The organism is Arthrobacter sp. P1_B3 (assembly GCF_056406615.1).
Genome location: NZ_JBFTZV010000019.1, coordinates 1 through 57,458, shown reverse-complemented (window position 1 = coordinate 57,458; position 57,458 = coordinate 1). Strand labels below are relative to the sequence as shown.

General features: G+C 65.4%; 54 protein-coding genes and 1 pseudogene (1 of these 55 running past the window's edge). 33 read left to right on the top strand and 22 right to left on the bottom strand.

Features of this window, described 5'->3' with window-relative positions; genetic code table 11:
- On the bottom strand, positions 1–952 hold the 5' portion of the coding sequence (locus AC1D2F_RS17875; RefSeq protein WP_364746547.1) for an ABC transporter permease. The gene continues 35 nt to the left of window position 1, outside the view; 952 of the gene's 987 nt are visible here — the first part of the coding sequence; the start codon lies at positions 950–952; the stop codon falls past the left edge of the window.
- Positions 953–1,313: 361 nt separating this feature from the next.
- Complete coding sequence (locus AC1D2F_RS17870) at positions 1,314–1,946, bottom strand: TetR/AcrR family transcriptional regulator (protein WP_229991950.1); 633 nt, start codon at positions 1,944–1,946, stop codon at positions 1,314–1,316.
- A gap of 126 nt (positions 1,947–2,072) precedes the next feature.
- Here AC1D2F_RS17870 and AC1D2F_RS17865 point away from each other — a divergent pair, with 126 nt between their 5' ends.
- From AC1D2F_RS17865 to AC1D2F_RS17855, 3 genes are all read left to right on the top strand, one after another.
- Positions 2,073–2,636 carry an NAD(P)H-dependent oxidoreductase gene (locus tag AC1D2F_RS17865; protein WP_229991949.1) on the top strand — a complete coding sequence of 188 codons (564 nt, stop codon included), beginning with the start codon at positions 2,073–2,075 and terminating at the stop codon, positions 2,634–2,636.
- Positions 2,637–2,806: 170 nt separating this feature from the next.
- Positions 2,807–4,099: an aminotransferase-like domain-containing protein gene (locus AC1D2F_RS17860; RefSeq protein ID WP_364746549.1), complete on the top strand. Its 1,293-nt coding sequence runs from the start codon at positions 2,807–2,809 to the stop codon at positions 4,097–4,099.
- A 112-nt stretch (positions 4,100–4,211) separates the two neighbouring features.
- Complete coding sequence (locus AC1D2F_RS17855; protein ID WP_229991947.1) at positions 4,212–4,640, top strand: universal stress protein; 429 nt, start codon at positions 4,212–4,214, stop codon at positions 4,638–4,640.
- A gap of 4 nt (positions 4,641–4,644) precedes the next feature.
- Here AC1D2F_RS17855 and AC1D2F_RS17850 read toward each other — a convergent pair whose 3' ends face one another.
- Positions 4,645–6,279, bottom strand: a complete 1,635-nt coding sequence (locus AC1D2F_RS17850; RefSeq protein WP_476967307.1) for an AMP-binding protein — start codon at positions 6,277–6,279, stop codon at positions 4,645–4,647.
- 268 nt (positions 6,280–6,547) lie between these two features.
- Here AC1D2F_RS17850 and AC1D2F_RS17845 point away from each other — a divergent pair, with 268 nt between their 5' ends.
- Complete coding sequence (locus AC1D2F_RS17845) at positions 6,548–6,886, top strand: hypothetical protein (RefSeq protein WP_364746553.1); 339 nt, start codon at positions 6,548–6,550, stop codon at positions 6,884–6,886.
- 113 nt (positions 6,887–6,999) lie between these two features.
- Here the strand turns inward: AC1D2F_RS17845 and AC1D2F_RS17840 are convergent, their stop codons facing one another.
- The 4 genes from AC1D2F_RS17840 to AC1D2F_RS17825 all read right to left on the bottom strand — a co-directional run bounded on the left by AC1D2F_RS17840 (position 7,000) and on the right by AC1D2F_RS17825 (position 12,104).
- Positions 7,000–8,571 carry a dihydrolipoamide acetyltransferase family protein gene (locus AC1D2F_RS17840; RefSeq protein WP_364746555.1) on the bottom strand — a complete coding sequence of 524 codons (1,572 nt, stop codon included), beginning with the start codon at positions 8,569–8,571 and terminating at the stop codon, positions 7,000–7,002.
- A 9-nt stretch (positions 8,572–8,580) separates the two neighbouring features.
- Positions 8,581–9,561 (bottom strand): alpha-ketoacid dehydrogenase subunit beta, encoded by a 981-nt coding sequence (locus AC1D2F_RS17835; RefSeq protein WP_229991943.1) that lies wholly within the window; start codon positions 9,559–9,561, stop codon positions 8,581–8,583.
- On the bottom strand, positions 9,561–10,838 hold the full coding sequence (locus AC1D2F_RS17830) for a thiamine pyrophosphate-dependent dehydrogenase E1 component subunit alpha (protein WP_364746557.1): 1,278 nt from the start codon (positions 10,836–10,838) through the stop codon (positions 9,561–9,563). The genes AC1D2F_RS17835 and AC1D2F_RS17830 overlap by 1 nt, the downstream gene beginning before the upstream one ends.
- A 147-nt stretch (positions 10,839–10,985) precedes the next feature.
- On the bottom strand, positions 10,986–12,104 hold the full coding sequence (locus AC1D2F_RS17825; protein WP_229991941.1) for a histidinol-phosphate transaminase: 1,119 nt from the start codon (positions 12,102–12,104) through the stop codon (positions 10,986–10,988).
- A 106-nt stretch (positions 12,105–12,210) separates the two neighbouring features.
- On the opposite strand from AC1D2F_RS17825, the gene AC1D2F_RS17820 reads away from it, so the two are divergent.
- Positions 12,211–12,597 (top strand): phage holin family protein, encoded by a 387-nt coding sequence (locus AC1D2F_RS17820; protein ID WP_229991940.1) that lies wholly within the window; start codon positions 12,211–12,213, stop codon positions 12,595–12,597.
- On the opposite strand, the gene AC1D2F_RS17815 is transcribed toward AC1D2F_RS17820, so the two are convergent.
- Complete coding sequence (locus AC1D2F_RS17815; RefSeq protein WP_364746559.1) at positions 12,548–13,921, bottom strand: alpha/beta hydrolase family protein; 1,374 nt, start codon at positions 13,919–13,921, stop codon at positions 12,548–12,550. The two genes, AC1D2F_RS17820 and AC1D2F_RS17815, sit on opposite strands and share 50 nt — an antisense overlap.
- 95 nt (positions 13,922–14,016) lie before the next feature.
- Complete coding sequence (locus AC1D2F_RS17810; protein WP_229991938.1) at positions 14,017–14,358, bottom strand: hypothetical protein; 342 nt, start codon at positions 14,356–14,358, stop codon at positions 14,017–14,019.
- A 225-nt stretch (positions 14,359–14,583) separates the two neighbouring features.
- Here AC1D2F_RS17810 and purB point away from each other — a divergent pair, with 225 nt between their 5' ends.
- From purB to AC1D2F_RS17785, 5 genes are all read left to right on the top strand, one after another.
- Entirely contained in the window at positions 14,584–16,026 is a 1,443-nt protein-coding gene (gene purB / locus AC1D2F_RS17805; RefSeq protein ID WP_229991937.1) for an adenylosuccinate lyase, read from the top strand.
- Positions 16,023–16,694, top strand: a complete 672-nt coding sequence (locus AC1D2F_RS17800; RefSeq protein ID WP_476967306.1) for a histidine phosphatase family protein — start codon at positions 16,023–16,025, stop codon at positions 16,692–16,694. Before purB ends, AC1D2F_RS17800 begins: the two co-directional genes overlap by 4 nt.
- Before the next feature lie 143 nt (positions 16,695–16,837).
- The gene (locus tag AC1D2F_RS17795; protein WP_476967305.1) at positions 16,838–21,700 is read left to right on the top strand and encodes an NAD-glutamate dehydrogenase; all 4,863 of its coding nucleotides are present in this window, start codon (positions 16,838–16,840) and stop codon (positions 21,698–21,700) included.
- A gap of 158 nt (positions 21,701–21,858) precedes the next feature.
- The gene (locus tag AC1D2F_RS17790) at positions 21,859–22,362 is read left to right on the top strand and encodes a GNAT family N-acetyltransferase (RefSeq protein WP_229991934.1); all 504 of its coding nucleotides are present in this window, start codon (positions 21,859–21,861) and stop codon (positions 22,360–22,362) included.
- 47 nt (positions 22,363–22,409) lie between these two features.
- A complete protein-coding gene (locus tag AC1D2F_RS17785; RefSeq protein ID WP_079555099.1) occupies positions 22,410–22,844 on the top strand; it encodes an acyl-CoA thioesterase in 435 nt (144 codons plus the stop codon).
- Here AC1D2F_RS17785 and AC1D2F_RS17780 read toward each other — a convergent pair.
- The 4 genes from AC1D2F_RS17780 to AC1D2F_RS17765 form a co-directional block, all read right to left on the bottom strand.
- On the bottom strand, positions 22,783–23,883 hold the full coding sequence (locus AC1D2F_RS17780) for an FAD-dependent monooxygenase (RefSeq protein ID WP_476967304.1): 1,101 nt from the start codon (positions 23,881–23,883) through the stop codon (positions 22,783–22,785). The two genes, AC1D2F_RS17785 and AC1D2F_RS17780, sit on opposite strands and share 62 nt — an antisense overlap.
- On the bottom strand, positions 23,880–24,272 hold the full coding sequence (locus AC1D2F_RS17775; RefSeq protein ID WP_229991933.1) for a nuclear transport factor 2 family protein: 393 nt from the start codon (positions 24,270–24,272) through the stop codon (positions 23,880–23,882). The genes AC1D2F_RS17780 and AC1D2F_RS17775 overlap by 4 nt, the downstream gene beginning before the upstream one ends.
- Before the next feature lie 116 nt (positions 24,273–24,388).
- Positions 24,389–25,579 carry a 4-hydroxybenzoate 3-monooxygenase gene (locus AC1D2F_RS17770; protein WP_229991932.1) on the bottom strand — a complete coding sequence of 397 codons (1,191 nt, stop codon included), beginning with the start codon at positions 25,577–25,579 and terminating at the stop codon, positions 24,389–24,391.
- 95 nt (positions 25,580–25,674) lie between these two features.
- Entirely contained in the window at positions 25,675–26,454 is a 780-nt protein-coding gene (locus AC1D2F_RS17765; RefSeq protein WP_229991931.1) for an IclR family transcriptional regulator, read from the bottom strand.
- A 132-nt stretch (positions 26,455–26,586) separates the two neighbouring features.
- On the opposite strand from AC1D2F_RS17765, the gene AC1D2F_RS17760 reads away from it, so the two are divergent.
- Positions 26,587–27,891 carry an MFS transporter gene (locus tag AC1D2F_RS17760; RefSeq protein WP_476967303.1) on the top strand — a complete coding sequence of 435 codons (1,305 nt, stop codon included), beginning with the start codon at positions 26,587–26,589 and terminating at the stop codon, positions 27,889–27,891.
- On the opposite strand, the gene AC1D2F_RS17755 is transcribed toward AC1D2F_RS17760, so the two are convergent.
- Complete coding sequence (locus AC1D2F_RS17755; RefSeq protein WP_476967302.1) at positions 27,888–28,970, bottom strand: FUSC family protein; 1,083 nt, start codon at positions 28,968–28,970, stop codon at positions 27,888–27,890. The two genes, AC1D2F_RS17760 and AC1D2F_RS17755, sit on opposite strands and share 4 nt — an antisense overlap.
- Before the next feature lie 257 nt (positions 28,971–29,227).
- On the opposite strand from AC1D2F_RS17755, the gene mscL reads away from it, so the two are divergent.
- The 3 genes from mscL (at position 29,228) to AC1D2F_RS17740 (ending at position 31,339) form a co-directional block, all read left to right on the top strand.
- A complete protein-coding gene (gene mscL / locus AC1D2F_RS17750; RefSeq protein WP_229991928.1) occupies positions 29,228–29,725 on the top strand; it encodes a large conductance mechanosensitive channel protein MscL in 498 nt (165 codons plus the stop codon).
- Between the two features lie 86 nt (positions 29,726–29,811).
- On the top strand, positions 29,812–30,375 hold the full coding sequence (locus AC1D2F_RS17745; RefSeq protein WP_364746574.1) for a DinB family protein: 564 nt from the start codon (positions 29,812–29,814) through the stop codon (positions 30,373–30,375).
- A 106-nt stretch (positions 30,376–30,481) separates the two neighbouring features.
- Positions 30,482–31,339, top strand: coding sequence for an ACT domain-containing protein (locus AC1D2F_RS17740; protein WP_229991926.1), 858 nt, complete (start codon positions 30,482–30,484; stop codon positions 31,337–31,339).
- 58 nt (positions 31,340–31,397) lie between these two features.
- On the opposite strand, the gene AC1D2F_RS17735 is transcribed toward AC1D2F_RS17740, so the two are convergent.
- On the bottom strand, positions 31,398–32,348 hold the full coding sequence (locus tag AC1D2F_RS17735; protein WP_364746576.1) for a diacylglycerol/lipid kinase family protein: 951 nt from the start codon (positions 32,346–32,348) through the stop codon (positions 31,398–31,400).
- 217 nt (positions 32,349–32,565) lie between these two features.
- Here AC1D2F_RS17735 and AC1D2F_RS17730 point away from each other — a divergent pair, with 217 nt between their 5' ends.
- Entirely contained in the window at positions 32,566–32,757 is a 192-nt protein-coding gene (locus tag AC1D2F_RS17730; protein ID WP_364746578.1) for a hypothetical protein, read from the top strand.
- A 36-nt stretch (positions 32,758–32,793) separates the two neighbouring features.
- Here the strand turns inward: AC1D2F_RS17730 and AC1D2F_RS17725 are convergent, their stop codons facing one another.
- From AC1D2F_RS17725 to AC1D2F_RS17705, 5 genes are read right to left on the bottom strand one after another with little or no spacing between them, the layout of a single operon-like run.
- Positions 32,794–33,600 (bottom strand): IclR family transcriptional regulator domain-containing protein, encoded by an 807-nt coding sequence (locus tag AC1D2F_RS17725; protein WP_364746583.1) that lies wholly within the window; start codon positions 33,598–33,600, stop codon positions 32,794–32,796.
- 60 nt (positions 33,601–33,660) lie between these two features.
- Complete coding sequence (locus AC1D2F_RS17720; RefSeq protein ID WP_364746585.1) at positions 33,661–34,359, bottom strand: 3-oxoacid CoA-transferase subunit B; 699 nt, start codon at positions 34,357–34,359, stop codon at positions 33,661–33,663.
- Position 34,360: 1 nt separating this feature from the next.
- A complete protein-coding gene (locus AC1D2F_RS17715; protein ID WP_476967301.1) occupies positions 34,361–35,050 on the bottom strand; it encodes a 3-oxoacid CoA-transferase subunit A in 690 nt (229 codons plus the stop codon).
- Positions 35,051–35,055: 5 nt separating this feature from the next.
- On the bottom strand, positions 35,056–36,255 hold the full coding sequence (locus AC1D2F_RS17710) for a thiolase family protein (protein WP_476967300.1): 1,200 nt from the start codon (positions 36,253–36,255) through the stop codon (positions 35,056–35,058).
- Positions 36,256–36,293: 38 nt separating this feature from the next.
- Positions 36,294–36,689 carry a nuclear transport factor 2 family protein gene (locus AC1D2F_RS17705; RefSeq protein WP_229993601.1) on the bottom strand — a complete coding sequence of 132 codons (396 nt, stop codon included), beginning with the start codon at positions 36,687–36,689 and terminating at the stop codon, positions 36,294–36,296.
- Positions 36,690–37,156: 467 nt separating this feature from the next.
- Here AC1D2F_RS17705 and AC1D2F_RS17700 point away from each other — a divergent pair, with 467 nt between their 5' ends.
- The 7 genes from AC1D2F_RS17700 to AC1D2F_RS17670 are packed head-to-tail and all read left to right on the top strand — an operon-like array spanning position 37,157 to position 43,773.
- Positions 37,157–38,617, top strand: coding sequence for a sugar ABC transporter ATP-binding protein (locus AC1D2F_RS17700; RefSeq protein ID WP_476967299.1), 1,461 nt, complete (start codon positions 37,157–37,159; stop codon positions 38,615–38,617).
- Positions 38,614–39,627, top strand: coding sequence for an ABC transporter permease (locus tag AC1D2F_RS17695; protein ID WP_476967298.1), 1,014 nt, complete (start codon positions 38,614–38,616; stop codon positions 39,625–39,627). Before AC1D2F_RS17700 ends, AC1D2F_RS17695 begins: the two co-directional genes overlap by 4 nt.
- A 4-nt stretch (positions 39,628–39,631) precedes the next feature.
- Positions 39,632–40,624, top strand: coding sequence for an ABC transporter permease (locus AC1D2F_RS17690; protein ID WP_476967297.1), 993 nt, complete (start codon positions 39,632–39,634; stop codon positions 40,622–40,624).
- Between the two features lie 8 nt (positions 40,625–40,632).
- A complete protein-coding gene (locus tag AC1D2F_RS17685) occupies positions 40,633–41,649 on the top strand; it encodes a sugar ABC transporter substrate-binding protein (RefSeq protein ID WP_476967296.1) in 1,017 nt (338 codons plus the stop codon).
- Between the two features lie 11 nt (positions 41,650–41,660).
- The gene (locus AC1D2F_RS17680; protein ID WP_476967295.1) at positions 41,661–42,461 is read left to right on the top strand and encodes an SDR family NAD(P)-dependent oxidoreductase; all 801 of its coding nucleotides are present in this window, start codon (positions 41,661–41,663) and stop codon (positions 42,459–42,461) included.
- 39 nt (positions 42,462–42,500) lie between these two features.
- Positions 42,501–43,301, top strand: coding sequence for an SDR family NAD(P)-dependent oxidoreductase (locus AC1D2F_RS17675; RefSeq protein ID WP_476967294.1), 801 nt, complete (start codon positions 42,501–42,503; stop codon positions 43,299–43,301).
- Positions 43,302–43,335: 34 nt separating this feature from the next.
- Positions 43,336–43,773, top strand: a complete 438-nt coding sequence (locus AC1D2F_RS17670) for a nuclear transport factor 2 family protein (RefSeq protein ID WP_476967293.1) — start codon at positions 43,336–43,338, stop codon at positions 43,771–43,773.
- A gap of 205 nt (positions 43,774–43,978) precedes the next feature.
- Here the strand turns inward: AC1D2F_RS17670 and AC1D2F_RS17665 are convergent, their stop codons facing one another.
- Positions 43,979–44,725 (bottom strand): helix-turn-helix domain-containing protein, encoded by a 747-nt coding sequence (locus AC1D2F_RS17665; protein ID WP_476967292.1) that lies wholly within the window; start codon positions 44,723–44,725, stop codon positions 43,979–43,981.
- Positions 44,726–45,142: 417 nt separating this feature from the next.
- On the opposite strand from AC1D2F_RS17665, the gene AC1D2F_RS17660 reads away from it, so the two are divergent.
- The 11 genes and pseudogenes from AC1D2F_RS17660 to AC1D2F_RS17610 form a co-directional block, all read left to right on the top strand.
- The gene (locus AC1D2F_RS17660) at positions 45,143–46,198 is read left to right on the top strand and encodes a sugar ABC transporter substrate-binding protein (RefSeq protein WP_229993610.1); all 1,056 of its coding nucleotides are present in this window, start codon (positions 45,143–45,145) and stop codon (positions 46,196–46,198) included.
- Between the two features lie 57 nt (positions 46,199–46,255).
- Positions 46,256–47,785, top strand: coding sequence for a sugar ABC transporter ATP-binding protein (locus AC1D2F_RS17655; RefSeq protein ID WP_229993611.1), 1,530 nt, complete (start codon positions 46,256–46,258; stop codon positions 47,783–47,785).
- Positions 47,786–47,847: 62 nt separating this feature from the next.
- Entirely contained in the window at positions 47,848–48,891 is a 1,044-nt protein-coding gene (locus AC1D2F_RS17650; protein WP_229993612.1) for an ABC transporter permease, read from the top strand.
- 37 nt (positions 48,892–48,928) lie between these two features.
- The gene (locus AC1D2F_RS17645; protein WP_476967291.1) at positions 48,929–49,663 is read left to right on the top strand and encodes an SDR family NAD(P)-dependent oxidoreductase; all 735 of its coding nucleotides are present in this window, start codon (positions 48,929–48,931) and stop codon (positions 49,661–49,663) included.
- 44 nt (positions 49,664–49,707) lie between these two features.
- Entirely contained in the window at positions 49,708–50,655 is a 948-nt protein-coding gene (locus AC1D2F_RS17640; protein ID WP_476967290.1) for a dioxygenase family protein, read from the top strand.
- Positions 50,652–51,737 (top strand): maleylacetate reductase, encoded by a 1,086-nt coding sequence (locus AC1D2F_RS17635; protein ID WP_476967289.1) that lies wholly within the window; start codon positions 50,652–50,654, stop codon positions 51,735–51,737. Before AC1D2F_RS17640 ends, AC1D2F_RS17635 begins: the two co-directional genes overlap by 4 nt.
- Before the next feature lie 20 nt (positions 51,738–51,757).
- Positions 51,758–52,861: a zinc-dependent alcohol dehydrogenase gene (locus tag AC1D2F_RS17630; protein ID WP_476967288.1), complete on the top strand. Its 1,104-nt coding sequence runs from the start codon at positions 51,758–51,760 to the stop codon at positions 52,859–52,861.
- 12 nt (positions 52,862–52,873) lie between these two features.
- Entirely contained in the window at positions 52,874–53,797 is a 924-nt protein-coding gene (locus AC1D2F_RS17625; protein ID WP_476967287.1) for a sugar phosphate isomerase/epimerase family protein, read from the top strand.
- 97 nt (positions 53,798–53,894) lie between these two features.
- The gene (locus tag AC1D2F_RS17620; RefSeq protein WP_229993618.1) at positions 53,895–54,626 is read left to right on the top strand and encodes a helix-turn-helix domain-containing protein; all 732 of its coding nucleotides are present in this window, start codon (positions 53,895–53,897) and stop codon (positions 54,624–54,626) included.
- A 770-nt stretch (positions 54,627–55,396) separates the two neighbouring features.
- A complete protein-coding gene (locus AC1D2F_RS17615; RefSeq protein WP_229993619.1) occupies positions 55,397–56,506 on the top strand; it encodes a Gfo/Idh/MocA family protein in 1,110 nt (369 codons plus the stop codon).
- Between the two features lie 327 nt (positions 56,507–56,833).
- Positions 56,834–57,109: pseudogene (locus tag AC1D2F_RS17610) on the top strand (carbohydrate ABC transporter permease); the annotation flags it as partial.
- A 143-nt stretch (positions 57,110–57,252) separates the two neighbouring features.
- On the opposite strand, the gene AC1D2F_RS17605 reads toward AC1D2F_RS17610, so the two are convergent.
- Positions 57,253–57,458 (bottom strand): integrase core domain-containing protein (locus AC1D2F_RS17605; RefSeq protein ID WP_476966376.1); only part of this gene is annotated, 206 nt, incomplete at its 5' end.

The window sequence follows — 57,458 nt, the reverse complement described above, 5'->3', positions numbered from 1 at the left end:
TGGCGAAGTCAGCGAGGATCGCCCCGACCGCGAAGATGACGGAGCCGTAGGCGAGGGTAGCGGTGGCCGCGTTGACGTCCTGGAGCGCGATCGAATCGATGGACCAGGAACCGACGCCGTGCCAGGCGAAGATCTTCTCCGCGAAGAAACCGCCGGCAAAGATGGCCGGGATGGTGAACGCAATGCTCTGCGCCACGGGGATGAAGGACACCCGCAGGGCGTGGCGGCTGATGGCCTGGTTGCGGGTCAGGCCCTTGGCCCGTGCCGTCCGCACGAAGTCGGCGTTGACGTTGTCCAGCAGATACTGGCGCTGGGCGATCTGGTAGGCGCCCCAGCCCACAATCGTGATGGCGAAAGTGGGCACGGCGTAGTGGGAGAGCATGTCGATGAACTGGTCCCAGCCGCCGCCGTCGAGGCCCGGAGTGGAGATGCCGGTGACGAAGAAGACGCGCTCCCCGACCGTCTCGTTGATGTTGATGGCGCCCAGCTGCACCAGGAAGTAGGCGATCGGGGCGGGAACGATGTACATGAGGTAGCTGTACGAGGTGATGACCCTGTCCGAGGCCTTGTACTGGCGGGCGGCGGTGTAGACGCCGAGGGCGACGCCGATCACCAGGGTCAGGATGATCGAGGCCAGGAACAGCCGGGTTGAGATCCAGACGCGGTCGCCGAACTCGGCGTTGATGAAGGCGCCGTTGGGGCTCCGCCCCCAGTCCCAGCGGGTGAGAATGGCCGTGAGCCAGTCGACGTAGCGCTCCCACGGGTTGAGCGTCGGATCGAGCCCCTTAAGCCGGAAGGAGTTGACCACCTGTTCGGGGGTGGGCCGCGGAATCCGCTCCTGCTCGAGCAGCGCCGGCTGCAGTGTGCTCACCGCCAGGAGATAGCCGGCACTGGTGGTCAGGAAGATCATGAAGACATACGTGATGGCACGTTTGGCGAGATATCGAAACATGGAGCGGCTAGTTCTGGATCGCCGTTGCCTGAGCGGATTTGGGCGCCAAGGCGGCGGCTGCACGAGCCGGCCTGCCTGCCGGGATGACAAGATTATTCACAACTTCGGTCCTTCCGTAGTCCCCCATCCGGCAGCGGGTTCCGCCGCCGGTTCGGGATCATGGGCCAGCTGGTTTCCGGCCGCCCGCAGGCCTTGCGGCTGAGTCCTGGTGGACTATGTTGCGGGTCACATTCCAGAGGAAGCTATCACATCTGCCGGGCCGGACCGCGCTCCCGGCGGCCGCGACACGGCGGCTTCGCCGCAGATCGTTATCAATAACTCCGTGGAATGGATTTGGACTCGCGGAATTGGCAATGCCGCGCTAGTGTCCGCCCACAATGCGCGTGACAAGTTCCCGCCAGGTTTCCGCCAGCCGCTCGGGCGCAATCCCGTGCACGCCGACGGAGTGGAGCAACAGTTCCGGCTCCAGCGCCGCCCCCAGGGCCGACGCCATGAGCCGCGGGTCCGCCGTCACGCCGGCGTCGCGCAGCAGCATCTCAAGGTGGCGATGCCAGAGGACGGCTGGGGGCACATCGAACCTGTTGTAGGCCGAGGCATCGGCGGCCCTGGCCAGCTCCCCGAACTCCAGGGTCCAGGCAATGCGGGCGGCACCTACGGCGATCAGCCGCTCCAGGGGTGGCGCGCCGGGACCCACCGGTGGCGGACCGAACATGAACCGGCCCTGGAATTCGGCCTCGGCGTCGCTGAGGAGGGCCATCATCAGCCCGGCACGGCTGCCGAACCGCCGGAAGACTGTCCCTTTTCCAACTCCGGCGCGCTGCGCCAGCCGGTCCATGGTGAGGGCGTCGACGCTGGATTCCCCAACGATTTCCCGGGCGGCGCAGAGGAGCAGTTCCCTGTTGCGCGCCGCGTCACGGCGCCCGGTTTCTGCGGCGGGCGCGGCGGGGCGCCCTCCCCCGGACTGGGCGCCGGGACGGATCGGGATGAGGCTCACACCGCTGAGTCTAGCGCCTCGGAATATAAACGGACCGCAGTCCGTTTAGCATGGGTGAAGGCCCCCAAAGCCCCACGATCCACCAGCCGCCGGAACCATCCTGCGGCGTGATGCACAGGAGTACATATGTCCAAGAAGACCATCCTCACCCTCGTCGGCAGCCTTCGCGCCGGCTCCACCAACCTTCAGCTGGCCGAGGCCATCGCGCTCAACGCCCCCGAACAGGTGGACGTAGTCATCCACGAGAGCCTGGGCAACATCCCGTTCTACAACGAGGACATCGACGTCGAAGGCCAGGTGCCCGCGGCCGCCGCCGCCCTGCGTGCCGCCGCCAACGACGCGGACACCATCCTGCTGGTCACGCCGGAACACAACGGCACCGTCCCGGCGTCGCTGAAGAACGCCATCGACTGGCTGTCGCGCCCGTTCGGCGCCGGCGCCCTCTCCGGCAAGCCCACCGCAGTTGTCGGAACCGCCTTTGGCCAGTTCGGCGGCGTTTGGGCCCAGGACGAGGCCCGCAAGGCCGTCGGCATCGCCGGCGCCCAGGTCCTCGAGAACGTCAAGCTGGCAGTCCCCGGCTCGATGGTCCGCTTCGCCGAGGTCCACCCCAAGGATGACGCCGAAGTTGTCGAGCAGATCAAGGGCGTGTTCGACGCGCTGGCCGAGGTCCCCGCCGCAGAAGCGGCCTAGGCTTTCCGCACTCCGCTCAACAACACCCCGAGGCCCCCGGCAGCATGCAGCTGCCGGGGGCCTCGGGGATCCCGGCCAGTTGCGGCGGGTGAGGCCGGGTGATGGCCTGGAAACAGTCGTTCGAAAACAATCGTTTCCCCCCGTGCAACATGGGTAGTATCCTTGGGACTGTGACCCACGAAACACTTGATGCCGCCGCAGCAGTACTTCCGGCCGAGGCCATTGACGCAATCGAACGTGCGGCTACGTCCGCCCACCGCCACGAGATCCTGTTCTCGGAGCGCGCAGCAAATATCAAGCAGTCGGCAGTCCGGGACGTTTTCGACATCTCGATGCGCCCCGGCCTCGTTTCCCTCGCCGGCGGAAGCCCGTACCTGCAGTCCCTGCCGCTGGAACGCCTTGGCCAGACCGCCGCGAAGATCATCGCCGAGCAGGGAATGACCGCCCTGCAGTACGGCAGCGGCCAGGGTACCGAGGAACTCCGCGCCCAGATCTGCGAGGTCATGGCAGCTGAGGGAATTCTCGACGCCGACCCCGCGAACATCGTGATTACCGCCGGCTCGCAGTCCGCGCAGGATGTGGCCACCAAGGTCTTCTGCAACCCAGGCGACGTGGTGCTCGTGGAGGATCCCACCTATGTGGGCGCCCTCAACACGTTCGAGGCCTACCAGGTGGAAGTCGAAGCCGTGCCGATGGACGGCGACGGCATCGTCCCGGACCTGCTGGAGGCGAAAATAGCCGCCCTCCAGACCGCCGGCAGAAACATCAAGTTCCTCTACACCATCCCCAGCTTCAACAACCCGTCCGGCATCACCCTGGCCACAGAACGCCGGCAAGCGGTGGTGGATATATGCCGAAACGCGAATATTTTGGTGCTGGAGGACAACCCCTACGGCCTGCTCCGCTTCGACGGCAAGCCGCTGACCCCTTTGCGGGCAGCCAACCCGGATGACGTCATCTACATGGGGTCCTTTTCAAAGATCTTCGCACCGGGCCTGCGGATCGGCTGGGCCCTCGTCCCGGCCCACCTGCAGCGCCGGTATTACCTGGCATCAGAGGCCGTCACCCTGTGCCCGCCGACCCTGAACCAGATGCTGGTATCGGCCTATCTGCGCGACTACGACTGGCGCGGCCAGATCGAGACGTACCGCGGGCTGTACAGGGAACGCTGCGAGGCAATGCTTGCCGCCCTGGCCGAATACATGCCGGACGGACTGAGCTGGACACAGCCCGACGGCGGCTTTTTCGTGTGGGTGACCTTGCCCGAAGGCGTGGACACCTACCCGCTGCTGAAGAAGGCCATCGACGCCGGCGTCGTCTTCATCCCGGGGGCGGCCTTCACCTCGTCGGACGACACGTCGAACAAGATCCGGCTGGCGTTCAGCGCGGTGCCGCCCGAGTCGATCCGTGAGGGCGTGCGGCGGCTCGCGCCGGTCCTGCGGGAAGCGTTGGCCGCACTGTAGCGTGAACAGCGGCAGGGTTCGCTGCGGCGCATGAACAGCGCAAGCCGTCGAACAGCAGGGCCGATCGAACAGGCGCATTGAACAGCATTACTCGTTGAAAGAGGAGCAGTCCATGACCGGAATTATCGTTGTCGGCGTCGACGGCAGTGAAACTGCCCTGCGGGCGGCGCACACCGCGCGCGACCTCGCAGTTTCCGTGGGGGCGACACTTCATGTGGTCAGCGCCTTTGACAGCGACAGGACCCAGGTCTTCGGCAGCGGCAGTGACCAGTGGATCGTTTCCGACGCCGGCAACGCGGAAACGGTGGCGCGGACGGTGGCGGACGGCCTGCGCCGCCCGGACATCGCCGTCACCTACGCCGCCGCCCGGGGCAAGCCCGCCGAGGCCCTGATCCGGGAAGCCGAACGGACCGGTGCCCTGATGATTGTGGTTGGCAACCGACGCATGAGCGGGATCGGCCGGGTCTTGGGGAGCGTTGCGAACAGCGTGGCCCACAACGCCCCCTGCGACGTCTACATCGCCAAGACCGACGCCGACTAAGGCGCTACCGCTTCTCCGGCACCGCGGCCGGCTCCTCGGCCGGAACAGTGGCCGGTTCCGCGGGCTGGAGCATCCGGCGCAGGATTTTTCCTGACGCGGACTTCGGCACGGCTTCGATGAACTCCACGCGGCGGATCTTCTTGAACGGCGCCACCTTGGCCGCCACGAAGTCCATGACGCCCGCCACGTCCAGGGCATCGCCGTCCGCTCCGGGCTGGCGGACGACGAACGCCTTGGGCACTTCCTGGCCGTCGGCGTCGAGGGATCCGATCACCGCGGAGTCGGCAATGCCGGGGTGCGTGAGGAGCAGGGCCTCCAGCTCCGCCGGGGCGATCTGGTAGCCGTTGTATTTGATCAGTTCCTTGAGCCGGTCCACGATCGTCACCACCCCGTCCGCCCGCACCGTGGCGATGTCCCCGGTGTGCAGGAAGCCGTCCGCGTCCAGGGTGTCCGCGGTTTCCTGCGGCCGGTTGAGATAGCCGAGCATCACGTTCGGCCCGCGGCACAGGAGATGTCCCGGCGCGCTGGTGCCGTCCGCGGGAACCGGAATATCCTCCCCCGTGGCCGGGTCCACGAGGCGGCACTGCATATTCGGCACGGTGTAGCCCACGGAGCTGACGGGGGCGTCGCCCGCTTCGCGCGGAATAAGGTGAGATACCGGGCTCATCTCGGTCATGCCATAGCCCTGCAGGACCCGGCATCCGAGGCGTTCGGCCAAGCGGGTGCCGAGCTCTCCGTCCAGCGGCGCCGCGCCCGAGAGGGCGGTGTGCACCGAGCCGAGGTCGTACTCGGCAACCAGCGGGTGCTTGGAGAGCGCCACGGCCACGGGTGGGGCGATGAACAGGTAGCTGCACCGGTGATCCTGGATGATCCGCAGGAACTCGGGCAGATCGAATCTGGGCATCGTGACGAGCCTGGCCCGCTGGCGCAGGGCGAGGTTCAGCAGCACGGTCAGCCCGTAGATGTGGAAAAACGGCAGCAGCGCCAGGAGCCGGTCCTCGGGGACCACGCCGAGCAGCCCCCTGGCCTGTTCCACGTTGGCGACCAGATTTCGGTGGCTGAGCATGACGCCCTTCGGCCGGCCCGTGGTGCCGGACGAGTAAGGCAGCACGGCCACATGCGTGGCCGGATCGAACGAGACGCGGGGCGCCGGCGCGCCCATGGCGAGCAAGTCACCCAGCGAGGGGTGGCCGTCGGCGCCGTCGAGCACCACGAGCCGCGAGGCCGGGATCCCGGTCCTTTCGGCCGCCTCCCGGGCGGCCGGCAGCAGCGCCGAGACGGTGAAGAGCCAGCTGGCGCCGGCGTCGGTGAGCTGGGTGGCGATCTCGTCCACGGTGTACAGCGAGTTGATGGTGGTGACCGTGGCGCCTGCCCGGAGCAGGCCGTGGAAGACGGTCGCAAAGGCGGGGACGTTGGGGCACAGGATGGCTGCCACGCCGTGCACCCCGAGGCCTTGGGCGGCCACGGCGCCAGCAAGGGCATCGATTTGCCCGCGGAGCGCCCGGTACGTGGTCTCCGCACCGCTGGCGCCGTCGACGATGGCGACCCGGTCCAGGTCCTCCTCTGCCAGAGCGCCGAAGAGGTAGTCGTAAATGCCGAGACTGGGAACTTCGACGTCGGGGTACGGGCTTGAAAACACGCAACATCTCCTTTGATCCGCGTCCGCCCGGGCTGTCGGCGGCTGGTGTCACTCTAATACCGGGGCGCATCGCCGGGACAGGACGGCGCGGACTTGGCTGTGTTCCGGCTTGACTGTGTTCCGACGTGACTGTGACTTGACGAGGATCACCCCCTCCCGTGGGCAGCCTCACCGCCCAGTGGGCCTGCCGGAACGGACCGGCTCGATAAAATGGGAAGTGCCCTGCGATGGTGCGGACATCCAAGAACCCACCTACCGAGGGAGCCCCATGATCACTCTTCAGCGCCGCCAGCTGGTTGGCCACGACATCCTGCTGGCCCGGCACGGCAACCACATCAGCGCCATGCGCCTGGACCGCAGCACCGGCCGCGTTGTCGCGTTCCTGGACGACGGATCAACCGACAGCGCCCCGAACTTGATTGCCCCGGGTCTGCGTATGCCCGACACCGTGCGCAGCGTGCTCCGTCAGGACTGGAAGTTCCTCACCGGGATCAGCGCAGGCAGCGTGGTGCTCGCGGGCCTGATGTTTGCCGCCTCGGCCGCCGTCGCAGGCATGAGCGGCGATCCCGCGCTGGTCCAGATGCTGACCGCGTACTCGGGAAACTGAGCCGCCCGGGCCAATTGGCCTGATACTGACCGAACCCCGCCGCTGAATAGTTCAGCGGCGGGGTTCCGTCGTTTCGGGGCTTCCGGCCGTTTGGGGCTCCGGCAGTTTTGGGGTCAGTCCAGCAGTAGTGCCGGCTCTTCCAGGATGGCGGCGACGTCCGCCATGAAACGGGCTGAAAGGTCACCGTCCACCACCCGGTGGTCGAAGGAGCCGCCGAGGGTGGTGATCCAGCGCGGAATGACTTCGCCGTCCAGGACCCAGGGCTTTTGCTTGATGGTGCCGAACGCCACGATCGCGACTTCGCCCGGGTTGATGATCGGCGTGCCGGTGTCGATGCCGAGGGCGCCGATGTTGGTCACGGTGAGCGTGCCGCCGCGCATCTGGGCGGGCTGGGTCTTGCCGGCCCGCGCCGTAGTGGCGAGATCGTTCAGGGCCAGGGCCAGCTGCTTGAGCGAGAGGTCCTGGGCGTTCTTGATGTTCGGCACCATCAGTCCGCGGGGCGTGGCGGCGGCGATGCCCAGGTTCATGAAGTGCTTGACGTGGATTTCCGCGGAATCGCTGCCGTCCGGGTTGTCCACCCACGTCGCGTTGACACTCGGGTTCCGCGCCGCGGCCCAAATGACCGCCTTGGCCAGGATCAGCAGCGGGGAAACCCTGATGCCTTCGAAGTCGCGGGAGGCCTTCAGGCGCTTGACGAATTCCATGGTGCGGCTGGCGTCGACGTCGACAAAGATGCTGACGTGCGGCGCCGCGAAAGCCGATTCGACCATGGCTTTCGCGGTGGCCTTGCGGACCCCCTTGACCGGGATCCGCTCGATCCGCTGGTCCTGCGGGCGGCCGGACTTGCCCCAGAACGAGTCCGCCTTGTCCACCTCGGCGTCACGCTGGGCCTGGTAGCTCACCAGGTCCTCACGGGTCACTTCACCGCGGGCGCCGGTGGGCACGACGTCGGCCAGGTTGATCCCGAGGTCCCGGGCGATCTTGCGGACCGGCGGCTTGGCCAGCACCTTGCCGACCAGGCCGCTGATGGCGCCGCCCAACGTGGGGCGCGGGTCAACGGACTCGGCCGGGCCAGCAGCCTCGGCAGCCGGGCGGCCGACCGCGGCCGGGCTGATCCAGATGTCGTGGGCCTCAACCCCCACCCGCTCCCCGGCCTCGCTAACTCGGCCAGGGAACCCGGCGGGCGTGGCCCTAGGCTCGAGCACCGGGGCGGCAGCGCCGGCGCCGGCCGAAGTGGCCGCCGGGGCGGAAATCCGCCGCCGGCGCTTGACGGCGTCGGCCTTGGGACCGGAGCCCACAAGCGGGCCGCCGGCCGGCCTCCCGGCTGCTTCGCCGGCGTCGGACGTGTCAGCCTGCAGCGTGCCGTACATGGGCGCCGCGGGAGCCGCCGGGGCGGGAGATGCCTGGGCAGCAGGCGCCGGGGCGGCCTGCTCCGGGGCGGCGAAGGCGTCGCTCACGCTGATGATCGGCGTGCCGACCTCCACAGTGACTCCCTCGGGAACCAGCAGTTCGGTGACGGTCCCCGCGAAGGGTGAGGGCAGTTCCACCAGGGACTTGGCCGTCTCGATCTCGCACAGGACCTCGTTGATGGCCACGGTATCGCCGGGCTTGACCTTCCAGGCGACGATTTCTGCCTCCGTTAGCCCTTCGCCGACGTCGGGGAGGTTGAACTTGTTGAGCGTCATGGGTCCTCGTCAGTACGCCAGGGCGCGGTCCAGCGCCTCAAGGATGCGGTCGATGTCCGGCAAGTAGTCTTCTTCGACCTTGGCCACGGGATAGGGCATGTGGAATCCTCCGACGCGGATGACGGGGGCCTCCAGTGAATGGAAGGCCCGTTCGCTGATCCGCGCGGCAATTTCGCCGCCGATGCCGCCGAAAGTGGGGGCCTCGTGGGCCACGATCAGCCGGCCGGTCTTCTGGACCGATGCCGTGACGGTGTCGAAGTCGATCGGCGAGATGGAACGGAGGTCGATTACCTCGACGCTGTGGCCGTCCTCGGCCGCGGCCTCCGCCGCTGCGAGGGCCACGGGCACGAGCGGTCCGTAGACAACGACGGTAGCGTCGGTGCCCTCGCGGAGCACATGCGCCTTAAAGGGGTCCGCGGACGCGCCGGGGGTCTCGGTATCGACCTCGCCCTTGAGCCAGTAGCGGCGCTTGGGCTCGAACACGATGACGGGATCCTGGCAGTCGACGGCCTGCTGGATCATCCAATAGGCATCGTGCGGATTGGACGGCGTGATGATGCGCAGGCCGGCCGTGTGGGCGAACAGGGCCTCCGGTGATTCGGAGTGGTGCTCGATCGAGCCGATGCCGCCGCCGTATGGGATCCGGATGACGACGGGAACGGTCAGGTTGCCGTTGCTGCGGGAATGCATCTTGGCCAGCTGGGTGGTGATCTGGTTGAACCCCGGGAACACGAAGCCGTCGAACTGGATCTCGCAGACCGGCTGGTAGCCGCGCAGGGACAGGCCGATGGCGGTGCCGATTATGCCGGACTCGGCCAGCGGGGTATCCACCACGCGGTCGGCGCCGAATTCGGCGATCAGCCCGTCAGTGACCCGGTAGACGCCGCCGAGGGCCCCGATGTCCTCGCCCATCAGCAGCGAGCGGGGGTTGTTGCTCAACGTGGCCCGCAGGCCCTCGTTGATGGCCTTCGCAATGGTCATGGTGGTCATTACTGGGCCGCCCCGTCTGTCTGCCCAGCCTGTGCCGGACCTGATTTTGCCTGTACGGTTTCGGCGTCGGCGAACCCTGCGCTGTATTCCTCGAACCAGGCCAGTTCCTCGGCCACCAGCGGATGGGCCTCCACGTAGGTGTTGGCGAAGGCAGTCCGGATGTCCGGGGTTTCGAGGTCGTAGGTGGTCTTGCGGACATAGGCGGCGAGCTCGTCGCCGTCGGCCTTGACCTGCTCGAAGAAGGAGTCGTCCGCGAGGCCCTCGGCCCGGAGATACTTCTCCAGCCGCGCCAGCGGGTCCTTGGCCCGCCACAGGCCCTCCTCGGCGGACCCACGGTACTTGGTGGGGTCATCGGCTGTGGTGTGCGCCCCGACCCGGTAGGTGAACGCCTCGATCAGGACCGGACCGTTGCCCTCACGGGCCTGCTCCAGCGCCCACTCCGTGACGGCGTGGACGGCGATCACGTCATTGCCGTCCACCCGGATGCCGGGGAAACCGTAGCCCTTGGCGCGGTTAGCGAGCGGGATGCGGGTCTGCACGGAGCTCGGCACGGAGATCGCCCAGTGGTTGTTCTGGCAGAAGAAGACCACGGGTGCCTGGTAGGACGAGGCGAACACCATGGATTCATGGACATCCCCTTCGGAGCTGGCTCCGTCGCCGAAGTACACCATGACGGCAGCGTTGGGCTCCACGGCCTGTCCCGCATCCCCACCGCCGGCGGCGTTGGCGGCCGCCAGCTTCTGGTCCCGCTGGATGCCCATGGCGTAACCCACGGCGTGCGGGGTCTGGGCGGCCAGGACCAGCGTGTAGAGGTGGAAGTTCGTGTCCTTCGGGTTCCAGCCGCCGTTGGAGACGCCACGGAACTGACGCAGGAGCTCGGCCAGGTCCACGTTCCGGGTCAGGGCCACGCCGTGCTCGCGGTAGGTCGGGAAGATGTAGTCCTGCGGCTGGCTGGCCCGGCCGGAGCCGATCTGCGCGGCTTCCTGTCCCGTGAGCGGCACCCACAAGGCCAGCTGGCCCTGCCGCTGCAGGGCGGTGGCTTCCACATCGAAGCGGCGGATCTTGGCCATGTCAGCGTAAAAGCCGCGCAGCGTGTCCGAATCCAGCTTCTCGGCGTACTTTGAGAAAACCGGGTCCGAGCCCAGGGTGCCGTCAGGGCCCAGCAACTGCACCATCGGCTCTGCCGGGGCGCCCAGTTGGGCCTCGGCCTCCGCCTCGAGCTGGTCATCCATCTCGGTTCCGTCGAACTCGGTAGAGGGCAGATGTGTGGCGCCCATACCGTCTCCTTGCTTGCCGCATCCGAATGCGCCGCAATCGCTGGGATATATGCCGGACAGGGAATACATTCCCCGTCCGGCATATATTTTGGCTTACTGGTCCTTACTTTAGCCGCACAGGGCGGACTGAACGCGCCGTGTTAAGCGCTAGGAACGCCGCGGCGGTTTTGTATAGATCGCACAGAGCTCCAGGAACCGGGTGTTGGCTTCCGGTTCGCCGATGCTGACCCGGACGCCCTCGTTGCCGAAGGCGCGCACGGACAGCGCCCGCTCGGCCGCCAGGGCGGCGAATTCCGCGCTGTTTGCGCCCAGATTGAGCCAGACGAAGTTGCCTTGGGCCTCCGGAACGAACCATCCGAGCTCCCGCAGTCCGGCCGTGACCCGGTCCCGTTCGTCCACCAGGCTTTGTACCCTTTCTACAACGTCAGCGAAGTGCTCGATCGACGTGACGGCAGCCGTTTCCGCGATTTGGGACACCGCGAAGGGTGTGGCGGCGACCCGCAGGTGCTGCGTCAGGTCGGGGCGGGAGACGCTGTAGCCCACGCGGAGACCGGCGAGGCCGTGCGCCTTCGAGAACGTCCGCAGGACGACGACGTTGGGGTACTTGCGGTACATGGCGATGCCGTCCACAGCGTCGCCGGCGCGCACGAATTCCTGGTAGGCCTCGTCGATGACCACCACGACGTCGGCCGGAACGGCATTGATGAAGCGCTCCGTTTCCTCCGTGGTCAAGATGGGTCCGGTCGGGTTGTTGGGCGTGCACAGCAGGATCATCCTGGTCCGCGCGGTCACTGCGGCAGCCATGGCGTCCAGGTCGTGCCGCCCGTCGGCCGTCAGCGGGATCCGGACGCTCTCGGCGCCCGCCAGTCCAACGCAGATCGGGTAGGCCTCAAACGAGCGCCAGGCGTAGATGACTTCGTCGGCCTTGCCGTCGTCGTTCTGGCCGGCGAAGGTGGTCAGCAGCTGGTTCAGGGCGCCCAGGCTGCCGGCGCCCGTGACGATGTCCTCGGCGGGAACATCCAGGAAGCGGGCGAGCGATTCGCGCAGCTTGCTGCTGAGCGGATCGGGGTAGCGGTTGAAGTCGGTCTGCGCCGCGATGGCCTGCTGCACTGCAGGGATCGGGGGCAACGGGTTTTCATTGGAGGACAGCTTGTAGCTGACCAGGCCTTCCACGGGGGCGGGCGGTTTTCCGGCCGCGTAGCGGGGGAGGAGGTCTACCACCGGACGGGGCTTGATGCCCCCGGCCGGGTTCTCTGATGAAGTCATGCCAACTAGCCTACTTCGGGTCGCTGCCGCTGTTGGGGGATGCTCGTTGCCGCCAGGGGGAATATGGTCCCTGCCGCTGCCGCCGGGCGTATGACAGCATGGGGCCATGCGCTCATTCATCGTACGAGTCATCATCAACGGGCTGGCCCTGGCAATCGCCTGCTGGATCCTCACCGGGCTGGATATTTCCACCCAGGGCGACGGCACCATCAACGTCATCCTGGGATACCTGTTTATCGGCCTGATCTTCGGCCTGGTTAATGCATTCGTCAAGCCGATCGTCAGCCTTCTGTCGCTGCCGATCACCATCCTCACCCTGGGCCTGTTCACGGTGGTCATCAACGCAGCGATGCTCTACCTGACGTCCTGGATCAGCAGCTACACCGTTGTGCACTTCACCATCGACTCGTTCTTCTGGACTGCCGTGTTCGCAGCCATCATCATCAGCGCGGTGTCCCTCGTGGCCAGCTTCCTTCCCGCCCTCGATCGCTAGGGGCTCCCGGGCCGTTCCGCGGCCCCGAAGCCGTGGGAGGGCCCGGCGCCGCCGGCGTTCCCCGCGGTGCCGGCCGGGCCTCGCGCCGGAGCGAGAACCGGGTGACCGTCGCCGCCCCGCCGGTCCCTACTACTGCGGCCAGCGCAGCCGTGGAGTCCTGCAGCGTGTTGTCCCGGCTCGCCGAGACGAGCGCGGCCCCGTCCGCGTAATTCCCCAGCCGGTGCCCCGGACCCAGGCCGAAGTCCTGCAGCGGCGGCACGGCCAGCGGGTTGGTGAGGGTCACGGTCACCCTGTCCCTGGTGTCCGGGTTGGCCAGTCCGTCTGCTCCCGGCACCCAGTCCTGCTCGTGTTCCAGGTGCAGGCTGCGGATCCCCGGCGCCGGGCTGATGCCGCCAACGGGCGAGCCCGCCGTCAGCACGAATTTGAGATCGTACTCGGCCAGGACGGCCCGGTCCTTGCTGAGGTTCATCGCGTGGATCCCACCCTGGCTGTAGCCGACAGCCACGAGCTGATCGCCGGCCTCGGCTCCGGCCTGCTGCAAGGCCTGCCGGACAGCGCCCGCCGTCGATGCCGAGTCGTAGCCCAGGGCCTCGGCGATGCCGGCGGGGTCAAAGGGGTTGGCGCCTTCCGGCAGGCCGCCCTGCTGGGTTCCCGGGATGACCACCACCCACGCTTTGCGGGTCCCGCCGTCGACCTCTATCACCTCGATCCGGCCACCCTGCTCCCCCACCGCTCCGGCCCGCCGCAACAGCCCGGCCGGTGAGAGGTCGACGTCGGCCGAAAACGTCTCCCGGCCCACGATGTTGACGGGCCTGGGCTTGAGGAACATGAGCCCCGGCGCGTCCGAAACGTCCCGGACCAGGCGACGGATGTCAGTGGGCCCACTCAGGGCTCCGGCGACGGCAGCCAGGGGCCCGGGAAGGCCAAGGAGCGCGGCAAGATTCCGGGGCGCCATGGCGATCCAGTCTTCGGCGATGCTGCGCACCCCCGGTAGGGCGAACGGCTCCGGCGCTGCGCCGTACTCGGAGCCGTGAAGCCCCATCCGCAGCAGCAGGGCATTCCGGGCTTCGGCGTATTCGTACTCGCGGTGGCTGGCGCGGACGTCGTCGCCAATGCGCTGAAGTTGTGACCGGACGCGGCCGACGTCCCGGCCAGCCTCCCCCACGGCGATGATGGCGTTGCTGCCGCTGGAGTAGGAGTCGGATTGATAGGGGAAAAGGGCGCGCCGGGCGGCGTCGGCTTCCATTTCAACCGATTGCAGCTGCCGGACCAGCCCGTCCAGTGCCGCGGCACCGGCCAGCAACTCCTCAAACTGGAAGCTCACCCCGCCGATGCCACCCCGGATTCTCAGACTGCCGTCTGCCGGCGGCGCTGAAACCCCGGGGGTGCCTCCGGAGCCTGCCGGAGTCGCCTCGGCCATCAGGGGCCTATCCGGTCCGCAGGCTGCGCCACGTTCCGGGCGTGCCGGAGCACCACAGCAACAGCATCGAGCAGGGAGTCCCGGCCCCTGCGCAGCGCCGCCGCGTGCAGGGACAAGGCAAGCCGATAGGCGCGGCCGGCCGGTGACTGCCACGTCTGTAGCTCAAGCCGGGCGAGCGCGGCGAGTACCGCGTCCGCCTCATCGGCGCACCTCGCTACGCGCCCAGCGAGCTGCTGGACTTCATAGCTGCGTGACGCGCACTCGAGGGCATCGGCGGCCGTCACGCCAAAAACAGCCACGCTGCCCGCCGGTCCGGGCGCCATCCCACTGGTCGGCGTCATCCCACTGCCCTGAGTCATCCCGCTGCCCTGAGATGACTGCTCTGTGACATCCAACTACTCATGAACCGACGCTAACGGGCGGCCAGGGCCGGCTGAAGTGCGCCGCCCGGCTATGTGGACAACGCCCCGGACGGCCGGCTGGTACCGGCCGGGCAAAGTCACGCGGCAAAGTCATAACGACGGGCGCGCTTAAGGGCCGGCGGCACTTCGTGAAAGAATCGGCACATGCCTGAAACTGCCGCCACAGCTGATACCCGCACGCCGTCCGGACGCCTGGCCCTCGCCGCGTCCGACCACCAGATCGCGCTCGGCCCGCTGGATGGCCGCTACCAGTCCGCCGTCGCGCCGCTGGTGGACTACCTTTCCGAAGCGGCCCTGAACCGCGACCGCGTGGCTGTGGAGGTCGAGTGGCTGATCCACCTGACCGGCAACAGCGTCCTGCCCGGGGCCGGCCCGCTCACTGCGGAACAGCAGCAGCAACTGCGCGCGATCGTCACGGAGTTCGACGCCGGATCCGTCACCGAACTGGCCGAGATCGAGGCGGTGACGGTGCACGACGTCAAGGCCGTCGAATACTACATCGGCCGCCGCCTGCCCGGCATCGGGATCGATCACCTGACCGCCATGGTGCACTTCGGCTGCACGTCCGAGGACATCAACAACCTCTCCTACGCCCTGGGCGTCAAGGGGGCCGTGGAGGACGTGTGGCTGCCCGCGGCCCGCGCCCTCGTTGCCCAGATCAGCGCCATGGCCGAGGACAACCGCGCCGTGCCGATGCTCTCCCGCACCCACGGCCAGCCCGCCACGCCCACCACGCTGGGCAAGGAACTGGCTGTGATTGCGCACCGGCTCAACCGGCAACTGGACCGGATTGCCCGGACCGAATACCTCGGCAAGATCAACGGCGCCACCGGCACCTACGCCGCCCACGTTGCCTCCGTCCCGGGCGCCGACTGGGAGCATGTCTCCAAGAGCTTCGTCGAAGGCCTCGGCCTGGCCTGGAACCCGCTCACCACCCAGATCGAAAGTCACGACTGGCAGGCCGAACTCTATGCCGACGTCGCGCGGTTCAACCGCATCCTGCACAACGTCTGCACCGACATCTGGAGCTACATCTCGATCGGCTACTTCGTGCAGATCCCGGTGGCAGGCGCCACCGGCTCCTCGACCATGCCGCACAAGGTGAACCCGATCCGTTTCGAAAACGCCGAGGCCAACCTTGAGATCTCCTCCGGCCTGCTGGACGTGCTGGGCTCCACCCTGGTCACCTCCCGCTGGCAGCGCGACCTCACCGACTCCTCCTCGCAGCGCAACATCGGGGTGGCGTTCGGCCACTCGCTGCTCGCCATCTCGAACGTCGCCAAGGGCCTGGACCGGCTCAAAGTTGCCGAGAACGTGCTGGCCGCTGACCTGGACACAAACTGGGAAGTCCTCGGCGAGGCCATCCAGATGGTCATGCGCGCCGAGGCCATCGCCGGCGTCGAAGGCATGGAGAATCCGTACGAGCGGCTCAAGGACCTGACCCGCGGACAGCGCGTGGATGCTGCCCGGATGCAGGAATTCGTCCAGGGGCTCGGCCTGTCCGCCGACGCCGAAGCCCGGCTGCTGGCCCTGACCCCGGGCAAGTACACGGGCATCGCGGACCAGCTGGTGGACCACCTCAAGTGAGGCTCCTGCTCATCCGGCATGGACAGACGCCCGGGAACGTCCTCGGCGAGCTGGACACCGCCCACCCGGGGCCCGGGCTGACCGAGCTCGGGGAGCGGCAGGCTGAGGCCTTGTCGCGCGCCCTGGCGAACGAGCGGATCCATGCCCTCTACGCGTCCACCCTGATCCGGACGCAGATCACGGCCGCACCGCTTGCCCGGGTGCACGGGCTGGAAACCGAGGTGCTGCAGGGCATTCACGAGATCGAAGCCGGGGCGCTGGAGAAGCTGACGGACCACGAATCACACAAGCGGTACATCGGCACCATTTTTTCCTGGACGGACGGCGACCTGGACCGCCGGATGCCTGCCGGCCCCAGCGGCCGGGACTTCTTCGAGCGCTACGACGCCGCGATCGCCACAATAGCGGCACGGACCAACGGCGGGGGCGGTTCAGGATCCGTGGCCGTGGTCAGCCACGGCGCAGCCATCCGGGTGTGGGCCGGCCTGCGGGCAGGCAACATCGAACCGGACTTTGCCATCAAGCACGTGCTGGACAACACCGGAATCGTGGCGCTGGAAGGCGATCCCGACGGCGGCTGGGAGCTCATCCACTGGGACGACAGCCCTGTCGGCGGCCTGGCGCTGGCGGATCCGACGGCGGAGGACCCCACCGGCCGTCCGGCGTAGCGGGCCGGCCAGTCACCGGCGGGCGAAACCGGCTTGCCGGGACTGGACTGCTCACCTCAACGCGGCGATGATGAAATGAGGCGTGGGGACAGGATGGTCGGCCGCGGCATGCGGTTGATCCCGCGCCGTGGAGGCGCAGAATCATGTCAGGCAAATCGGTACACCCGGGGCATGCGCCCGGAAGCGTTTTCCCCGGCTTCGATAAACAGTTCCTCGCGGCGTACTACGAGCACACGGCGCCCGAGGACCTTCAAGGCTACAGTCCCGAAAACCTGGAGCAGCGGGCCCGGCACCATGCGGAACTGGCGGAGAGCCGCCCGGCAGGCACGGCGGCCGTCGGCATCCTGAACGAAGGCGAAGCCAGCGTCCTGCTGGTCGTTGCCGACGCCTTACCGCACTTGCTCCATTCGCTCACTGCGGAGCTGACCCGCCGCAACGAGTCCATCCGGTTGCTGGTGCATCCCAATTTCCTGGTGCGGCGGGAACCACAAACGGACCGCTTGTTGGAAGTACAGCCCGGGTCCCCGCAGACCGGATCGACGGGCCGAATCATCGGCACAGCGCCGCCCGGCACGGCGGCGCCCGGCTCCGCCCAGTACCCGCCGGATTGGTCGTCCGAAACCTGGATCGCGGCGGAAATAGGCCGCCTGCCGGGGTCGCGTGCCACCGAGGAGCTCACGGACAACGTGCGGCGTGTCCTGGCGGACGTCCAGTTGGTTGCTGATGACGCCCCCGCCATCCACGCCAGTCTCGCCCGCGCCATCAGCTCCCTGGACCGGCTGCCCGCTGGCACGGTTCCTACTCCGGAGCAGCTCGGTGAGCTCCTGGACTGGCTGGACCGCGGCAACTTCACGTTTTTGGGATACGGCGAATATGAATACCCGACGACGGAGGGCACGGATGTAGTGACGGTGCGTCCCGGCACGGGGCTGGGCCTGCTCAGGGACGGGCGGCCGGAGGCCCGCCAGCCCGTTACGGGGCTGCCGCATCCGCAGGTTCTCACGCTCTCCATTTCGGATCTGAGATCGTCCGTCCCGCGCCCGGCTTACCTGGATGAAATCCTCGTCCGGACCTTCGGCAGCGCCGGCACGGCCACGGGAGAAGTCCGGTTTGTGGGCCTCTTCGCCCCGGGCGCCACGGGCCGGTCTGTGCGGCGCATCCCGGTCATCCGGGACAAAGTGCGCGCCGTCCAGGAGCGCTTCGGCTTCACCGAGGCGTCCCATCCCGGCAAACAGCTTCTCGCCGTCCTCGAATCCTTCCCCTTGGACGAGCTGTTCCACCGGGACCTCGACGAACTTTCCGGGCTTGCCCGCGAGATCCTGCTCCTGCAGGCACACCACCAGACACGGGTGTTCCTGCGCGCTGACAGCTACGGCCGCTTCATGACCGCCCTGGTGTTCCTCCCCCGGCACAGGTACAGCACGGCCGTCCGCCTCCGGATCGAACACGAGCTCAAACAGGCGTTCGGCTCCTCCTCGCTCGAATTCGAAGTCCGGCTGAGCGAATCCCCAATGGCCCGCGTGTTCTTCCGGATACTGCTGCCTGCCGGCGGGATGCCCGACGTCGATCCCGCTGCAGTGGAGCGGAGCATTATCAGCGCAACGCGGACCTGGGCCGAGGGCCTGGACGAGGCGCTCCGTAACAGGTTGCCGGCCGGGGAGGCGAGCCGGTTGTCGGCTCTTTGGTCCGCCGCCTTCCCGGCCAGCTACAAGGCTGATTTCGAAGTCGAGGATGCCGTCGAAGATATCCTGCAGTTCGAGCAGTTCGATCTCGACGGCGCCGGTGGACGACCGCTGAACGATCCGCAACTGTCCGTTTATGTGCGCACTGCCGCGTCCGCGAACCTGGCCGAAGACGCACGGATCCGGCTCTACCTGACCACCGCTTATAGCTTGACGCGCATCCTGCCGTTCTTCCATAACCTCGGACTCGAGGTGCTGAACCAACGGCCCTTCGATGTGGTGCGCGGGAACGACTGGCCTTTGTTCCTCTATGACCTTGGCGTCCGGTATCCGGCCGGCGTGGATCCCGCCCGGACCAGCGCCCTGCTGGGGGACGCCTTCGGAGCCGCCATGCGCGGGGACTCGGAATCGGACCGCTTTGACGGCCTTGTCCTTCGCGAAGGCATTCCATGGCGCGAGGCGGCGGTCCTGCGCAGCTATGCCAAGTACCTGCAGCAACTGGGCACCATGACTTCATACGGTTTCATGGCCGATACGCTGCTGGCCAACGTCCGGGCAACCCACGGGCTTCTGGCACTGTTCCGGGCCAAGTTTGACCCCGATCTTCGGGCCCCAGGCCGGTTGGGAGACACCGAGGCAGCCCGGAAGGAATTGCTGGCCGCGATCGAGGAAATTCCCGTCCTCGACGCCGACCGGCTGCTGCGCACCTTCATGAACCTGGTGGAATCCACGCTCCGCACCAACTACTACCAGAACAGGCCCCACCTGAGCTTCAAACTGAGCCCCTCCGCTATTGCGAGTGCGCCATTTCCCCGTCCCAAGTATGAAATTTGGGTGTACGCACCCCGCGTGGAAGGCGTCCACCTGCGCTTCGGGGAACTGGCCCGCGGCGGGCTGCGCTGGTCGGACCGAAGCGAGGATTTCCGCACCGAAGTCCTTGGCCTGGTCAAGGCGCAGAACGTGAAGAACTCGGTGATCGTGCCCACCGGCGCCAAGGGCGGTTTTTATCCCAAACAGTTGCCTGACCCGTCCTTGGACCGCGACGCCTGGCTGACGGAGGGCCTGGAATGCTACCGGATCTTCGTCCGCGGGCTGCTGGACGTGACCGACAACCTGGTCACCACCGCACACGGCGAAACAGTGGTGCCTCCGGCGCGCGTGGTGCGGCACGACGTCGACGACTACTACCTTGTGGTGGCGGCGGACAAGGGAACAGCGTCATTTTCCGACGCTGCGAACGCGGTGGCCGAGGAGTACGGCTTCTGGCTGGGCGATGCCTTCGCTTCCGGCGGGACCGTGGGCTATGACCATAAGCAGATGGGCATCACGGCACGCGGGGCCTGGGAATCGGTGAAACACCATTTCCGCGAACTCGGGATGGACTGCCAGGAAGAGGACTTCACAGTTGCCGGCATCGGCGATATGAGCGGCGACGTCTTCGGAAACGGAATGCTTCTGTCCCGCCACATCCGGCTCGTGGCTGCATTCGATCACAGGCACATCTTCCTTGACCCGACGCCGGAGGCGGGGTCCTCGTTCGAGGAGCGGAGGCGGCTCTTTGCCCTCCCCCGCTCATCCTGGGCGGATTACGATCCAACCCTGATCAGCGCGGGCGGTGGTGTCCACTCCCGCCGGGCGAAGGCCATCAGCATCACCGAACAGGTCCGGAGCTCTCTCGGCCTGGACCCTGGCACCGTGTCCCTGCCACCCCACGCGCTGCTTCAGGCCATCCTCCGGGCGCCCGTGGACCTGCTGTACAACGGCGGCATCGGAACCTACATCAAGGCATCGTCAGAGGGCAACGCCGAGGTTGGCGACAAAGCGAACGACCCCATCAGGGTCAACGGCAATGAGGTGCGGGCAAAGATCGTCGTCGAGGGCGGGAACCTGGGAATCACGCAGCTCGGGCGGATTGAGGCCGCCCTGTCCGGCGTCCAGCTCAATACCGATGCGATCGACAACTCAGCCGGAGTTGACTGCTCGGATCATGAGGTCAACATCAAGATCTTCGTGGACCGGATGATCGCGGCGGGAAAGATGCCGACGGCGGAACGCGCCGATTTCCTGCATTCCCTCACGGACGAGGTGGCCCGCCTTGTTCTGGCCAATAACGTGGACCAGAACGTCTTGCTCTTCAACGACCGGCACCTGGGACTGGAGTGGAGCCCGGGCTTCGAGCGGACCATGGACTGGCTCGAGAACGCCACCGACCTCGACCGCAGGCTGGAGGGCCTGCCAAGCAGCAAACAGCTCCGGGCACGGCTGAAGTCAGGTGAGGCCCTGACCGCGCCGGAACTGTCGGTGCTGGCCGCCTACGCCAAGATCGAACTGGCAGCCGAGCTCAACGCCAGCGACCTTGCCGACGACCCGTGGTTCCGGCGCGTCCTCAGCGGCTATTTCCCGCGCCAGCTTTCCGAACGCTTTGAAGCAGAACTGGAGGACCATCCGCTGCGCCGACAGATCGTGTGCACAGTAGTGGCCAACGACATGATCAACCTCGGCGGAATCACGTTCGCCTTCCGCGCCATCGAGGAAACCACGGCGACGGCCCCCAGTGTTGCCAAGGCCTTTGTGGTGGCGCGGGAAGCCTACGACCTGCCGTGGATCGTCAACCGGCTGGCGGCACTCCCCGCCGGATATCCCAACGAACACGTTGCCGAAGCGACCCTGCACATGCGCAGGGTCCTCGACCGGGCCACGCGGTGGTACGTGACGCACGACCATCGCGACCAGCCCGTGGACGCGGCCTTGGGTCGGATCATGCCCACCATGGAACTACTGCGGACCTGCACCGTGGACTACCTCCGCGGCTCGGACCTGGATCGTGTGCAAGGAAGGCTCGCGCACTGGGACGCCGTGGGGATGCCCCGTGAGCTGGGCCTGCGTGCCTCCGACCTGCTGGAGAGTTTCGGGCTGCTGGACATCTCCCTGATCTCCGAACAAGTGCGCGAACCGATCGCCACCATCGCCGATCTGTATTGGGCGGTTTTCCAGCGGATCGGCGCCGCGAACCTCCTGCTCAGCATCACCGACCTGCCGCGGCAGAGCCGCTGGGAGGCCCTCGCGCGGGCCGCCCTGCGCGATGATGTCTATTCCGCAGTGGCGGACATGACCGTCTCGGTGATGGAAACCACCCAGGGCCTTGGCGCCGCAGACGCCGGCACATCCGATACCGTGGAGCGCATCGTAGAGTGGGAACGCGGGCACCAGGAGCAGCTCGCACGGATCAAGGACACCTTCGCGGAAGTGACCAAACCGGGGCAGGTCGATATCGCCTCAATCTCCGTGGCGCTGAAACTCCTGCGGACACTGGTGCGGCGCTAAGCTGTGGCCGCCGCCAGGTCCGCCGGGAAGTCGAGCCGTAGGCAGCAACCGCAGGCCCTCCATCCACAGTTCTCCCGAACCTTACCGGCAGGAAACACGGCCGAAACCGCCGGCGCCTAGCCTTAGACTGCATAACACTTCGGCGAATCGAGGCAGTCATGCAGACCAATCCGCGGCTCAACATCCGTCAGGTCACCTGGGCGAACCCCGTCGGCGCGGACCTGAGGGCCGCCCAGCAGGCAGAACTCGAGGCCCGCTTCGGCCGGCCCGACCACGAGCCCGGGCCGCCGCCGTCGGAAGCGGACACGGCGGTGTTCCTGGTGGCGCACGACAAAGCCTCAGGCCAGCCGGTCGGCTGCGGCGGCCTTCGCATGCTGGACGCCCAGACCGCCGAAATCAAGCGCCTCTATGTGCTGCCCTACACCCGCGGCTCAGGGGTGGCGAGCTCCATCCTCGCGGCCCTCGAAGCCCACGCCCACGCCCTGGGGATCACCACGCTGACGGCGGAAGCCGGCTCGGTGCAAACCGACGGGCGGCAGTTCTACGAGAACTCGGGCTTTGTGTCCGTGCCGAACTTCGGGCCGTATGTCGGCGTGGTGCACTCGTACTGCTACGCGAAGCCGATCGATTCGCACAGCGCCGCGCACACCGCCATGGCCTGAGGCCGTCACACAACGCCGCCCGTCACGGAGTCGGCTAACCTCGCACTATGGAATCGGCCGACATCACTTTCCGCACCCGCAAATGGGTGCGGCCCGAGGACCTCAACGCCAACGGCACCCTGTTCGGCGGGAGCCTGCTGAAGTGGATCGACGAAGAGGCGGCCATTTACGCCATCCTGCAGCTGGGCAACGGCCGGGCCGTCACCAAGTACATCTCCGAAATCAACTTCGTCAGCTCCGCCGTCCAGGGCGACCTGATCGAAATGGGCCTGACCGCGACCCGCTTCGGCCGGACATCGCTGACCATGCGGGCCGAAGTCCGGAACATGATCACGCGCCGGAGCATCCTCACCATTGATGAGATCGTCTTCGTGAACCTGAGCCCGTCGGGGAAGCCCGAGCCGCACGGCTACACCGAAATCACCTATGACCGGGACCGGATTCCGACGCACCACCTGACCGAGACCCTGGACCAGGACTAGCCAAGCCCAGCAGCGCGTCCCGTACAGGCTGACCACGTTCGGCCAGGGCCAGCCGCATCACCCCCGACGACGCCGCCCGCAGCGCCTGCGTGCGCAGGAGGCGCGCCCGGTTATAGGCCCTCAGTGCCTCGTCCACGGGCCGGGTGTTGAGAAGCTCCGCAAGGGTCACGGCATCGACCAGCGCTTCACAGGCCCCCCGGCCAAGATTCGGGGTCATCGCGTGGGCGGCATCGCCGACGAGGGCTACCCTTCGGCGGACATAGCTGCAAAGCGGCGGCGTTGTCCAGACCCGCTGCACTAGTGATGTCCGCGGCTCTGCCGCGGCCAGGACCTCGAGGATCCCCGGTGAGTAGCCTGCGTAGCGGGCGCGTGTTTCTGCCAGGGCGGTGGCGACATCCAGGCTCCCGGGACGTGCCCCGGAGCGGAACGCCGCGTACCAGTTGGTCCCGGCCGCCGCGGGACCAATCCCGAACAGCTGCCCGCGGCCCCAGTATTCGCCCGTGTGCCCGCACCACAGCCGCCCGGGAACCACGCCGCGGACCGCGAGATACGGTGTGGGCCGCGCCCCGGAGCGGGCGCCCCAGCAGCTGCGGCGGACCGAGCTGTGGACGCCGTCGGAGCCCACCACAAGGCCGGCGGGGCCGGGCCGGACGATGTCGATGCGGCCGGATGCCCGGCCCACGCTGACCGGAACGGCGGCGTCCAGCAGCCGGATGAGGTCAACCCGGGAAACGCCGATCAGTCCTGGCGCCTGTGCCGCTGTCCATGGCTTGCCGGAAGCCGCACGGACACTCATGCCCTCGATCACCGGGCTGGCCTCCCGGACCGCGTCCAGGATTCCCAGGCGGCCAAGGGCCCGCTGGGCCGCGGGCCACACCGCAAGGGAAGTTCCGACGGTCGGGAGTCCGTCGCGTTGCTCGTGGACGGTGACGTCGAACCGTGCGGGATCGAGGCGGGCTGCCAGGGCCAGCCCGGCGATGCCGCCGCCGATGACGGAAACCGCCTGCCGGCCGGGATCAGGCGGCGCCGGTTCGGTCACGTCCAGAATTCGTCTGCCTTGGCCGTGTCCTCGAAGAATTCCCGCCCTTCGGTGATCTTTCCGTCGCGGACCACAAACGTGATGACGGTGGCCAGGTCCAGGGTCTTGCCGTTGTTCTCCCCGCGGGTTTGCTGGATCGCGACGGTGTGGTTTTCCCCGCCCACGATGTCCTCGAGGTCCGCTTGGAAGTTACCGTGGGTGCGCGCTCCCAACTCGCCGAAGTACGCCAGGATCGCGTCCCTGCCCTGTTTGGTTCCGGAAAGCACGCCGCTTCCGGGAACGTACCAGACAGCGTCCTCCGCGAACATGTCGCTGAGGGTAGCCATATCCCCTGCGTTGAACGCCGTGTACCCTCGCCGGACCAGTTCAACATTCTCTGCGGTTCCCATGATCGGACACCTCTCCGTCATCCTTGTCGGGCCATGCTGGGACGGTTAAAGGCTAGCCCTGGCCCCGGCACGTGTCGACGGAAATCTGTCTTCAGACCAGGGCTTCTGCCGGAGCCCTAGCGGGCTCCGGGCCAGCCGGTGTAGGCCTCCGCGAGGTAGGCGCGGCCGTGGCGGGAGGACACCACGGAATGAAGTTCGCCGAGCTGGCGGGCGCGGGAGAAGTCGTCGGCGTCGGCGGAGGTGTGCAGCATGGAGGTCATCCAGTATGAGAACTGCTGGGCCTTCCACACCCGGTTCAGGGCGCGGTCGCTGTAGGCGTCCAGGAGCACGGTGGAGCCGGTGGAGTAGAAGCTGTCGAAGCCCTCAAACAGGACCTTGACATCGTTCAGCGCCAGGTTCAGGCCCTTGGCCCCAGTGGGCGGCACGGTGTGCGCGGCGTCGCCGGCGAGGAACAGGTTGCCGTGCCGCATGGGGGCGTGGACAAAGCTGCGGAACTTCAGGACCGTCTTGTCGATCACCGGTCCTTCCTTGACCTCGAAGCCGTTGCCGTTGACGCGGCTGCGGAAGGCGTCCCAGATGCGGTCGTCATCCCAGTTGTTGACGTCCTCGTTGGGGTCGCACTGGAAGTACATCCGCTGGACCGACTCGGTGCGCTGGCTGATCAGGGCGAAGCCGTTTTCCGAGTTGGCGTAGATCAGCTCGTCGGAGCTGCGCGGCGCCTCGGCCAGGATGCCGAACCAGGCGAAGGGGTATTCGTGGAAGTACCACTTGCGCTGCGCCTCCGGAATCTGGAAGCGGCAGTGGCTGCGCGAACCGTCGGCACCGGCGATGAAATCGGCCTGGAGTTCGTACTCGACGCCGTCAGCATCCGTAAACCAGACCTTGGGCTTGGCTTCGATGTCATGAATGGTGGTGTCCGTGACGGCGTACCGGACGTCCCCACCGTCGGCCTTCCGGCGTGCGGAGAGGTCCAGGAACACGTCCGTCTGCGGGTAGAGCCACACCGATTCCCCAACCAGGTCCTGGAAGTCGATCCGGTGGCTTTCGCCGTTGAAGCGCAGTTCGATTCCGTCATGCCGGTCGCCGTCGCGCAGCACCCGGTCGGAGACGCCGCTGTCGACGAGCATGTTGACCGAGCCGTGCTCCAGGATGCCGGCCCGCACCGTCTCGGAAATCTCCTGGTGGGTGCGGATCTCGAGGACGGTGGATTCAATGCCGGCCTTGGCCAGCAGGTGGGACAGCATGAGCCCGGCCGGGCCGGCACCCATGATCGCTACCTGGGTGTTGATGACTTTTCGCTGTGCCATGTTCATCTCGCTTCGTTGCGGGGTTGGGGCGGTCAGGGACCGGGGGCCGTTTTGGTCTTCCGGCTAACAGTGTGCTCCCCAAGGCGTGATGGGCGTTACATCAATTCCGCTGAATGGAATGAGAGGCTCTCGCGGGACTCGCCGAGCCGCCGCCCGATCCCGCGGGCCGCGGTCTGCAGGGCGGGAACGAGCGCCTGCAGGCGCACCTCGCGAAGGGGAACGACGACGCCGAGGGCCGCCACGGCGAGCCTCCTGCGGTCCAGTACGGGCACGGCGATCCCCCACGTGTCCGGGTCGACGACGCCGGCCAGCTGCGCATAGCCCTGATGGGCCGCTTCGCCCAGGAGGGCGCGGAGGTCCGCCAGGGCCAGCCGGCCGGTCGGATCGCTAAACCCTTCGAGGTACTCGGCCTGGACGTTGCGGGGCTGGTTGGCCATGAGCACCAGCCCGGCGGAGGACACGTGCACGGGCATCCGGCCGGCCACCTGCGCACGGTTGGCGACCGAGCCGCGGCGGGACAGCCGCTCCACAAAGAGCACTTCCTGGCCGTCCAGCACGGCGAGGTTCACGTTTTGGTTGAGCACCTGCTGGATGTCCTCCATGAGCGGCAGGGCGGCCTGGCGGAGTTCAAGCGTGGGGGAACTGCGGTTAGCGAGCTCCCAGAGCCGCAGGCCCAGGCTGACGGAGCCACCGGGAGCGACTTCAAGCAGGCCGTGCCCGGCCAGCTGCCGGACGAGCCTGTGCGCGGTGGTCAGCGGGAGTTCCGCCCGCGCGGCCAGCTCCGAGAGCTGCAGAGCCGTGACACCCTCCGGAAAGGCGGCAATCAGCCGCAGGATCCGGTCCACCACCGAATCGCCGGAGTTTGAATTGGCCACGCCCCTCCTTCCATTGAACGGTTTTTAGTGTCCCACGCAACACTCCCGGGTGATAGAACTCTCACAATAGGAAGAGTCCGACCTACACCGCCGGGCACGCGGAATCACGTAAATACTAGCGCTGAGGTAGCAATGTCAATGTCGTCATTGGGAAACAAATCACGGTGGCCCGTGTGGCTCTGCTGGCTGGCCATGGTGCTGGACGGCTTTGATCTGGTGGTGCTTGGCACGGTCATCCCGACCCTGATTAAGTCGCAGGAACTTGGCTTCGACGCAGTCGGGGCGACGTTCGCGGCGACCATCTCCCTGGTGGGCGTGGGGCTCGGCGCGCTCTTCATCGCGCCGCTCTCGGACCGCCTCGGCCGGCGAAACCTGCTGGTGGCCTGCGTGACGTGGTTTTCCATCTTTACGATTGCGGTCGTCTTCGCACCGAACGTGGCATGGTTCAGCGCGTTCCGGCTGCTCGCCGGCCTTGGCCTGGGCGCCTGCCTGCCCGCCGCACTGGCCTACATGAACGACTACGCGCCTGCCGGGACGGCTGGAAAGTCCACCACCCGGACCATGACGGGATATCACGTCGGCGCCGTGGCCACGGCGTTCCTGGCCATCATGGTGATTCCAAGCTGGCGGACCATGTTCGTGGTGGGTGGCCTGGCAGGCTTTGCCCTGGTCCCCTTCCTGTGGTTCAAGCTTCCGGAGACACTGCCGCCGGTCCACCACATCCCCGCAGCCGCAAAGCCCCCGGCCGCCACGTCCCCGGCCGTCAACCCGGCGCTCACCCCGGACAGCGCTGTGGCCGCCCCGGCGGAGGAACGCGCCAGCTTCCGGGACCTTGGCCGCAAGCCCTACCCGCTGATCGCCGCCGGCGTGGCCGTGGCGTCCTTCATGGGGCTGCTGCTGGTCTACGGCCTGAACACCTGGCTGCCGCAGCTCATGGCCTCCGCCGGCTACAGCCTGAACGCCGGCCTCGCCCTGCTCCTGGTCCTGAACGTGGGCGCTGTGGTGGGCCTCCTGATCGCCGGGGTCCTCGCGGACCGGCACGGCACCAAGAGGATCGTCCTGCTCTGGTTTGGTCTCTCCGCCGTTTTCCTCGCCGCGCTCAGCATCCAGATCCAGAATGAAGTGGTGCTCTATGCCGCCGTCTTTGTCACCGGCGTGTTCGTCTTCAGCTCCCAGGTCCTGGTCTATGCCTGGGTCAGCCAGCTCTTCCCGGTCCGGCTCCGCGGCACCGCGCTGGGCTTCGCCGCCGGCGTGGGCAGGCTGGGAGCCATTTTGGGCCCCGCCGTCACCGGCGCGCTGGTCGCCGCCGGCATCGCCTACCCGTGGGGCTTCTACGTTTTCGCCGCCGCCGCACTCCTGGCGGTCCTCGCCCTCGCCTTCGTCCCGCAGACCGTGCCGGCAGTGTCCCGCACCGGCGCCGGCGTCGGGCACTCCTAGGAGACGCGCCCGGGGGTCCTCGCCCCGCGGCGGCCCCTGAGGCCGCGCCACGCGCCGGGCGCCAGCACGACGGCGATGCCGACGGCGGCACCGATGACGGTCTCCACGATTCTGTCGCGGAGCAGGATGCCGGGCGGCACGGGTGCCACGAGAAGCGTGGAGATCAGCGCCAGCGGCGTGACGAAAACCTGCGCCAACATGTACTGCCGCGCGATGAACATCTCGGCGCCGAACTGGCACGCGGCAATCACCAGCACCGTCTGCCAGGGCGTCGGCTGCAGGAGCAGGATTCCGGCGAGCAGCACCAACCCCAAGGCAGTGCCCGCGATGCGTTGCAGGCCACGGCTGACGCGGTGCCGGGTGGTGTGGCCCACGAGCGGCACGACGGCGGCCACCATCGCCCAGTAATTGTGGCCAATTCCAAGCCATTCCCCGGCCAGGGTACCCAGCGTTCCCGCCACGCCTGCCGCCACGAGGTAGCCCACGCTTTCGTGCCAGGCGACGCGTTTCTCCTGCGGTGTGAGGGCCGCAGGCCTCGGATTCACCCACGGGGTCCGGTGGCTCCGCGCCACCCGCGAGGACTGGCCGAGCAGCAGGGAGAAAGCGACCGTGAGTACCGCCACGAGCATGCACTGCCACAGCGGCGGCTGGTTGGGGATCGACGCGATGGCCGCGAACGCAAAGATATGGAACAGCGAACCCGCGGGACGCAGGCGCCACCACGCGACAACCGGGGAGCAGCCCCAGGCGATCACCGTGGTAGTCCCGACCAGGACCCAGGCGGTGCCTGCCGCGGAAAGCCCGGCAAGAGCGTCCACACGCGCTGTGAGGGCGGCCAGGAACATCACCAGGAGCATCAGCCCGCCGCCCCGCACCTGAAGAGTCAGCCGCCTGGCATGCGGCTCATTCCGGCCGTAAATCCCGGTGAAGGCGCCGAAGGAAGCGAAGATTGCCAGATCCAGGCGGTCAAGCAGCACCAGCGTGATCAGCGGAACAAAGACCCCCACGGCGCAGCGGAGGGCGACCTGGTGGTCCTTGTTGGCCGGAGCGATGGTGAACATCTCGGAGAACAGCTTCACAGCGCAGGCCTTACAGCCTCAGGCGCACAGCGAAATGCTTTCATGGGCGTGTTCTTCATGGGCAGGCTCTCACGGGTCGGGCGCCTCTCGTTGCAGTCGGAGTATTACGACGGCGGCGTTGGCATCCACCACGGAGTTTACGCCGGAACGGTGCGGCGGCGGCATCGGAATCCGTTGATCGGGATCTGCTGGGCGCCCAGCGAAGTGGTAGCGTCTATCGGTTGAATCAAGCCAGCAACGCACACCGGAGGTTCCCCATGCTCAAAGGATTCAAGGATTTCATCCTGCGCGGCAACGTGATCGAACTGTCCATCGCCGTCGTGGTCGGCACGGCCTTCACCGCCCTGGTCAGCGCCTTCACTTCCAACATCGTCAACCCGATCCTCGCTGCCGCCGGCGGCGTCGAGACCCAGGGTCTGGGCTTCCACGTTTGGCCGGGCAACGACAAGACCTTCGTGAACATCGGCGCCGTGGTGACCGCCTTCCTGACCTTCCTCATCACTGCTGCGGTGGTGTACTTCATCTTCGTGGCCCCGATGAACCGGATCAACCGGATGGTCAAGAACCGACTCAGCGCCGCTGAGCCCGAGGAAGAACCGATCCCGGCCGACACTGCGCTGCTGGCCGAGATCCGCGACTTGCTGGCCACGTTGGCCGGTCCGGAATCCGACGGCGGCCGCACCGGGGCCGGGGAGCACCCGGACGGGAACACGTCGGCTGTCCCTGCCGGCGTCGCAGCCCGCCGTCAGGCTTAGGACTCGCCCTATGGCGGGCGGGAGGTCCGGAGTACTTTGATGTAGACACCCCCGCCGCTCGGGCCTGGATGCCGAGGAGGAACATCGTGCCGGATGTTAGCTGGAACCACGAGCTAGTGGATCAACTGGACTGGCATTTTGCCAATCAGGCCCGCCCGAGGCTGGACGGGTTGACTGACGACGAGTATTTTTGGGAGCCGGTTCCGGGCTGGAGTGTCCGGCGCAAGGACGCATCAACGCCCCCGACCGCGCCGGGTACGGGTGATTTCACCATTGATTTCAGCTACCCGGAGCCCGTTCCTGCTCCGGTGACGACCATTGCCTGGCGCCTGTGCCATATTCTGGTCGGCGTGCTGGGCGCGCGGACAGCATCACACTTTGGCGGTCCTGCCGTGGATTACCAGAATTTCGCCTACCCAGGCACGGCGGCCCTGGCACTGGCCCAAGTGGACGAGTATTACGCCCGGTGGATCCAGGGCGTGAAGAGCCTCAATGAGGCCGGTTTGGGGGCAGCCTGCGGTCCGTCCGAAGGTCCGTTCGCCGAGGCCCCCATGGCGGCACTGGTCCTGCACATCAACCGCGAGATGATCCACCACTTGGCAGAGGTCGCCCTGCTCCGCGACCTCTATGCGCACCGCCACTTGCTCTAACGCAGCCCCTAGGGCGCGTTGCTGCGAGCCTCCCTCCTGCCCGTCCGGTCCGAAACCGTCACCCGGCGGCAACCGGGCCGAAACAGCTGGCCGGAATCATAGGTGTATGACGCGCAAAGCCCATGGCAAAGCCCAGTCCCCTGCCACCTCCGAGTTGAGCTGCGAAGTGTGCGGCCAGATGCCCGAACCGACCAAGGCGCGGCTGACGCTGGCCAATGTGGCCGTGATGCTTCCGATCGAATTGCTGGTGCACGCGGCGGTGGTGGAAACCCACCTGCCTTATGTTGCCAAGGTCCTGGTCCTGACCATGACCGCGACCATCCTGGTGATCTGGGTCGCCGAGCCCTCGGCGGCCCGGATGCTCAGGGGCTGGCTGCATGCCCCGGCCCTGCGCCACCGCAAACGGCTCGTCGCCGCGCCTGCCCTTTGGCGGGCGCGGACCGTCCTGAAAGACAAACCCGGGTCGCTGCAGAAACTGACGCAGGCCCTGGCCGGGTTGAACACGAACATCCTCAGCATTCATGTTCACCCCGTGGCCGGCGGTGTGCTGGACGAGTTCGTGCTCTCGGCACCGGGTGATGTCCGCGAAGCCGAGCTGCTCCGGGCGCTGCGGGCGGGCGGCGGAGCGGATCCGCACGTCTGGCCGACCACCGCCCTGGCCATGGCCGACGGGCAAACCGGCGCGCTGAGCCTGGCTGCCCGGATCGCCGCCAGTCCGGAGGAGCTGCCGCTGGCCGTCGCGGAACTGCTGCGGGCACGGATCATCCCCGGACCGGCGGCTGGCAACGCCGAGGTGCCACCCCGGACGGGCGGGGACGGGACGGTCCTGAAAATCCCTACAGCGTGGCATGGGCCCATCACGTTTTCCCGGCCCGGCGAGCCGTTCACGCCTGCCGAATCCGCCCGCGCGCACCGGCTGGCCGAACTCGCTGAGATCCTGGCACACCGGCCGGCGGCGCGCTAGCCAGCCCGGGAAGCGGCCGGCCCGGAAAGCGGCTGGCCCGGGAAGCGGCCAGCCCGGGTCAGATGCCCGTCATCCGGATGGTGAGAGCGTCGTGCTCCACAGTGACGTTGAGGTGTTTGGCCTTGCCGAGGGGGTCACCGTCGAGCTGGAATTCCTGCTCGTGGGCGAGTTCGATTTCGGCTGACTTTCCGGCGAAGTATTCGACCGACGTGTTCTTGGCGTTCTTCCGGCCGAAGACGCCGGACAGCACATCCAGCCAGCCGAACCGGCCATGAGGGGCCAAAATCACGACGTCCAGGATGCCGTCGTCGACCTTGGCATCGGGGAAGATCTCCACGCCCCCCATGATCTTGCCGCAGTTGCCCACCATGACGCTGCGGATCCGGCGCCGCACGGCATGCTGGCCGTCAATGCTGATCTTCGCCCTGATCGGCTTGCCCGGCAGGTGCCGGATGCCAGCCTCGACATAGGCGAGCCAGCCCACGCGGTCTTTGAGTTCGTCCACAGTGTTGGCCATGATGGCGGCGTCATAGCCGAGACCGGCCATGACAAGGAAGATGTGCTCCTTCTCGGCATGGTCCAGCCTGGCCTTGACCACGTCTACCTTGGTATCCGCGCCGCTGAGGACGTCGTAGCTGGCGGCCACGGGGTCGGTGATGTCGACGCCGAGGTTGCGGGCCAGCAGGTTGCCGGTCCCCAGGGGGACCAGTCCCATCGGCGTTCCGGTGCCGGCGAGGACCTCCGCCACGCAGCGGACCGTTCCGTCCCCGCCCGCCGCGATCACGACGTCGACTCCGGCATCCAGCGCCTCGCGGGCCTGGCCAATCCCGGTGTCCTCCTTGGTGGTCTCCAGCCACAGCGGCTCGGCCCAGCCCTGGGTCTCGCACAGGCGGAAGAACGAGGCACGGAAGCTTTTACCGGGAGATTTCATGGGGTTGATAACCACGGCGGCGCGCCGGGACGCTGCGTTGTCCGGGGTCTCCGGAGTCGCGGTGTTGTTCTCTGTCATGGCGTCCTTAGGGCAATGGGGCGAAAGAGTACCCGAACTGAAATCCTAGCCGCAGTGCCCGCGTAACCTCCGCAGGGCCGGCGCAAATCGTGGACGCGCGCTCCGCCACCTCACTAGACTGGGCTTCGTGATGTTCCGGAGGCTGCGCTCCGGACGCCGAAAGCGGGGGCAGATGACTGAACCAGAGAAGTATTCAGCAACGGCTGAATCATCCAGTATGGATCCTCACGACTGGGGCCGGGCCATGGCACTGGCGCTCACGCGGCTGGCCGAGCAGGTAGCGCCCGGAGACAGCGACGACATCCATGCCCTGGTGGTGGGCAGGAACTTTCACCTGAAAATCAGTGACGAGCCCGGGGGCGTCAAGATCACGGTTTCCACCGAACCCATCCCAGACCCCGCTCCCTGACGGTCCCCTTCCCAGACGTCACGTCAGGACAGTGTTTCACCGTCCCGAAGTCAGGTCCTCGGAGATGACTTCCGCTGTGGCTACCGTCGCCTCGCGCACGGCCTTGAGGTAGGCGTCGGGGTCGGTCTGCGTGGACACCGTCTGGGCCTGCAGCGAGACGTTGATCGCCGCTACCACCTTGGGCCCGTCATGGACCGGCGCCGCAATGGACATCAGCCCCAGCTCCAGTTCCTGATCCAACAGGCACCAGCCCTGGGCGCGGACCGTATCCAGCTCCGCCAGAAGGTCAGCCCGCGTTCCGATGGCTCCCGGCGTGAGGGGCCGGATCTCTGTGGCCGCGAGATAGTCTTCCAGCTTCGCCGGCGGCAGGGCCGCGAGCAGCACCCTGCCCATGGACGTCGCGTAGGCCGGGAAACGGGTGCCCACCGTAATGCCGACCGTCATGATCCGCCGGGTGGACACCCGGGCGATGTAGGCGATGTCGGTGCCCTCGAGCACCGCGGCCGACGTCGACTCCCCCAGTTCGAGCGAGAGCTCCTCCAGGTGCGGCTGGGCCAGCTGCGGCAGGGACAGCCCGGACAGGTAGGCGTAGCCGAGCTGAAGTACCTTGGCGGTCAGGGCGAAGGTCTTGCCGTCCGTTCGGACATAGCCCAACTCCGCGAGCGTGTGCAGGAACCGCCTGGCCGTGGCCCGGGTCAGTTCGGTCCGGGCCGCCACCTCGGTCAGGGTCATCTTGGGGTGCTCTGTGTCAAAGGCACGGATCACGGCGAGCCCGCGCGCCAGCGACTGCACGTACTGGTCGCTGGCCGCGGGCGCGCCGCCGCTCTTGGCTGGCTCAATCATTTCTCGCCTCTCGGTCCCGCATCACTTTAGCGGGGCGCAGGTTATCCGGCGGCAGGACTGTCAGCTTGGGTCCGTCGCCTTGAGGGGGACGGGCACCATGGCCTGGAGTTCCTCGAGCGTGCAGCCGAAGGTCTCCCGCACCTGGACGCCGTCGGGGCCGGTCAGGAAGACGGCCTTATCGGTGTAGACGCGGGTCACGCAGCCGATCCCGGTGAGCGGGTAGGTGCACGCCTCGACGAGTTTGGACACGCCGTCGCGGGTCAGGAGCGTCATCATAACGAAGACGTCCTTGGCGCCGGTGGCGAGGTCCATGGCGCCGCCGACGGCGGGGATCGCGTCCGGCGCGCCGGTGTGCCAGTTGGCGAGGTCTCCGGTGGCCGAGACCTGGAAGGCGCCGAGCACGCAGATGTCCAGGTGCCCGCCGCGCATGATCGCGAAGGAGTCCGCATGGTGGAAGTAGGACGCCCCGGGAAGCTCCGTCACGGGGATCTTGCCGGCGTTGATGAGGTCCCCGTCGATCTGGTCCCCGGTGGCTTCCGGGCCCATGCCGAGCATGCCGTTCTCGGTGTGGAGCGTGATGTTCTGCTCCGGCTCGAGGTAGTTGGAGACCAGGGTGGGCTGGCCGATGCCGAGGTTCACGAACGATCCGGGCTGGATGTCGCGGGCCACGAGGCGGGCGAGGTCGTCGCGGCCCAGCGGCTTGTCGGATGCCTGGATGCCGGTCCGGACACCCGGCTGGTCATTGGTCGGGATGCTCATCTCAAGCCACGCTTTCTGTCTTGCCTGCGGCTGCGGCCACACGGACGATGCTGTTGACGTAGATTCCGGGGGTCACGATGACTTCCGGGTCCAGGCCGCCGGTGGGCACGATCCCGGAGACCTGGGCGATGGTGTGTTTCGCGGCGGCGGCCATGATGGGACCGAAGTTCCGTGCGGTCTTGCGGTAGACGAGATTGCCCCTGCCGTCCGCCGTGAGGGCCTTGATGAGGGCGACGTCGGCGTGGATGGGGGTCTCGAACACCTGCCACTTGCCGTCCAGGTAGCGGGTTTCCTTGCCCTCGGCGAGCATGGTGCCATAGCCGGTGGGCGTGAAGAAGCCGCCGATCCCGGCGCCGGCGGCACGGATCCGCTCAGCGAGGTTCCCCTGCGGGACCAGCTCGAGTTCGATCTCGCCGGCACGGTATTTGGCGTCGAAGTGCCAGGAGTCGGACTGCCGCGGGAAAGAGCAGATCAYYTTCTTCACCCGGCCTTCCTTGATGAGCAGGGCAAGGCCCTGGTCGCCCTGGCCGGCGTTGTTGTTCACCACGGTAAGGTCGGTGGCGCCGCCGTCCAGCAGCGCGTCGATCAGTTCGAACGGCTGCCCGGCGTTGCCGAASCCSCCGATCATAACCGTGGAGCCGTCCTTGATGCCGGCGACGGCCTCACCGACCGTGTCAATRAAATTMAGCATCTCGCTTAACCCTTCACGCCAGAAGTTACGTTTTCGAGCACGACGGCSAGGCCCTGGCCGACGCCGATGCAGATCGCGGCGACGCCCCAGCGCTGCCCGGAGGCCTGCAGGGACCGGGCCAGGGTGCCCAGGATSCGKCCGCCGGAGGCGCCCAGCGGGTGGCCCATCGCGATCGCGCCGCCGTGCCGGTTCACGATTCCCGGGTCGATGCCCCAGGCGTTGATGCAGGCCAGGGACTGCGCGGCGAACGCCTCGTTCAGTTCGACGGCGCCGACCTGGTCCCAGCCGATCCCGGCCTTGGCGAGGGCCTTGTTCGCGGCCTCCACGGGGGCGTAGCCGAAATACTGGGGATCGTTGGCGTGCGCGCCGCGCCCGGCGATCCGGGCCAGCGGGTCCAGGCCCAGGATCCCGGCAGCAGCCTCGGATCCCAGCCACGCCGCGGAGGCGCCGTCGGAGAGCGGGGAGGCGTTCCCGGCTGTGACCGTGCCGTTCTCCGCGCGGAACACGGTCTTGAGCCCGGCGAGCTTCTCCGCCGAGGACCCGGCCCGGATGCCCTCGTCGCGGACCAGGTCAGTGCCCGGGACCGGGACGACGAGGTTGTCGTAGAAGCCCTCGTCCCACGCCGCGGCGGCCAGGTTGTGCGAGCTGGCGGAGAACTCGTCCTGCGCCTGGCGGCCCACACCGTATCTTTCGGCCAGCCGTTCGGTGGCCTCGCCCAGGGAAATGGTCCACTCCGTCGGCATGGCCTGGTTCACCAGCCGCCAGCCCAGCGTGGTGGAGGCCAGAGCCAGGTCCCCGGCCGGGTACGGCTTCTCGGTCTTGGGCAGCACCCAGGGGGCCCGGGACATCGATTCGGCGCCGCCGACCAGCATGAGCTCGGCGTCGCCGGTGTTGATCTGCCGGGAGGCGATGATCGCCGCGTCCAGCGAGGAGCCGCAGAGCCGGTTGACCGTGGTGCCGGGAATGGACACCGGAAGGCCCGCGAGCAGGGTTCCCATCCGGGCGACGTTGCGGTTTTCCTCGCCGGCCCCGTTGGCGTTGCCGAACACCACCTCATCGATCCGCTCGGGGTCCAGCGCGGGGGCGCGTTTCACGGATTCGGTGATCACGTGCGCGGCAAGGTCATCCGGGCGGATCCCGGCGAGGCCTGAGCCCAACTTGCCGAAGGGGGTACGCACGGCGTCGTAAACAAAAGCCTGGTTCATGGTTCTTCCTTCGTTGGCGCGAGCAGGGGTTGCGGGGTCTAGGCTGCCGCCGGCTTGCGGGGAGTCGGCTGGTACGCAAGGAACTTCCAGCTCTCGCCCTCTTTTATCCATACCGAGAGTGCACTGTTGGCAAGCGTTTTGTGGGTTCCGTTGACAGTGAGGTCCGCGTTCATCTGTCCCAGTACGAGTGCGGTGTCCCCAATCAGGACGATGTCTTCGATGGGATGGTCGATCCGGTGGTACCTGTAGAAGCCCTTGCGAAGCTTTTCCAGGTAGCTGCTCAGCGTGTCACGGTCACCCAGCGAATGGGTGTACACCAGGCGCTGGTGGCATAGGCCCTCGAAGGCGTCGTAATCACCGTCGACTACGGCTTGGTAGCGCTTTGCTTCCAAGGTTTCGATCTTGTATTTCTCGGCTGCAGTGGCGTTATCCACGGAGGTCTCTCCTTGCTTTAAGTGTTGGGGGCTATCGGCCGCCACGAGTCTGATTTCGCCCCGATGTCCGTGCCCAACGCTGCGTCTTCACGACGTTGAGCCGGGCCTTCGTTAGGGAATGCCAAACCTGAGCTGATGATTCTTGGCCCAGCCTCATTCCAAGGTAATTGACAGCAGGTTGCCCGTCAACTGTTAGTTGACACAATCTTCGCGGTCTGATTTCGCGACAGAGCCTGCGCCCAGCCTTCTCTTACCGCATATTCAACAGAGGAACGGCCTTAATTCGAAGGAGAACGCGCTTTCTAAGGACCCTCCATGGTGCGTTGACCGGCGACTTGAGGCTTACAGGAATGGTGCACATGTAATCTTTTACTTGACACTTGTGTGTTGGATCACTTAACGTCGTCCTCGAACCAATCAAACGGAATGAGGTCAACGTGGTCCTTAGTACCGAGATCCTGCTTTCTGTGAGCAGGATCAGCAAAAGCTTCGGCGGGGCGAAGGCGCTCAACGACGTTTCGGTGGACTTCCGGGCGGGTGAAGTGCACGCGTTGCTGGGAGAAAACGGTGCCGGAAAGAGCACCCTGGTCAAAGTGATAGCCGGTGTAGTTACCGCTGATACCGGCGAGGTGACATTCCCGGGAGGCTCCGAACCATCCGATGTAGCCATGGTGTTCCAGGAACTCTCGGTGATCCCCGAGCTGTCCGTCCGGGACAATATGGCTCTCAGCATGCGCCGGACCTCAGGTCTTTTGGTGCGCAGGGAAAAACTGCAGGAGCGGATGCAGTCCGCGCTGGCGTCTGCGGGTCTTGAGGACCTGGATCTGGACATGCCCGTGGAGGCATTGCCGCTGGCAAAACGCCAACTGCTTGAGATCGCCCGCGGGCTCGTCGCCGATGCCCGCACCCTGATCCTGGATGAGCCCACCGCCACCCTGTCGGACATTGAAATCTCACGGGTCCATGAGGTCGTGAGGTCGCTTGTGGCAGGCGGACGGTCGATCGTCTACATCACGCACCGGATGGGCGAAGTCTTCCGGCTGGCGGACCGGATCACCATCATGCGTTCCGGCAGCGTGGTGGCCAGTGGCCCGACGGCCGATTTCACCATGGATTCGGTTGTTACGCACATGCTGGGCGAAGAACACACAGCGGGGGAGGCAATTCACGTCAAGGAAAACTTTGCTCCGGAAAGCCGCCGGAAGCTGAACATCCGCGGACTGGCCTCCGGGCACCGTTTCTCGGACGTGTCTTTCACCGCACAGGCCGGGGAGGTCACCGCGCTCTTTGGCCAGATAGGCTCCGGAGCTGATGACGTTGTTCGAGCCCTGGTCGGCCTCATCCCGGTGACCGCGGGGGACATTCAACTGAACGAGATTCAGCTGTCAGCCCTGACACGACCCAAGTCCCAGAAGCACGGGATTGCCTACGTTTCCGCGGACCGTGTCATGGAGGGTGTCTTCCTCAGCGGCAGTGTCGCTCAGAACGTCAGCTCGGGCGCACTGGCCGTCGTGAGCCGGCTGGGCACCATCAGGGCAGAGCTGGAAACGGACCTCGCCGGGTCCATTGCGTCAAAGGTGGCCTTCGACCCGTCACGCATCAGGGTTCCCGTCGGATCCCTCAGCGGCGGCAACCAGCAGAAGATCGCAATCGGCAGGGCCCTGGCCACTCAACCCGATGTTCTGGTCCTGAACGAGCCGACCCGTGGCGTAGACATCGGTGCACGCGCGGAAATTTATCGCGCGCTCCGGCAGCTTTCCGCCAATAACGTCATCGTCATCGTTTATTCGAGCGACATCGTCGAGCTTCGCGAACTGGCCGACCGGGTCATCACCATGTTCCGCGGCCGCCCGGTCAGCAGCAACCGGACAACCGATATCACGGACTCCCAGATCCTCACCGAAATCCTTCACGGAGCCAAACCATGAACACTAAAATCGCGGTACGGTCGACGGTACAAAAACCGGCGGCGCCGGCCACACCCGTCGCTGAAACCATCAAACGGATCACGACGGACAGCTCAGCCATCATCGCCGTGACCACCGTCCTGCTGTTCATCCTGGCTTGCATCTTCGTCAACGAGTTCGCCACGGTCACCAACCTGCGTGCGCTGTTCCTCTCAGTTGCCCTGGTGGGAATTGCCGCCGTCGGCCTGAGCATTATCACCATCGTCGGCAGGCTATTTGCTCTGTCCGTCAGTGCGATGGTCGCGGTGTCCACCATCGTCTTCGCCTCCCTCCTCCACACCGGTCCATGGACCGCCATGGCGGCCGCCGTCCTGTTCGGGGCTCTCGCCGGTGCAGTGCAGGGGTTCTTCGTCGGGCGCCTGGGCACTGACCCCATCGTCACTACCATCGCAGCCGCAGCGATCCTCATTGGCTTTGCGCAGATCGTGACCGGTGGGCGCAATGTGCAGGGCGCAGGCGACGCCAGCGTCTTCGGGCTAACCATCTTCGGCGTCGTACCCGTCCAGGTGCTTGCCTTCTTCGTGCTTACAGTGCTCGCCTGGTGGACGCACCGCTACACCGTGCTGGGCCGGCGGGTAACCCTCGTGGGCCTGAACGAAAAAGCAGCCCTTGTCTCAGGAATGCGCGCCTGGCCGGTAATCCTGTTTGCCTTTATCGGCTCGGGCGCCATGGCAGGTCTTGCCGGCGGGCTGCTGTCCTCTGAATCGGGACAAGGAAACCTCCAGCTGGGCGGCACCTTCGGCTTCGATGCCATCACGGCTGTCGTTGTAGGCGGCGTCAGCGTCAAAGGCGGAACAGGGAATCCCGTCGGCGCTGCAACCGGGGCCGTCCTCGTCGGCCTGCTCGGCAACGCACTGGTCCTGCTCGGGCTCAGCTACGAAGTCCAGCTCATTTTCAAGGGCGTCCTCGTCCTGCTGGCCGTGGTAGCAACCGGCATCGCATCCAACCGTCAATCAGGAAGAAGGCGCTGATCCCGTGGTTAGAATCTATTGGCACTTCCGGACACTTCTGGCATGGTCGCTGGCAGTCCTCGCATTCATCGCCTTCGCACTGACCAACCCGGCCTTCCTCAACGCCGGCAACCTCTACTCCCTTCTGCAGTCCTTCGCCGTCCTGGCTCTGGTCGCAACCGGTCTCTCGATCGTCATGATCGCCGGCGAATTCGACCTCTCCATCGCCGGGACCATCCCTTTGGCCGGGCTCATCGCGGTCAAGGTAGGTGAAACCGCCGGGATACCCCTCGGTGTGGCTGCCGCCGTCGCCGTCGCCGCCGCCGTGGGGGTCCTCAACGGCTGGCTCACCGCCCACTACGCCGTACCGTCTCTGGCTGTCACCGTCGGGACCCTGGTGCTGACTATTGGACTGGGTTTCGCCGTTGCGGGCGGCAAGATCGTCACCCTCACCGACTTTGAACCGGGGCTCTGGCTGGACCAGGCCATCGCCGAGATCGTCTCACCCCGTGCACTGCTGTACGTGGTTCTCGTCGTGGCCGCGGGATGGCTCATGGCCAAGACGTGGTCGGGTGTGAAAATCCGCGCCGTGGGCAGCGACCGCCAACGCTCCTCAGCGTCCGGCCTTCCGGTGACCCGGGTCCTGATCCTGGCGTTCGTCATCTCCGGTCTGTTCGCCGGCGTGGCAGGCGCCCTTCAGGGACTGACCCTGGCATCAGGGGCGCCCGGATCAGACGAAGCGACCCTCCTGCAGGCCGTCACTGCAGCAATTATCGGCGGAGTTGCGCTGACCGGCGGCAAGGGCAGCATCCCGGGCGTCGCCGCCGGAGCCATGCTGCTGGCCGTGGTCGGCAACGGCCTCAGCCTGCAAGGCACCTCAACCGCCATCATCCAGCTCATCAACGGCGGAATTCTCCTCCTCATCGTTGTCATCGACCGCCCGCTGAACCGCATCGTGAACAAGTCGGTCGAGAACAGCATGTCCACCTCCCAACCCCGCGTACCAACCAACCACTAAGGATCACCATGAAAACCACCTCAATGAAGAGACTGGCTGTCGCCCTTTCCCTCACCTCTGCACTATTCCTGGCAGCTTGTGGATCAACGCCAGCAGCAGCCCCGAGCGCCGGCGGCGGTTCAACCGACGTCAAAGGCAAGAAGGTGACCCTGCTGACCGTCGCCCAGAGCTGTGACTACTGCGCCAAGCACACCGAAGAATTCAAGAAGGTCGCCGAAGCCGCAGGCGTCCAGGTGACGGTCGTCGTCAACGACTTCAACGCCGCCGAACAGGCCCAGCAGGTCACCCAGGCCATCAGCACACGCCCTGACGCCGTTGTATTGTGGCCCGCCGATGCGACCGCCATCATGCCGTCCCTGCAGCGGCTCAAGCAGTCCAAAATCCCGGTGGTCGTGACCAACTCACACCCGCAGTCCGACGATGACAGCCTCTGGAACACCTTCACCGGGCCCGATGACTACGCCAACGGCCAGGAGRCCGCCAAGGCCATGATCGCGGGCTTCAAAGAGAAAGGCTTCGGCGACTCGGGCTCGGTCGTTATCGTCGAAGGTGTACCCGGAACCCCGCCGGCCATCAACCGCACCAAAGGCTTCAAGGACGAGCTGGCAAAGTTGGCCCCTGGAATCACCATCGCCGGTTCACAGCCGGGTAACTGGGACCAGACCCAGGCCACATCCGCAGCTGCCAGCCTCATCACCCAGTTCGGGAACAAGAACCTGCGCGGCATCTACGCCCAAGCAGACAACATGCTCGCCGGCGCCATCGTCGCCGCTGACCGGGCCGGCCTGAAATCCACGGACTTGGCCATGGTCGGTTCCAACTGCTCCACCGAGGGTTACACCGGCATTGAAAAGGGAGTCCAGTACGCCTCGGTTCTGCAAAGCCCCATCGAGGATGGCGAGTTCGCAGCCAAGGCTGTCATTGATGTCCTCGAAGGCAAGAGTGTGGAGAAGAACAACTATCTGACCCCCAAGACGATCACCAAAGCCAACCTTGCTGACTGCGCTGCAGCAGTAGGCAAGTAACGGAGGAATTTATGACTGACTGGACACTCACTCTTCCCGACCATGTCATCGTTACGGGCACAGCCAGTGGGTTGGGCCTGGAATGCGCGAAGGCACTACTGTCCGCGGGAAGCCACGTCTTCGGTGTGGACCTCGGAGTCAGCCCCGCAGAGCTGACGGACCAACCCGGGTACCAGCACATCGTCGGCAACGTCGCAGAAGAGGCGACCTGGCAGGAAGTAGCCAAAACGGCCACTGCAGGCGCCAACGGATCACTGGGGCTGATCGCCGCAGCAGCGATCCTTGGTGTCGGCACGCTCGAGGAAGAAACGCTGGAGTCGTGGAAGCGGACCTGGGAGGTGAACGTCCTCGGCAACGTGATCGCCCTCAAAACGCTGATGCCGCACCTGCAGAAAGCGGAGCACGCTTCCGTGGTCGTGGTGACCAGCGTCGATGCCCACTTCGCGGAGCAGCAGCTGGCGTCCTATGCGTCGTCCAAGGCCGCCCTCACCGGAGCCGTCCGAACCATTGCTTTGGACTACGCCCGCACGGGCATCCAATTCAACCTGCTGGCACCGGGGCCCATGCGGGCGGGACTTTTCGAACGACACCTGGCCTCGGCCAGCGACCCGGAGAAATTCCTGGCCACCCGTGAGGCGCGGCAGCCCCTCGGGCGCATCACCGGCGCGGACGAAGTCGCCAATTCGGCACTTTTCCTGCTCTCCAAGGAGTCCTCGGCCGTCTTCGGCACCACCGTTGTAGCTGACGGGGGCCTGACCACCGGTTTTGATTTCCGGACGGGCTCCGAAGGCTCTTCCGCCCATCAGAACTAAAGCACCACAGGAACACCGAACCACCGAAAGGTACAACTCATGGAACTGGAACTGACCGGCAAGAAAGCCGTCATCACCGGCGCGGCCTTGGGCATCGGCCGTGCCACCGCCCTTCTGCTGACCGCCGAAGGAGCGACGGTCGCAGCCCTGGACATCGACAAATCGGCCCTGACCGAACTTGAGGAACTGGCCGCTGACCACCCTGGCCGGATCGTCCCCGCCGTCGTTGACTTCACCCAGGGCGAAGCTACGAACAACGCTGTTGCCGAGGCCATCGACCAGCTCGGCGGCCTGGACCTTCTCATCAACAACGTCGGCTCTGGCGCAGTCCGGACCTTCGAGCAGATCACCGACGAGGACTGGGCGCGGACGATGGAGCTGAACTTCATGAGCTACGTGCGCGCCATCCGCGCCGCATTGCCCGCCCTGCGCGAGTCAGCGGCTCCATGCATCGTCAACAACGCATCCGACCTCGCCCGGCAACCTGAAGCCCAGCCTGTCGACTACTCCGCCAGCAAGGCAGCTGTCCTGGCCCTGACGAAGTCCATCGCCCGCGCAGAGGGCCCGAAGATCCGGGTCAACGCCGTGGCACCGGGACCCATCTGGACACCGTTTTGGACCAAGCCGGGCGGTTTTGCTGACACGTTCGCAACCCTGCACGGGATGGAACGCCAGGCAGCCGTCGAACATGAAATGAAGCTCCGCCAGCTGCCCCTGGAACGGCTCGGCACTCCGGAGGAAGTAGCGCGCGTCATCGCGTTGCTCTGCAGCCCGGTGACCAGCTTCGTCACCGGTTCCGTCTGGGGCGTGGATGGCGGCAGCATCCGTGGACTCATCTAACCTTCAGCCCGCCATGGATCGGAAGGAGCCCCACGTGCCCGACCACCATTCTTCAGACGAACAGGAGATCCTGTCCCTCGAAGACCGCCGCTACGAGGCGGTACTCAGGTCTGACTTCGACGCCTTCGCCGAACTTTGCCATCAGGACCTGGTATACGCGCATTCAAATGGGGAACGCGATGACCTGAGCGGCTACATCGATAAGTGCCGGCAGGGTGTATACGTCTATCACAGGATCGATCATCCGGTGGAGCAGGTCAAAATAGTAGGCGATGTAGCCCTCGTCATGGGAGAAATGCACGCCGATCTGACCATCCGGGGCACGCCTACAGCATTGGACAACACCGCCTTAGCCGTGTGGATCCGCGTGGGTTCATCCTGGAAGCTGCTGGCCTACCAGCCGACGCCCAAGCCTGGGCAGGCTGCCCTCGGTCAGGAAGGCACAACAGCCTCCGCGCGCTCAACTGTCTAAAGTGCACCAGGCCCGCAAAGCCAAAAGAGTGCCGGCGACACCCGTCGCCGGCACTCTCTTGACGTCTACCGCGTCTACCCCTTGCCAGGCAGCCCAATGCTGCAAGGAGTGCGGGGTCCGGCTTGTATTCCCCCGGTTGACACTCACTAACCAAAGCTTCGGCACTGACGGCATGACACGTCCGTGCCACGATAGGGGAGGAATGCTAAGAGTGGGAGTGTTCCATCGCCCCGGAGTCCTCACCGCTTGATCCCTGACCGGCCCTGGCCAGGTCGAGGGGATGGGCGAAGCCTTGACGGCCGACCACGGCCCAGATGGCGACACAGTTTTCACCGGAGGTGTTGCTGAGACGGTGCGGCACATTTGAATCGAAATTCATGCTGTCTCCAGGCCCGAGAACATCGCTATCAAAAGCGACCTGGACGTTAAGTTGGCCGGAAAGGATATGGATGTACTCCCATCCGGGGTGGCGCATCAGTGCGTCCGCGGCGCAGGACTCGCTCCCGGGCCCGTACGTGACCCGCAGGAACTCAACCAAAGGGTCGGCCCGTTCCGTGAGCCGCTCCCAGCGGACGCCTCCCATGTTGATCTCTGGACGGTCCCCTGCCCTCTGGATTCCCGGGATTGCCGTGCCTGCAGACGGGGCGAAGACGGGAAGGCCGCTGACAGTTGAATCAACGGTCGGGCCGTTTTCTTCCGGGGCGGGAGCCGAGTGCTCACCACTCATGAGCGTGTCCAAGGAGAGCCCAAGCTCCGAAACGATGGTGTACAGGGTTCCGATGGAAGGGACGGCACGGCCCAGCTCGACCTGTGACATAAAGCTCGCGGAGATACCGACCCTCCGGGCGAGCTCCCTGAGGGAGATCTTCGCCTTCATCCTGGCAGCCCTGAGCTGACTGCCCAGCTGGGCACGATCCTCCTGGGTAACCGGTGCAGTGGCTTGAATGCTCATCGTCGGCCTTTCCGGCGATCCAATCCGGCAAAAGAGAGGACCGCTGTTATGTATGTCCACCAACGGACCGGGGAACCAGCCATAAGTGTACAGTTCGCGTACACACCACTTTAGCTCCTCTACCGCAAAATTGCCCAGACTTCACAGTTATTACGCCTAACTACGGCGGAAAATCTCGGAACCGTCCGAATCAACCGAATGTAAAGTGCCATGTGCTGTATTACTTGACAGTGTGCGGTGTATCACTTTACATTGGAAGGGTGATGCAGCCGCGAGAGCTGACAAGGGCGGGGGATCTCCCGGCCCGTCGGCGCACCGGCCACAGCTTCCGGAGCTCCGGACTCGAAGTCGAGGACCGGGCGGCGCCGAAGCAAGAATTCCACTTGTGTATGTCTACCTTCTAATTAGGAGCAATTGATGGTGCAGGATCGCAAAGGCGCCTCCGCATTCAAACTGAGCCGCCGTCACGTTGGTGTCGCCGTGCTCGCCGGCGCCACGATGGCGCTCTCCGCCTGCGGCGGGAGTGCGTCATCGGGAAGTGGCGACGCACCCACCGTCGGCTTCTCCGCCGGTGTCCTCGACAACCCCTTTACGGCAGGCCTGGTGGACTCCGTCGTTAGCGAGGCCAATTCGAACGGCCTGAAGATGCTACCCGCCTCCAACGCCGAGGGTGACCCGGCCAAGCAGGTGACCGATATCAACACCCTGATCTCCCAGGATGTAAAAGGCCTGGTGACCATACCCCGGGACAGCGATGCCATCATCCCGGCCATCCAGGCTGCGAACGCCGCAAACATCCCCGTCGTTACCGTGGACACCGCAGCCAATGGCGGCAAGATCTACATGAACATCAGGGCGGACAATGTTGCCATGGGCACCAGCGTCTGTGAACAGATCGGCAAGCTGACCGGCGGCAAGGGCACGGTCCTGGAACTGCACGGCGCGCTGTCAACCACCTCCGGGTTTGACCGGAACAAGGGCTTCGATGAGTGCATGTCCTCCAAGTTCCCGGATGTAAATATCATCCGCAAGGACACCAACTGGGAATCTGCCAAGGCGGTGGAAAACGCCCAGACAGTTCTCAGCACATCGAAGATCGACGCCGTCTTCCTGGCCAGCGACTCCGTGATGCTCTCCGGCGTGCAGACCGTGATGGAGGGTCAGGGCAAGTGGGCCCCCACCGGTCAGCCCGGACACGTCCCCTTGGTGACCATCGACGGTTCCAAGGGATCCTTGGATGCTGTCCGGTCCGGACACGTTGACGCCGTCGTTTCCCAGCCGGTAGATCTCTACGGAAAGTACGCCGTCCAGTACCTCAAGGACGCCATCGCCGGAAAGGAATACAAGGTCGGTCCGTCCGAGCACGGCAGCGAAATCGTCGACTACAAGGGCAATCTCGCGGACATGCTTCCCTCTCCGGTCATCACGAAAGACAACGTTGATGACCAGAACCTCTGGGGAAACAAAAAATAACTCGCTCCCGGCCGAGCAGGGCCAAGGTGAAGACTGAATTTCAGAAAGGGTGACATCGTGGTCACAGCTAACACCCAGAATGCCATCGAGATCCGCGGACTACAGAAATCTTTCGGATCGACCCAGGCGTTGACAGATGCCAACCTGACCGTTCGTTCAGGCGAATCCCGGGCCCTTCTCGGCCGGAACGGTGCCGGAAAGTCCACTTTGATTGCGATGCTTACCGGGCTGGTGACTCCGGACGCCGGAAGCATCCACATCCAGGGCGCGGACGGTGAAATTACTGAAGGTCCCGGATCCGATTCCATCGCTTGCGTGTATCAGAAAAGCACCCTCGTGCCGGAACTGACCGTGGCGGAAAACATCAGCCTTGGCGCTTACCCACGCAAGCGGTGGGGGAGCGTGGACTGGCCGGCGATGCGCAAGGCGGCAACCGACCAGCTCAAGGACTGGGGTTACGAGCGCATCGTCGACAAAAACGTCGAGGACCTTGAACCGCTGGAAAAGAAAATCGTCGAAGTATGCCGGGCACTGTCCCGGGGACCGCGGATCCTCCTTCTGGACGAACCGACGGCCGGCCTCGACGAGGGGGCTTCCCATGAACTATTCGCCCAGATCAACAGCCTCCGCCAGCGCGGGGTGACCGTCATCTACGTCTCCCACCACCTGGAAGAAATCTTCAAGGTCTGCGACTCTGTCACCATCCTGCGCGACGGACGCGACGTCCTGACCGCCCAGACAGCCGACCTCACCGTCAACCGGATCGTCAACGTCATGGCCGGTGTGACGGAGCAAGAAGCTGCAGCTGCTAGGAAAGATACTGCCGCCACCAGTAACCGCCAGGACCAGCTTGGCGAAACGCGACTCACCGTGACCGGCGTCGGCGTCGGCTCCCGCGTCCTGGAAGCCAACCTGACGGTCCGCGCTGGCGAATGCGTCGGCCTCACAGGTCTCGATGGCGCAGGCCACGTCCAGCTCGCCCAGGCAATCGCAGGTCAGCTGGCACTCGATGCGGGAACCGTTGAACACAACGGCCACACCCTCGGGCACGGAAACGTCATCAAAACGATCAACGCCGGAATTGGCTTCGTTCCCGAAGACCGCCACGTCAACGGCTACGTCCCGGAACTGTCCGTCGAAGAAAACGCCACCCTGACCATCGTCGACCGGCTCCGCGGCCGTGGCGGCCTCATCAGTTCGGGACGGCGCCGCGAACGCTTCACCGAACTCTCCGGCGCCTGGTCCATCAAATGCGACGGACCCACCCAGGCCGTCGAAGAGCTCTCCGGAGGCAACCAGCAAAAGGTCGTGCTCGCACGGGCCCTCGCTTCAAACCCGGACACACTCGTCCTCGTCCACCCCACCGCCGGTGTCGACGTGACAGCAAAGGAATCCATCTACGAATCACTCCGGGCGCTGCGTGACAGCGGACGGGCGCTGCTGATCGTCTCCACCGACGACACCGACCTGGAAATCTGCGACAGGGTCATCGTCATGTACAAGGGCGAAATTCACGCCGAACTCAACGCCGGCTACGAAGAGTGGGAACTCGTAGGCGCCATCCAGGGGGCGGAGGCCGCCGCATGACAATGTCCGCCCCGCCCCTGCAGCCCACGACCACTGAGCCAAAGAACCAAGGAGAAACTCCAATGTCCACGCATACCCCGACTGTTGCGGGGACGCCGACCAGCCGCCGGCCCCTCAATATCATCGACCAGGCCCGCTCCTCCGGCTGGGCCCGGGAGCTTGCGCTGCTGCCCGCCATCATCGTGGCCATGGTCATCGGCGCCTTCCTGTCGCCCCAGTTCCTCACAGCGAACAACCTACTCAACAACGTCCTTGTGACCTCCGCCGTACTTGGCATCGTGGTCATCGCCGAAAGCATCATCCTGATCTCGGGCTACTTCGATCTTTCGCTCGAGTCCGTGGTGGGCCTGGCTCCGATGCTTGCCGTGTGGCTGGTCCTGCCCGCCGCGGTCGGCGGCTCCGGCTGGGGATGGTCACCCTGGGCCGCGTTCGGGGCGATGCTCGTGCTTTCCATCGTGGTGGGATTGATCAACGGGTTCCTTGTCGGCAAGCTGAAACTCAACGCCTTCATCGTCACCCTCGCCATGCTCACCTTGCTCCGCGGCCTGACCATGGGCCTGTCCGGCGGCAAGACCCTCTCGGGGCTCCCCGCTGAATTCCTCGCCCTCGGCAACACCAAGTGGCTGGGCATCTCCATCCAGATCTGGCTCTTCGTGATCTTCCTGGTCGCCGCCGCAGTATTCATGCGCAGCCACCCGGTCGGCCGTAAGCTCTACGCCATGGGCGGCAACAACGCCGCCGCCGCAGCCGCAGGCATCAAAACACTACGCCTTACCATCGGCGTCTTCGTCGCCGGCGCGGTCATCGCCGCGTTCGCCGGCCTCATGCTCACCGGCCGTATCGCCTCCGTGACCGCCAACCAGGGCGACGGCCTCATCTTCACCGTCTTCGCAGCGGCTGTCATCGGTGGCATCAGCCTCAACGGTGGCAAGGGCTCCATGATCGGCGCACTCAGTGGCGTGCTGCTGCTGGGCATCATCCAGAACATCCTCGTCCTGTCCCAGGTGCCCTCGTTCTGGATCCAGGCCATCTACGGTCTGATCATCCTCAGCGCCCTGATCTTCAACTACTTGGCCGGTTCCCGGCGTACCCGCCGCGTCGTCTAACCAATCCCGCCACTTCTGAAAGCAAGGAGCACACACCGTGAGTTCACCATCCTTTGACGGAAAGGTCGCCATCGTCACCGGCGCGGCCAGCGGCATTGGCCACGCCACAGCACTGGCACTTGCCGCACAGGGTGCGACCGTCTACGGAGCCGACATAGCCGCCTCCGCCGGCGACGCAGCTGACGGGGCCATCCAGTGGCGGCGCCTCGACGTCGCCGAAGAAGACGGCTGGAAGGCACTCACGGAAGAAGTGCTTCAGGCCCACGGCCGCATCGACGTCCTGGTCAACAACGCAGGCCTGGTCGGATCGTACGAATCGATCACGGATATCGACATCCAGGACTGGCACCGGATCATCTCCATCAACCAGACCGGTGTCTTCCTGGGAATGCGCTCCGTCGCACCGGCCATGCTGGCGCAGGAATCCGGATCCATCGTGAATGTCTCGTCCATCTGGGGACTTGTTGGAGCAGCTGGCGTCGCCGCATACCAGGCATCCAAGGGTGCCGTGACCATGATGACGAAGAACGCCTCCGCCACGTGGGCAGCGCAGGGGATCCGCGTGAACTCGGTCCACCCCGGGCTGATTACAACACCCTTGACGGAAAACCAGGATCAGGCGATTTCCGATGAGCTGATCGCCAAGACCCCCATGCACAGGGCAGGAAAGGCCAGCGAAGTCGCCGATGCGATCGTCTATCTCGCCTCCGACAGGGCCTCGTACATCACCGGCGCGCAACTCGTTGTCGACGGCGGATTCACCAGCATCTGAGCCCCACTTACCAGCCGCCCCAGCTCCAAGGAAGGAACAGCACCATGAGCACGGACCTCGGCCCCGGAACACTGACTGCCGCTGTTATCGACAGTTTCCGCAATACGCCGGATGACCGGCTTCGGACCATCCTGACCAGCCTCACCACCCACMTTCACAACTTCGTCAGGCAGATTGAACCGACGATCGAAGAATGGGAAACCGCCATCAACTTCCTGACCGCCACAGGCCAGAAGTGCGACTCCGTCCGACAGGAGTTCATCCTCCTCTCCGACGTGCTGGGCGTGTCCATGATGGTGGAAACCCTCAATGACGCCGAAACTCCGGACGCCACCGACTCCACTGTCCTGGGCCCCTTCCACATGGTCGAATCCCCAAAGCGTGAACTTGGCGAGAACGCCTCCCCGGAAAGCGAAGGAGACATCTGCCTGGTCAGGGGGCGCATCCTCTCCGTCACCGGTGAACCCGTCCCCAATGCCGCCATCGACATCTGGCAGGCAAACACCAAGGGCTTCTACGACGTTCAGCAACCCGGCATCCAAAGCATCGGCAACGGCCGCGGCCTGTTCACGTCCAACGCCGCCGGAGAGTTCTACTTCCGCAGCGTCATCCCCAGCTATTACCCGATCCCGACCGACGGCCCTGTCGGGGACCTGCTGCACGCGACTGCCCGGCACCCGAACAGGCCGGCGCACATCCACTTCATCGTGGGCGCGCCGGGTTTCCGGGAACTGACGACGCACATTTTTGTTAGCGGGAGCGACTACATCGATTCCGACGCCGTTTTCGCCGTGAAGCAGAGCCTGATCGCCGAATTCGTGCCCAACACCTCAGAGGCCGACGCAGCCCGCTACGGTCTCACCCCACCGTTTATGGAGGCAGTGATCGACATTGTCATCCACCCCGAGCTCGTCGACCCGGACATGATCCACACCGCCGTGATGTCCCCGTCCACTGCACGGATTATCGAAGCACAGGAGAACACCCGATGAAGGATTTTCAGTACCAGGCACTTCCGATGCGCGTCCGTTTCGGAGCCGSCTCACTTGCCTCACTTAACGACGAAGTCGTCAACCTTGGCCTCAAGCGTGTCCTGGTCCTGGCTACACCCTTCCAAGCGGACATGGCCGAAAAGGTTTCTCAACAGCTGGGCGAGCTCAGCGCCGGCGTGCACGCCGAAGCTGAAATGCATGTGCCCATCGAATCCGCCCACAAAGCGCGTGAAGTAGCTGCCGCTGCCCAGGCCGACGGTTACGTTGCGGTCGGCGGCGGGTCCACAACCGGCCTGGGCAAGGCCATCGCGCTTGAGTTCGGCCAGCCCATCATTGCCGTACCCACAACCTACGCCGGCTCCGAAATGACGCCCGTATGGGGCCTGACCGCCGACGGGGAGAAAAAGACCGGACGCGACTCCAAGGTCCTGCCCACCAGTGTCATCTACGACCCCGAACTCACCGTTTCCCTCCCGGTGAGCATGTCGGTCACCAGCGGATTCAACGCCATCGCCCACGCTGTCGAAGCGCTGTACGCACCGGACGGTTCGCCCATCATCTCCCTGATGGCCGAGGAGGGCACCCGTGCCCTCCTCGAAGCGATGCCAAAGATCGTGGAAGACCCATCCAACATCGACGCCCGCTCCGATGCGCTGTACGGCGCGTGGCTCTGCGGGGCCACCCTCGGCGCGACTACGATGTCGCTGCACCACAAGCTGTGCCACACACTCGGCGGGACCTTCAACCTTCCCCACGCCGAAACCCACACTGTCGTACTGCCCTACGCCCTGGCCTACAACGCCCAGCACGCCCCCCAAGCGGTCGCGGCCCTGCAGCGCGCCACCGGGGCAGAAAACCCGGCGGCCCACTTCAAGAAGCTGAGCGTGGCCCTCGGCGCACCCTCGTCCCTGGCTGAACTGGGCCTGAAGGAATCCGACGTCGAAAAGATCGTCGAAATCGCCACAAAGAACCCTTACGCCAACCCGCGGGAAGTGACCCCCGAGGGCATCCGGGAACTCGTCACGGCCGCCCTTCACGGCAGCGACGTCTACGCAACGTCCTCGTTCCTCCCAGTTGCCTGAACCCACAGAAAGAACACAACATGTCTGAGACCGTCAACGAAGTGCGTACGGCGCCCGCGGCACCTCCGCCGGGGACCGTCCCGGCCGTCCTGGTCCGCCAAGACGCCGGCGGCACCATCACAGTCGAACCCGGCACTGCAGCCATCACTGCGCCCAAACCCGCTGAGCTCCTTGTACGGCCCGCTTACGTGGGGGTGTGCGGCACTGATATCGAAATCCTGCACGGCAGCATGCCGGAGACCTTCAAGATCAATTACCCGCACGTCTTGGGCCATGAATGGTCAGGCATTGTCGTGGAGGTTGGCGCCGGCGTTGAAGGGTTTCATCGGGGGGACCGGGTCCTTGGGCACGGACACCTGGGCGGCAACGACTGGTTCGGGGTCACCCACGATGGAGCCGCAGCTGAACTGTTCACCGTCCCGGCCGATATGTGCTTCCACATCCCTGACGAGGTGGACATGCTCACGGCTGCAGTTATTGAACCTTTCGCCTGCGTGTTGAATGGGCTGACCAAGATTGGCGGCATCAGTGCCGCCGATACCGTCCATGTGCACGGGCTCGGAGCCATCGGCCTGAATGCAGTGATCCAGGCTGTTACCGCCGGCGCCCAGGTAGTCGCGTTCGATCCCAGCCCGCTGCGGCGTGAGATGGCGATCAGACTGGGAGCCAAGGCCGCAGTGAACCCGTTGGAGGAGACTGTCGCTACCGCAGCCGCGGAACAGGCAGTCGGCCGACCGTTTGCTGACGTGGTCATCGAAGCCTCCGGAAATTCCGCTGCGCAGGCGGCTGCCCTTGAGAGCGCCGACCTCAATGGTCGGGTTCTGCTGATGGGTGTTTCCACTCCAAAATTCGCGCCTGCTCGCCTGGGCCTGGTGCAGGAACGAAACCTCTTGATTACCAGCTCCACCGGGGCGCCGGTAGCAGTATGGCCCGCAGCAATCCGGTACGTGGCAAACACCCGCCTCAATCTCGGTGAGATCGTCTCCACCGTCGTCCCGTTCTCCCGCGGAGACGAAGCCCTCCAAAGGGCACAGGACTCAAGCCGGGAAACGAAGGTCATGCTTGCCCCGGATGCCACCAACGCCGACGGCGTGGCCGCCTCCTCAACCCACAAAGCCAACTAACAAAGGACGAACGTGAACGACACGAACATCATTCAGAACCGGGACCTCCTGGCCTCCTGCTGGACCTGGGCAGGCAACGCCGCCCCGCTTCGGGGCGATGAGACGAGCCCTATCGACGTGCGCACCCGGGTTGAGGCTGCCGCCAAGGCAGGCTGGAAGGGACTGGGCTTTATCCACGCCGACCTTCCGGAGATTGAAAAGACCATTGGTCTCAAGGGGCTCCGCCAGCTGCTGGACGACAACGGCATCGTCCACGTCGAGATGGAATTCCTCGCGGACTGGTGGAAGACCGGCCCCGAACGCGAAGAATCCGATCGCTGGCGTAAGGTCCTGTTCAACGCTGCAGAGATACTCGGCGTCAAGACCATCAAGATCGGCGCCGAACTGGCCCTCGAAGGTGAGCCGGCGCCTGTCGATGAAACCGCGTTCCACCAGGAATTCGACCGGCTCGCCACTCAGGCCGGGGAAGTGGGCACGCGCGTCGCTTTGGAGCCCATGCCGATGAACAACCTCAAGACGATCGAAATCGGCGCGAAGTTCATCAGCGAGGTCAACAACCCGCACGGCGGGCTCACCGTCGATACCTGGCACACCAGCCGCGGCGGCACCCGCTACGAAGACCTGGCCGCGATCCTGCCCATGGACAAAGTCTTCATCGTAGAGATCGATGATGCCCGCAAAGACGTCGTCGGTTCGCTGTGGGAAGACACCATCAATGAGCGTCTGTACCCCGGTGAGGGTGACCTCGACACGGTTGCTTTTGTCAAAGCCATTCATGAAGCCGGATGGCGCGGACACTGGGGCGTGGAAATCCTCGCGGAATCACACCGCCTGTTGCCGTTGGATCAGGCATTGGCACGCGCCCACGATTCAGCCGCGGCGACACTCGAGGCAGCGTCCCAACTGATCGCCGCGGAACAGTCCGAAAAGGTCTAACCCGAGCTAATCCGCGTAAGCCTGGCCCACCTGCCACCCTGCAGGGTGGCGCGTGGGCCAGGTTTGCCACGGAGCCTTACAAGAGAAGCGGAACACCATGAGCGCACCAGCCCCGGAGGCACGATCGGACGCCGCCATCCAGCTTGGCATGCGTCTTCGTGACGCCCGGCAGAGCGCCAAGCTCTCCGTACGCGAGCTTGCGCGCCGTGTGGACGTCTCCGCCAGCCTCGTTTCACAGGTCGAGCTGGGCCGCACAACACCGTCTGTCGGAACCCTTTACGCCCTCGTATCAGCACTGGGCTTGTCCCTTGATGCGGTACTGCAGGATGCGGGGCAATTTCCGTCGGCAGGTACCAGTCTTCGGGTTGTTGAAACTCCAGCCGTCTTTGAAGACGGGCGGCCCTGGTCATCCGAAGGTGCGGTGACACCTCTGGTGCCATCTACAGGGAGTAACGAACTTCCTGGACTTCTGGAAGCGAAGAACCGTCCAAAACTCCGTGTCGATGGTGTCCTCTGGGAGCGACTCACTGCGGAGAACGACCCCAATGTGGAACTGCTTCGCGTCACGTACGGAAGCGGCACTGAATCCTGCCCGCCGGATAACCTCATGCGGCACGGGGGACATGAATACTTCCACATTCTTGAAGGAAGACTCAACGTGGAGGCCGGGTCCTCCATGGGAACACTTAGCGCCGGAGACAGCATCAACTTCGTCTCTTCCGCCCCTCACCGGCTCAGCAACCCTTTCAACGAAGATTGCATCGCAATTTGGGTGGTGGTCGGCCGGCGAAACCATCAGCAGGACAACCCGGTCTCGCCGGTCGCATAAGTAAGACGAGCAACAGAAAAAAACCATCACATGCACTCACGGAGCCTTGAAACGGAGTCCCAGTTGAATTCGTCATCCACACAGAATTGGGGCAAGGAGCCCGCTGGCGAGGCTCATGCAAACAATTCGGCCACCCCTGCTCACTGGGGCGAGCTCTGCCCGGGTGATCACGTCTGGGTGGTTTGCGCCAAATCTTCCCACTCCGGGATTGTTGACGCTGCATCTGCTGACGGTGAGTATCTGTGGGTGCTTCTCAACGGCGGGCACGGTCGCAGGTTGTTCACCAGGGCCGAGGTAACCAGGACTTATGTCGATCCGATGGACCTCGCCAAGCGGTCACGACCAACGCTTTGACCTCTCTTACCTCAGTGCGGCCTGAAAGAGCGGGACTTTGTAAACCTTCAGGCCGAGGTCACGAACAACCAGACCCGCAACCTTTGGTCTGCTCAAACGCCGATAAACCTGGTTACTCAGTCTGGGAGAAAACGATGAGATTGCTGCTCCACCGAATTTCCGTTCTGGTCGACGGCGCTGGTTACGGCGGCGACCTGATCGCGCAGGACAGCCCAATGGAGACGGGGTTCCCCCAGGGAGTCCTGGCGTCATTCCCCTGGGAAGGCTGGTGGCACGATGAGCCGGATGAGAGCGCAGCCCATAGGTGACCGCTGAGGCCTAGGGGCACAAACAACAGAACCTGGCCTGCAAGGTAGCCGCCAGATCCAACACCATGACCAAAGCCCCGGTAGTAAAAATCGACAGGAGACAGCACTTTGAAACCGATCGCCGTAGGACTTCTGGGAATCACCCACCCGCACGCTTCCGCGCGGGTCCGCGCCCTCCGCGAAATAGCAGGCGTCGAGGTGGTGGCTGCCGCAGACGACGATCCGCGACTGAAGTACTTCACCAACAAGTACGACATGGAGGCCCGCGACATCGACGGGGTGCTCCAGGACGACCGCATCACCGCGATCATGGTGCATTCCAAGAGCAAGGACATGGTCCCCCATGCTCTGCGGGCCCTCGCCGCGGGAAAATCTGTCGTCGTAGAGAAGCCGGGCGGCGGAACAGTCGATGACCTGCTGAAGCTGGCCGAGGCGGAGACCCTGGCCGCTCCGGGATTGGTAGTCCAGGTCGGCTACAACGTCCGCCTGGCACAGTCGGTCACTCGGGCAAAGGAGCTCATAGGCGCCGGGACCATCGGGAACGTGGTCAGCGTGTCGGCCAGAGGTGCCTCCCTGGCCGGGGAGCATCTCACAGCACATCTCAACCAACCGGGGGACATGGGCGGGGCGCTGTGGATCATCGGGTGCCACATGCTCGATTCCCTGGTCAGCATGTTTGGGGTGCCGGAGTCCGTCAATGCGCGAGTGCACAAGTCCCCGATGCTCTCCGACGAGTCGAGCCGCGAGGACTCCGCGGCTGTGCTGCTGAATTACCCCGACATGTCCGCTACGTTCAGCTTCGACAGCCATGACCGACTCGAATGGTTCGAAAGCTCAGGTATATCCGTCTACGGCACCGCTGGAATGATCGGGATCGGCGTCCTTCCCCAAAAGCTAAGGGTCTACGTCGAGAAGGACCGGGCCGGTTGGTCCGCCGGCTGGACCGAATGGACGCAGAGCTATTTCACTCCGCCGTTCGCCCGTACTGATGCGAACAAGTTCTCTGAGCTGCCCGAGTTGGAGAACATCAGCAATTTCCGCACGGAAATGCGCGGATGGATCGACAGCATCCGCACTGGTGAATCTGTGGTGGCACCGGTCACGGATGCCCTTGCCGTAGCGCGGATTATCGACGCCTGCTACCGGTCCGAGAAAGAGCTGGGGGCATCAGTTCAGGTGGCTCAAGGCGTGATCCTGGACGCGCAGCGCACAACATGACAGCCGTTCGCTGGGGGAGTGCTCGCCACTGCTCGCATCGCCCAACGAGCACGCTACGCGACGAGCATGCTAGGCGGCAGCAGGCCCCCTCGGGCACGCATAACCCTTCGTCAGAGGGGTTTTGCTTTAATGTGTGGACATTGACCCTCCGCGGGTTCCTCCGACGTTGTCCGCGGTTTGTGGCTGGCGCCGCGGTGGCCTGTTCGCTTGTGTGGGTGGCGGGATCTGGGCCCTGGCCGGTGGGCCCTCTGCTTGCTGGAATATCTAGGGTTATGTGTCGTCCTTTTGCTGTTTCCGGTGGCCAGTTGTTGGCCGTCACTCATTCACCGCCTGGCGTTCCCGCTGATCCGCCCGGCAATCGCCACAATCGCCGTGTACAACGCGCTCAACGTCTGGAACAGCTTCCTCTTCCCGCTGATCCTGACCCAGAGTGCGGCAAACCGAGTGCTGCCACTATCACTATGGGCGTTCCAGGGAGAGTTCACCATCAACACCCCGGCCATCCTCGCCGCGGTCGTCCTCTCCGCCCTGCCACTCGTCTTTGTCTATATCGTTGGCCGCCGCCAGCTCGTCGCCGGCGTGACAGCAGGCTTCAGCAAATGAACCCACAAAGGAAGAGCGGCGGAGGGCATGCAAACGCGTGTCCCGCCGCTCTTCCCGTACCCGTTTGCGACCTCGACTCAGCATCGGTTGCTGCGGGGATTGGGCCGCTTGGGAGATTTCGGACAGCGGATTAGTGGTTTTCTCTACGCTGCCGCGGGCGGCTGCTGGTAACTGTAGTGGACCTCGTTGGGGTAGCGGTAATCCAGTGCGGAGTGCCGGCGCCGGCTGTTGTAGAAGCCCTCGATGTAGCGGATTACATCCCGTCTGGCCTGAGCCTTGGTGGCGTAGACCGTGCGGTGGACGCGCTCGTTCTTCAGCGCCGAGAAGAACGTCTCCGCGGCGGCATTGT

Coding starts and splice junctions, on each gene's coding strand:
- AC1D2F_RS17865 (WP_229991949.1), top strand. CDS start 2,073: ATGTCCAAGAAGACCATCCTCACCCTCGTCGGCAGCCTTCGCGCCGGC.
- AC1D2F_RS17855 (WP_229991947.1), top strand. CDS start 4,212: ATGACCGGAATTATCGTTGTCGGCGTCGACGGCAGTGAAACTGCCCTG.
- AC1D2F_RS17845 (WP_364746553.1), top strand. CDS start 6,548: ATGATCACTCTTCAGCGCCGCCAGCTGGTTGGCCACGACATCCTGCTG.
- AC1D2F_RS17840 (WP_364746555.1), bottom strand. CDS start 8,571: ATGACGCTCAACAAGTTCAACCTCCCCGACGTCGGCGAAGGGCTAACG.
- AC1D2F_RS17835 (WP_229991943.1), bottom strand. CDS start 9,561: ATGACCACCATGACCATTGCGAAGGCCATCAACGAGGGCCTGCGGGCC.
- AC1D2F_RS17830 (WP_364746557.1), bottom strand. CDS start 10,838: ATGGGCGCCACACATCTGCCCTCTACCGAGTTCGACGGAACCGAGATG.
- AC1D2F_RS17825 (WP_229991941.1), bottom strand. CDS start 12,104: ATGACTTCATCAGAGAACCCGGCCGGGGGCATCAAGCCCCGTCCGGTG.
- AC1D2F_RS17820 (WP_229991940.1), top strand. CDS start 12,211: ATGCGCTCATTCATCGTACGAGTCATCATCAACGGGCTGGCCCTGGCA.
- AC1D2F_RS17810 (WP_229991938.1), bottom strand. CDS start 14,358: ATGACGCCGACCAGTGGGATGGCGCCCGGACCGGCGGGCAGCGTGGCT.
- purB (WP_229991937.1), top strand. CDS start 14,584: ATGCCTGAAACTGCCGCCACAGCTGATACCCGCACGCCGTCCGGACGC.
- AC1D2F_RS17795 (WP_476967305.1), top strand. CDS start 16,838: ATGTCAGGCAAATCGGTACACCCGGGGCATGCGCCCGGAAGCGTTTTC.
- AC1D2F_RS17790 (WP_229991934.1), top strand. CDS start 21,859: ATGCAGACCAATCCGCGGCTCAACATCCGTCAGGTCACCTGGGCGAAC.
- AC1D2F_RS17785 (WP_079555099.1), top strand. CDS start 22,410: ATGGAATCGGCCGACATCACTTTCCGCACCCGCAAATGGGTGCGGCCC.
- AC1D2F_RS17775 (WP_229991933.1), bottom strand. CDS start 24,272: ATGGGAACCGCAGAGAATGTTGAACTGGTCCGGCGAGGGTACACGGCG.
- AC1D2F_RS17770 (WP_229991932.1), bottom strand. CDS start 25,579: ATGGCACAGCGAAAAGTCATCAACACCCAGGTAGCGATCATGGGTGCC.
- AC1D2F_RS17760 (WP_476967303.1), top strand. CDS start 26,587: ATGTCAATGTCGTCATTGGGAAACAAATCACGGTGGCCCGTGTGGCTC.
- mscL (WP_229991928.1), top strand. CDS start 29,228: ATGCTCAAAGGATTCAAGGATTTCATCCTGCGCGGCAACGTGATCGAA.
- AC1D2F_RS17740 (WP_229991926.1), top strand. CDS start 30,482: ATGACGCGCAAAGCCCATGGCAAAGCCCAGTCCCCTGCCACCTCCGAG.
- AC1D2F_RS17735 (WP_364746576.1), bottom strand. CDS start 32,348: ATGACAGAGAACAACACCGCGACTCCGGAGACCCCGGACAACGCAGCG.
- AC1D2F_RS17730 (WP_364746578.1), top strand. CDS start 32,566: ATGGATCCTCACGACTGGGGCCGGGCCATGGCACTGGCGCTCACGCGG.
- AC1D2F_RS17725 (WP_364746583.1), bottom strand. CDS start 33,600: ATGATTGAGCCAGCCAAGAGCGGCGGCGCGCCCGCGGCCAGCGACCAG.
- AC1D2F_RS17720 (WP_364746585.1), bottom strand. CDS start 34,359: ATGAGCATCCCGACCAATGACCAGCCGGGTGTCCGGACCGGCATCCAG.
- AC1D2F_RS17695 (WP_476967298.1), top strand. CDS start 38,614: ATGAACACTAAAATCGCGGTACGGTCGACGGTACAAAAACCGGCGGCG.
- AC1D2F_RS17680 (WP_476967295.1), top strand. CDS start 41,661: ATGACTGACTGGACACTCACTCTTCCCGACCATGTCATCGTTACGGGC.
- AC1D2F_RS17675 (WP_476967294.1), top strand. CDS start 42,501: ATGGAACTGGAACTGACCGGCAAGAAAGCCGTCATCACCGGCGCGGCC.
- AC1D2F_RS17665 (WP_476967292.1), bottom strand. CDS start 44,725: ATGAGCATTCAAGCCACTGCACCGGTTACCCAGGAGGATCGTGCCCAG.
- AC1D2F_RS17660 (WP_229993610.1), top strand. CDS start 45,143: ATGGTGCAGGATCGCAAAGGCGCCTCCGCATTCAAACTGAGCCGCCGT.
- AC1D2F_RS17650 (WP_229993612.1), top strand. CDS start 47,848: ATGTCCACGCATACCCCGACTGTTGCGGGGACGCCGACCAGCCGCCGG.
- AC1D2F_RS17630 (WP_476967288.1), top strand. CDS start 51,758: ATGTCTGAGACCGTCAACGAAGTGCGTACGGCGCCCGCGGCACCTCCG.
- AC1D2F_RS17620 (WP_229993618.1), top strand. CDS start 53,895: ATGAGCGCACCAGCCCCGGAGGCACGATCGGACGCCGCCATCCAGCTT.